Genomic DNA, 57,671 nt, shown 5'->3' with positions numbered 1-57,671 from the left:
GGTGCCGGCCATCATCGGCACGCGTTGCCCGCCCACCTGAGCGAGCGCCTCCAGACCTTTTGCCAGCAACAGGGCCTGACGCCTTTCGTGGTGCTCCTGGGCGCCTGGCAGTTGCTGTTGGGGCGCTACAGCGGCCAGGTCGATTTCACCGTCGGTGTGCCCAACGCCACCCGTAACCAGGCGCAGATCCAGGACCTGGTGGGCTTTTTTGTCAGCAGCCAGGTGTATCGCGCGCGGCTGGCGCCCGAGCAAACCTGCAGCGCGTTCCTCCAGGGCCTGCGCCAGCAGTCCCTGGCCGCCCTGGAACATGCCGACTACCCCATCGAGCTGATCCTCGAAGACCTGCACCTGCAACGCAGCCCCCAGGCTAACCCGCTGTTCCAGACCCTGTTCAACTGGCGCGTCGGCGCCGCGCAGGAGGAGGCCCTGCACCTGGGCCCGCTGGAGCTGAGGTTTATGGACAGCCACCCGCTGCAGGCCAAGTTCGACCTGTCGCTGGACGTGGAATACAGCCAGCAGCAGATCACCGCGCATTTTGAATACGACGCCGCTTGCTTGCGTCCGACGACCGTCGCCACCCTGGCCGGGCACTGGCAGAACCTGTTGCAGGCCATGATCGAGCATCCCCATGCCCTGATCGGCGAACTGCCGATGCTCAGCGACCAAGAGCGCGGGCAGCAATTGGCGCAGTGCAATGCCACGGCCGTCGACTACCCCGACGCAGAACCTGTGCATGTGTTGGTCGCCAAGCAAGCCGAACGCCAGCCACAGTCTGTCGCCGTGGTGTTCGGCGACCAGCAACTGACCCTGGACCAGCTCAATCGCCGCGCCAACCAACTGGCCCACAAACTGCTGGAACTGGGCGTCGGCCCCAACGTCTGCGTGGGCCTTGGCCTTGAGCGCAGCCTGGAGATGGTCATCGCCCTGCTGGCCGTGCTCAAGGCCGGCGGCGCCTATGTGCCGCTGGACCCGGCCTACCCCGCCGAACGCCTGGCCTACATGATCAACGACAGCGGCATCGGCCTGCTGCTGAGCCAAAGCAGCCTGGCATTGCCCGCCCCTGACAGCCTGCCGTCCCTGAGCCTGGATCAGGACAGCGACTGGCTGGAAGGCTATGACAGCGCCAACCCCCAGGTAACGGTCAGCGCCGACAACCTGGCCTACATGATCTACACCTCCGGCTCCACCGGGCAGCCCAAGGGCGTGCAAGTGCGTCATGGCGCCCTGACCAACCATATGCTGTGGATGCAGGGCGAACTGGGCCTGAGCGCTGCGGACCGGGTCTTGCAAAAAACCGCCTTTAGCTTCGACGCCTCGGTGTGGGAGTTCTGGCTGCCATTGCTCAACGGTGCGCAGTTGGTCCTGGCTTCCAGCGAGCTGGCCGAAGACCTGTCAGTGCTGTGGTCGCAAGTAGCCGCCCAGCGCATCAGCGTGCTGCAAATGGCGCCTTCCCTGCTGCAAGCCTTGCTCGCCGATGAACAGGGCGCACAGATGCAATCCCTGCGCCTGCTGCTGCTCGGCGGCGAAGCCCTCGGCACCCCGCTGGTCGCACAATTGCGCGAACGCTGGAACGGCCGCCTGTGCAACCTTTACGGCCCAACCGAAGCCACCATCGACAGCACCTTCTTTGATGTCCAGAGTTTGCCCGAGGGTGCCATTGCCCCTATCGGCCGCCCCATCGCCAACGTGCGCACCTACCTGCTGGACCACGACCTGCAACTGTGCCCCATGGGCACCAGCGCCGAACTGCTGATCGGCGGCGACTCCCTGGCGCAGGGCTACCACCAGCGCCCGGGACTGACCGCCGAACGCTTTATTCCCGATCCGTTCGCAGGCAACGGCGCGCGCTTGTATCGCAGCGGCGACCTGGCCCGCTACCGCGCCGATGGGGTCATCGACTACATCGGGCGCATCGACCATCAGGTCAAAATCCGCGGCCTGCGTATCGAACTGGGGGAAATTGAAGCGCAACTGCTGCAACACGAGGCGGTGCGCGAAGCCGTGGTCATCGCCCACCCAACCCTGGGCGGCGCGCAGTTAGTGGGCTACGTGGTGCCGACAGCGCTGGCAACGGACACTGCCCGCCAGGACGCCTTGCGCGAGACCCTCAAGGCCCACCTCGGCGAACACCTGCCGGACTACATGGTCCCCGGCCACCTGCTGATCCTCGCGCAACTGCCCTTGACCCCCAACGGCAAACTCGACCGCAAGGCCCTGCCCGCCCCCAACGCGAGCCAGGCCCTGCACGCCTACGTAGCCCCGCAGAACGAAGTGCAACAGCGTATCGCCAGCATCTGGCAAGACGTACTCAAGCTGGAAAAAATCGGCCTGAACGACAACTTCTTCGAACTGGGCGGCGACTCGATCATCTCCATCCAGGTCGTCAGCCGCGCGCGCCAGGCCGGTATCCACTTCACCCCCAAGGACCTGTTCCAGCACCAGACCATCCAGGGCCTGGCCAGCGTGGCAAAAAACCACGGCCAGGGCCTCGCAATCGACCAGGGCCCGGTCACAGGCACAGCCCCGCTGCTGCCGATCCAACACCTGTTCTTCGACACCGACATCCCCGAGCGTCACCACTGGAACCAATCAGTCCTGCTCAAACCCGCCACCCCCCTGGACCCGCACCTGCTGGAACAGACCCTCAACGCCCTGATCCACCACCACGACGCCCTGCGCCTGAATTTCACCCAGGCTGAACACGGCTGGCACGCCGAATACCGCCCGAGCACAACCTCGGTGCTATGGCAAACCCGCATCGACGACACCACACAGTTGCACTCGGTGGGCGACGAAGCCCAACGCAGCCTCAACCTGCAAGACGGGCCGTTGCTTAGAGCGGTGCTGGTCAGCCTGGGGGACGGTAGCCAGCGTTTGCTGCTGGCTATTCATCACCTGGTGGTGGACGGCGTGTCGTGGCGGATTTTGTTTGATGATTTGCAGATGGCCTATCGTCAGGTGCAAGCGGGTGAAGGTTTCTCCTTACCGGAGAAAACCAGCGCCTATAAAGCCTGGGGCCAGCGTCTGCTGGACTACGGTCAAAGTGCCGAACTACAAGGACAGATCGCCTATTGGCAACAACTGGCAGACGGCTGCGCCGAACTGCCAGTGATACACGCTGACGCCAGCCTGAAGAAAGCAGACAGTCAGACCGTCAATACCCATCTCAATCAGGATCTGACCCGACGCCTGCTGCAAGATGCCCCGAGCGCCTACCGCACACAGATCAACGATCTGTTGCTCGCTGCACTGGCACGGGTCATCAGCCGCTGGACCGCCCAGCCACAGGTGCTGATCCAACTCGAAGGCCATGGCCGCGAAACCTTGTTCGACGACATCGACCTGACCCGCACCGTGGGCTGGTTTACCACGGTGTACCCGGTGTGCTTGACGCCCCAGTCCGACCACGGCACCACGATCAAACAGATCAAGGAGCAATTGCGCAGCATCCCGAACAAAGGCCTGGACTTCGGCGTCCTGCGCCACCTGGCCCCCCCCGAGACGCGGCAAGTACTACAAGCGCTGCCAGTGCCACGCATCACTTTCAACTACCTGGGCCAGTTCGACACCAGCTTCAACGCCAACGACGACGCCCTCTTTGCTCCAGCTCCTGAAAGCAGCGGTGCTGAACACAGCGCCGAGGCACCGCTGAGTAACTGGTTGACCCTCAACGGCCAGGTATACGACGGCGAACTGAGCCTGGTGTGGACCTTTAGTGCGCAGATGTTCGAACCCGCACGCATGCAAGCCCTGGCCGATGAATACGCCGAGGAGCTGACACAACTGATCGAGCATTGCTGCGACCCACATAACCGTGGCGTAACGCCTTCGGACTTCCCCCTCGCCCACCTCGACCAAGCGCAACTAGACGCACTGCCAATAGCCGTCACGCAGATCGACGACATCTACCCGCTGGCGCCGATGCAGCAAGGCATGCTGTTCCATTCGCTCTACGAGCAAAACGTTGGCGCCTACGTCAACCAGATGCGCCTGAACGTTACCGGCCTCGACCCACAAGGCTTGCGTGATGCCTGGCAACAGGCGATGGACGCCCACGATATCCTGCGTACCTCGTTCATCTGGCAAGGTGAGCTGCAACAACCGGTACAAGTGGTCCATAAGCGATTGACACTGCCCATGGTCTGCCACGACTGGCAGCAACACGCAGACCTGCAACCAGCACTGGATAAACTGGCCTGGGAGCGTTTGCAACAGCGCTTCGACCTGGCTCGTGCGCCGCTACTGGACGTGCAGGTGATTCAGACCGGGGAAGCCCAACACCACCTGATCTACACCGTACACCACATCCTGATGGACGGCTGGAGCAACTCCCAACTCATGGGCGAGATCCTCCAACGCTACGCCGGCCAGACCTTGCCGGCCAGAATGGGGCGCTACCGCGACTACATCGCCTGGCTGCAACGCCAGGACAGCAGCGCCAGCCAAACCTGGTGGGCAGCCCAACTGGCGACACTGCAAGAACCCACCCGCCTTGCCAGCAGCCTGGTCAGCGTACCTACCACCGCCACCGGCCACGGTAATCATTACCAGCACTTCGGTATCGTCGAGACCCGTTACTTCAACGAGTTTGCCCGTCGCCAGAAAGTCACCCTCAACACTCTGCTGCAAGGCGCCTGGCTGCTTCTGTTGCATCACTACACTGGACAGGACAGCCTGTGCTTCGGCGCCACCGTCGCCGGGCGCCCGACAGATATCGCCGGTATCGAGCAGCAAGTCGGACTATTCATCAATACCCTGCCGGTGATTGCCACGGTCAACCCGCAAACCCGGGTCGATCAATGGCTACAGGCCGTGCAAACGCAGAACCTGTCGTTGCGCGAACACGAACATACCTCGCTGGCCGATATTCAACGCTGGGCCGGGCACAACGGCGAAGCGTTATTCGACACGCTGTTGGTGTTCGAAAACTACCCGATCGCCGACGCTCTTGAACAACAGGCCCCCAAAGGCATGGAGTTTGGCAACGTCGACACCTACGAACAGACCAACTACCCGCTGACTCTGGCCCTGAATGCCGGGGAAACCCTGTCACTGCACTACAGCTTCGCCCACGACGCCTTCAGCGAAGCCGTGATCGAACGGATGGCGCAGCACCTGCACAACCTGCTGTTGCGCCTCACCGAACGGCCGGACCGAGCCATCGGCGAGCTAAACTTGCTGGACGACAGCGAGCGCGCGCAGGTTGTGCATCGCTGGAACGATACTGCCAGGCACTACCCGTTGGAGCGGCCGGTACAGGCGCTGATCGAACACCAGGTCGAGCAGACTCCCGACGCAGCGGCCCTGATATTTGCAGATGTTCGTCTCAGCTACGCCCAACTCAACGCCCGGGCCAACCAACTGGCCCATCATCTGATCGCTCTGGGCGTAGGCCCGGACCGGCTGGTGGGGATTGCGCTGGAACGCAGCGTGGAAATGGTCGTTGGTTTGCTCGCCATCCTCAAGGCGGGCGGGGCCTATGTGCCGCTGGATCCTGAGTATCCGACTGATCGCCTGGCCTACATGATCGACGACAGTGGTATCGACCTGCTGCTGACCCAGCAATCGCTGCTCAGCACCCTGCCACTGCCAGCAACACTCCATACGTTGTGCCTGGATACCCTGGCATTGGATGCCTTGCCGGACACCAACCCAGCTATCAGCGTGGCGGCGGAAAACCTCGCCTACGTGATCTACACCTCGGGCTCTACCGGCAAACCCAAAGGTGCCGGCAACCGCCACAGTGCCCTGACCAACCGTCTGTGCTGGATGCAGCAAGCCTATGGGTTAAGCGGCGACGACACCGTGCTGCAAAAAACCCCGTTTAGCTTTGATGTATCGGTGTGGGAGTTTTTCTGGCCCTTGATGACAGGTGCCCGCCTTGTCGTGGCTGGTCCTGGGGATCATCGTGACCCGCAAAAACTGGTGCAATTGATCACCGAGCACCAGGTGACGACCCTGCATTTCGTACCGTCGATGCTGCAAGCCTTCCTGCAAGACGATAGCAGTGAGCGTTGCACCGGCCTGACCCGGATTGTCTGCAGCGGCGAGGCCTTGCAGGTGGATACGCAACAACAGGTGTTCGCCCGCCTGCCGGGTGCCAGCCTATACAACTTGTATGGCCCCACTGAAGCTGCCATCGACGTCACCCACTGGACCTGCCGCGAGGAACAGGCTCACACCGTACCGATCGGCCAGCCCATCGCCAACCTCAGCACGTTCGTTCTCAATAGCGATCTGGCCCCATTACCGGTGGGATTGGTGGGCGAGTTATACCTGGGCGGTAAAGGCTTGGCCCGTGGTTACCACCGCCGTGCGGGCATGACTGCCGAGCGCTTTGTTGCCAGCCCCTTTACCAAAGGCCAGCGCCTGTATCGCACCGGCGACCTGGCGCGGCAGCGAGCCGATGGCGTGATCGAGTACATCGGCCGTGTCGACCATCAGGTGAAGATTCGTGGTCTGCGCATTGAGCTGGGAGAAATCGAGGCACGCCTGCTGGAGCAGGCCGAGGTTCGTGAGGCCGCCGTGCTGGCTGTGGACAGCGGTCGCGGCCTGCAACTGGTCGGCTACGTGGTGCCAAGCGCCAACGCCAACGAAGCACTGCGCGAGACCCTCAAGAACACCCTCAAGGAGCACCTGCCGGACTACATGGTCCCGGCACTCTGGGTGTTCCTCGATGCCCTGCCGCTGAGTCCCAACGGCAAGCTGGACCGCAAGGCCCTGCCAGCACCAGATGCCAGCCAGGTGCAGGTCCGGTACGTTGCCCCGCAGAGCGAGTTGGAACAGCAAATCGCCAATATCTGGCAAGACGTACTGAAGGTACAGAACGTCGGCCTGACCGATAACTTCTTCGAACTGGGCGGCGATTCGATCATCTCCATCCAGGTAGTCAGTCGCGCGCGCCAGGCCGGGATTCAATTCAGCCCCAAGGAACTGTTCGAAGCCCAGACCGTACAACAACTGGCCATCCTGGCCCGCACCGGTACGCCCGCGCAGGAAATCGATCAACAACCGCTCACGGGGCCGACCCCTCTACTGCCGGTACAGCAGGCGTTTTTCCAGCGGGCGATCCCCGAGCGTCACCATTGGAACCAGGCAGTACTACTATCGGCCCAGGCACCGTTGCAGGCCGATGCGCTCGAGCAGGCGCTGAAGGCCCTGATCCTCCATCATGACGGTTTGCGCCTGAGCTTCAGCGAAAACACTGCAGGCTGGCAGGCCAACTATCGCTCGGTGGCGCAACAGCAGCAGGACTGGCAACAGGCTCCTGCGTTGTACCAAGCCTGCGCCCTCTCCACCACGGAGCTGGAAGAGTTATGCAACCAGGCCCAGGCCAGTCTCGACCTGGCCCAGGGCCCCCTGCTGCGAGCGGTGCTGGTGACCCTGGCCGATAACACCCAGCGCCTGCTGCTGGCGGCCCACCACCTGGTGATCGATGGCGTGTCGTGGCGCATCCTGTTTGAAGACTTGCAGACCGCTTACCAGCAAGCCTTAGCGGGGCAGATCATCAGCCTGCCGGCAAAAACCGACTCAGGCAAAACCTGGGCCGAGCATCTGCAACGCCATGCCACCCAGGGTGGCCTGGCGGGAGAGCTCGCTTACTGGCAGTCCCAGTTGAAAGATGCCCAGGGCAAGCTGCCTGGTGCTCGCTGCGACGCCAGCCTGGAAAACCGTCACGGTCATAGCGTCAATACCCGGCTGGACAAGGCCCTTACCCGGCAGTTGCTGCAAGAAGCTCCCGCCGCCTACCGCACCCAGATCAATGACCTGCTGCTGACAGCGCTGGCACGGGTGATCAGTCGCTGGACCCACCACCCACAGTGCTTGATCCAGCTTGAAGGCCATGGCCGTGAAGAGCTGTTCGAACCCGTGGACCTGACGCGCACCGTAGGCTGGTTCACCAGCCTGTTCCCGGTGGCACTGACGCCTGTCGCCAATGACCTGGGTGCGTCGATCAAGCAGATCAAGGAACAACTGCGGGCCATCCCCAACAAAGGAATCGGCTTCGGTGCCTTGCGCTACCTGGGCGATGCCCGGGCCTGCGAAACCTTGGCGGCCCTGCCTGAACCGCGCATTACCTTCAACTACCTGGGCCAGTTCGATGGCAGCTTCAGCGCCGATGCACAGGCCCTGTTCAGCCCGGCCAGCGAAGGTACGGGTGCCGAGCAAAGCCCGGACGCGCCGCTGGGCAACTGGTTGACGCTCAACGGCCAGATCTACGCTGGCGAGTTGAGCCTGAACTGGCTGTTCAGCCGTGAGATGTTCGACGAGGCCACCATCCAGTACCTGGCTGATGAATACGCCGAAGAGCTTGCCGCCCTCATCGCCCATTGCCTTGATCCGGCCCACCGCGGCCTGACGCCCTCGGATGTGCCTCTGGCCGCTATTGGTCAGGCACAGCTGGATCGCTTGCCCATACCTGCCGCACAGATCGCCGACCTCTACCCATTGTCGCCGATGCAGCAGGGTATGTTGTTCCATACCTTCTATGAACAAGGGACCGGCAATTACATCAACCAATTGCGCGTGGATATCGACGGGCTTGACCCGCAGCGTTTCCAGCAGGCCTGGCAAGCTGCGATGGACAATCACGACATCCTGCGCACAGGTTTTGTCTGGCAAGGGCTGGAGCAACCATTGCAGTGGGTACTCAAGCAAGCGCAGGTGCCGTTCAGCGTATACGCCCTGGGCAGCCACGATGCACAGCAACTTGACGCGCTGGCCCTGACTGAACTGCAGCGGCCGTTCGTGCTGGATCAAGCACCGTTGTTGCGCCTGGCCCTGGTACAGACCGGCGCCGAGCGCTATCACCTGATCTACACCGGTCATCACATCCTGATGGACGGCTGGAGCAACTCCCAGCTCATGGGCCAGGTGTTGCAGCATTACAGTGGGCAAGCCGTAACCGCCAATACCGGGCGCTATCGCGACTATATCGCCTGGTTGCAGCAGCAGGACAGCGCCGCCAGCCAGCGCTTCTGGCAAGAGCAATTGCGCGGCCTGGAGTCGCCAACCCTGCTCGGCCAAAGCGTGACGCTAGTACCTGGAGAAGGCCATGGCGAATACCGCAAGGTCATTGACCCCGCCACTACCGAGCGCCTCAACACCTTTGCCCGCCAACAGAAAGTGACCACCAACACCCTGGTGCAAGCGGCGTGGCTACTCCTGTTGCAGCGTTACACCGGCCAAACCACGGTGTGCTTCGGTGCCACCGTGGCCGGGCGTCCGGCACAGCTCAATGGCGTCGAGCAACAGATCGGCCTGTTCATCAACACCCTGCCCGTGGCGGCCAGCCCGCGCCCAGAGCAAAGCGTTGCGCAGTGGCTACAGCAGGTCCAGGCACAGAACCTGTCCTTGCGTGAGCATGAACACACACCACTGTTCGAAACCCAGCGCCAGGCAGGTGTGGGCGGCGAAAGCCTGTTCGACAACATCCTGGTGTTCGAGAACTACCCGATCTCCGAAGCCCTGGAACAAGGCGCACCGCAAGGCCTGCGTTTTGGCCCGGTGCATAGCCAGGAGCAGACCAACTATCCACTGACCCTGAGCGTTGGCCTGGGTGCCAGCCTGACCCTGCAGTACCGCTACGTGCGGGCGAATTTCAGCGATGCGCTGATCGAGCAGATCGCCCGGCACATGGATCAACTGTTGAACGGTTTGATGGACAGCGCCGACCGTGCGCTGGGCTCGCTAAACCTGCTGGACAAGTCCGAACAAGCCTTGATCCTCAACACATGGAACAGCGCTCCACTGTCGGTTGCCGATGAACAGTGCATTCACCACCTGATCAATCGCCAGACCCAGGAAACCCCCGGGCAGTTGGCACTGATCGACGGTGAGCAACGCCTGAGCTACCAGCAATTGGACCAACGAGCCAACCGCCTCGCCCACAAGTTGATTGAGCTTGGGGTCGGCCCGGAAGTGCGGGTCGGCGTAGCCATGCCACGTACCGGCGACCTGCTGATCGCATTGCTGGCAGTACTCAAGGCCGGTGGCACTTATGTGCCGCTGGACCCCGACTACCCGGCCGACCGCGTGGCTTACATGCTCGACGACAGCCGCGCGCACCTGCTGCTGGTTGGCCAACAATTGCCGGACGAATTGCGCGCCCACGCGACCACTCAAGTGCTGACGATCGAGCCCGGTGACGCCTGGCTGGCCGGTTATAGCGAGCAGCCGCCTATCACTACGGTAACCCCCGATAACCTGGCCTACGTGATCTATACCTCGGGTTCCACTGGCCTGCCCAAAGGCGTGGCCATTGCCCATCGCAACGTTTGCGCCCTGGTTCGCTGGTCTGCTCAGGTGTATTCACGCGAAGACTTGCAAGGGGTACTGGCCTCGACCTCGATCTGTTTCGACCTGTCGGTGTGGGAGCTGTTCGTGACCCTGGCCTGCGGTGGCCATATCGTTCTGGCGCGCAATGCCCTGGAACTGCCAACCCTGCCAGCACGCGATCAGGTGCGCCTGATCAATACCGTGCCTTCTGCTATCAACGCCTTGCAACGTGCCGCGCAGATTCCAGACAGCGTACGCATCATCAACCTCGCCGGTGAACCACTGAAACAGACCCTGGTGGATACGCTCTACGAACAGACCAGCGTCGCCCACATCTACGACCTGTACGGCCCCTCGGAGGACACCACCTACTCCACCTGGACCCGCCGCGAAGTCGCAGGCTCGGCCAACATCGGCCGCCCGGTCGGCAATACCGCCAGCTATCTGCTCACCCAGGACCTGCAACCAGCTCCCCTGGGCGTTGCGGCCGAGCTGTATCTGGCCGGCGCCGGCATAACCCGAGGTTATCTGGGCCGGGCGGCGCTGACCGCTGAAAAATTCGTGCCCAACCCGTTCTCGACAAGTGGCGAGCGGCTCTACCGCACCAGTGACCTGACCCGCTATCGCCAGGATGGGGTGATTGAATACATCGGGCGTATCGACCACCAGGTGAAAATCCGCGGATTCCGCATCGAGCTGGGCGAAATCGAAAGCCGCCTGCTACAACACCCCGACGTACGCGAAGCAGTGGTGCTAGCCCAGGAACACCTCGACGGCCAGCAGCTGGTGGCGTACGTGGTTACCCGTCAATCACTCCCAGACGCAGCATCCCAGGACCAACTGCGCCCGCTGATCAAGGCCAGGCTCCAGGAAAACCTGCCGGCCTACATGGTCCCTGCGCACCTGATGTTCCTCGATCAACTGCCGCTGACGCCCAACGGCAAACTGGATCGCAAAGCCTTGCCTATGCCTGAGGCCGTCCAGTCGCAACGCGCCTTTGTCGCCCCCCAGACCCCGTTGCAACAACAGATGGCGGATATCTGGCAACAAGTCCTGGAACTGGAGCGCGTAGGCCTGGATGACAACTTCTTTGAACTGGGCGGGCATTCCCTGCTGGTGGTGCGCGTGGTGTCACGCGCCCAACTGGAGCTGGGCATGCAGCTGACCCCACAACAACTCTTTCAATTCCCCACCCTGGGCGCTTTCGTCAGTGAACTGCAAAGCAGCGGTGGGCAATTCGATACCGAAAAATTGAGCAAGCTCGAAGCGCTGCTTGACGATATGGAGCAACTGTAATGGACAAGAGCGTCGCCACCCGAATCGCCAAGCGTTTCATCACCCTGCCCCTGGACAAGCGCACGCTGTACCTGGAAAAAATGCTGGCAGAAGGCGTCTCGCCCGCCAACCTGCCGATCCCCGAAGTGCGCATTGAGTTCGAGCTCATCCCGCTGTCGTTTGCCCAGGAGCGCCAATGGTTCCTCTGGCAGTTGGATCCCTCCAGCGCCGCCTACCACATCCCCACCGCCCTGCGTCTGCGCGGCGCGTTGGACGTGCCAGCATTGGAACACGCGTTCAACACCCTGGTGGCACGCCATGAAAGCCTGCGCACCACCTTCCAGCAAATCGATGAGCGCGCGGTGCAAGTCATCGCCCCTCACATGCCCCTCGCGGTGGAACTAGTCCGCCTAGACGCACACCTGAGTGAAAGCGAACAACAACAGCAGATCAAAGACTTCGTCGAACACGAAACCCAACAACCCTTCGACCTGCACAACGGCCCACTGCTGCGAGTCAAGTTGCTACACCTGGCCAACGACGACCACGTACTGGTACTGACCCAACACCACATTGTCTCCGATGGCGCCTCCATGCAAATCATGGTCAGCGAACTGGTGCAGGTTTACGGCGCCTTCGTCCGGGGACAGGACATCACCCTGGCGCCGTTGCAGATCCAGTATGCCGACTACGCCATCTGGCAACGGCACTGGATGGAAGCGGGCGAGCGTGAGCGGCAACTGGCGTACTGGAACAAGCAATTGGGCGGCGAGCAGCCGGTGCTGGAATTGCCGACGGACTATCCGCGGCCGGCGGTGCAGAGTTTTCGTGGGGCGCGCCTGAACATCGCCTTGGAGCCCACGCTGGACCTGGCGCTCAAGGAGTTGGGCAAACAGTTCAGCGTGACCCCGTTCATGTTGCTGCTGGCCTCGTTCCAGACCTTGTTGCATCGCTACAGCCGCCAGACGGATATTCGTATCGGTGTGCCCATCGCCAACCGCAACCGCGTCGAAACCGAAGCTTTGATCGGTTTTTTCGTAAACACCCAAGTGCTTAAGGCAACGTTCAACGATCAGACCCGGTTCAGCGACTTGCTGCTACAGGTCAAGCAAACAGCCCTGGATGCCCAGACCTATCAGGACCTGCCTTTCGGCTATCTGGTGGAAGCCCTACAGCCAGAACGCAGCCTGAGCCACAGCCCGCTGTTTCAGGTGATGTACAACCACCACAGTGACAACCAGCATAGCTCTGAGCCAGCGAGCACCAATCCACAGCCACTGATTGTCGAAAGCCTGACCTGGGAGGACCGTAATGCACAATTCGACCTCACACTGACCACGCTCGAGTCCGGGGATGGCCTGTCGGCGACCCTCACCTATGCCACCGACCTGTTCGATACCTCGACTATTGAACGCATGGCCCGTCACTGGCTGCATCTGTTGCAAGGCATTGTTGCCAATCCCCAACAACGCGTTGCGGCGCTGCCGTTACTGGACAGCGCTGATTATCAACAGCAAATCCGTGATTGGAACACGACGGTATCTGAATACCCTGTGGAACGCAGTATTCACCAGTTGATCGCCGAGCAAGTTGAGCGTCAGCCGGACGCCCTGGCCCTGACCTACGGCACCAAGACCCTGAGCTATCGCCAACTGGACGGCCAGGCCAATCAACTGGCCCACAAGCTGATCGAACTGGGCGTTGGTCCCGAAGTGCGGGTCGGCGTGGCCATGCAGCGTTCCGACGCGTTGATCGTCGCCTTGCTCGGGGTGCTCAAGGCCGGCGGCGCCTATGTGCCGCTGGACCCGGATTACCCCGCCGACCGCGTGGCCTACATGCTCGAAGACAGTCGCGCCCAGGTGCTGCTGACCGAGGCCGATCTGCTCGCAGACCTGCCCCAGACCCAGGCGCAGGTGCTGCTGATGGATCAACTGTCCGGATACCCGCTGACAGTACCGGTTACTCGGGCCGCGCCCGATAACCTGGCCTACGTGATCTACACCTCCGGTTCCACTGGCAAGCCCAAGGGCGTGGCCATTGCCCATAGCAACGTTTTGGCGCTGATCCACTGGTCGCAGCAGGTCTACAGCTACGAAGATATCCAGGGGGTACTGGCCTCGACCTCGGTGTGCTTCGACCTTTCGGTATGGGAAATATTCGTCACCCTGGCCAACGGCGGCTCGCTGATCCTCGCCCGCAATGCCCTGGAACTGCCCGACCTGCCGGCCCGCGACCAGGTGCGCCTGATCAATACCGTGCCGTCGGCGATCAATGCCTTGCGGCGCACCGGGCAAATCCCCGACAGCGTGCGCATCATCAACCTTGCGGGCGAGCCACTGAAGCAATCGTTGGTCGATAGCCTCTACCAGCAGGCCACGGTTGAGCACGTCTACGACCTTTATGGGCCATCCGAGGACACCACTTATTCCACTTGGACTCGCCGCGAAGTAGCAGGCCAGGCCAACATTGGCCGGCCGCTGCACAATACCCAGAGTTACTTGCTCGATGCCGACCTGCAGCCAGTACCCACCGGGGTTGCCGCTGAGCTGCATCTGGCCGGTGCCGGGATAACCCGGGGTTACTTGGGCCGGGCAGCGATGACCGCCGAAAAGTATGTACCCAACCCCTTTTCCACCACCGGCGAGCGTTTGTACCGCACCGCTGACCTGACCCGTTATCGCGCCGATGGCGTGATCGAGTACGTCGGGCGCATAGACCATCAAGTGAAGATTCGTGGTTTCCGTATCGAACTCGGTGAAATCGAAACTCGGCTGTTGGCAATGGATAACATCCGAGAAGTCGCGGTGCTGGCGCTCGAAGGTGTCGGCGGATTGCAGTTGGTGGCATATATCGCACCATCCCACTGCGGGGAGGTGCTGGCGCACCCAGCAGTTCAGTCACGCCTGCGCGACTCGATCAAAACCCGCCTCAAGACACATCTGCCGGAATACATGGTGCCGGCGCAACTGATTTTCCTTGCACAGCTACCACTGACCCCCAATGGCAAGCTCGACCGAAAAGCCTTACCCGCTCCCGACGCTGTGCAGACGCAGCCTACATTTATCGCGCCACAAAGTGCCCTGGAACAACATATCGCAGCGATCTGGCAAGACGTGCTCAAACGTGAACATGTGGGGCTCACCGATAATTTCTTCGAGTTGGGCGGCGACTCGATCATTTCGATCCAAGTAGTTAGTCGCGCCCGACAGGCCGGGATCTACTTCACCCCCAAGGAGCTGTTCCAACACCAAACCGTTCAGGGCCTGGCGTCAGTAGCCCGTGTTGGCGAGGCCGGCCAGGTCATGGATCAAGGCCCTGCACAGGGTACGCTTGCACTGCTGCCTATCCAGCAAGTGTTCTTTGAGCAAGACATTCCGCAGCAGCACCACTGGAACCAGGCAGTCATGCTACGGCCCGCCCAAGCGCTGCAATCTGAGCACCTCAAACAAGCACTACAAGCCCTGGTGCTGCACCACGATGCCCTGCGCGTATCCTTCAGCGAACAAGCGGGTAACTGGAGCGCTCACTATCGGTCGGTAGCCAGCCAGCAACAGGCCTGGGAGAAGGCCGCGCTGCTGCAACTGATCAGTGCCGATCACAGCGAGCTGCCCACCATTGCCAACGCCACCCAACGTAGCCTCGATCTGCACGAAGGCCCTCTGTTACGGGCGGTGTTGATTAACCTGCCTTGCGGCGAACAACGCCTGCTGTTGGTGATTCATCACCTGGCCGTTGATGGCGTCTCGTGGCGCATCCTGTTTGAAGACCTGCAAACCGCATACCGCCAACTACAAGCTGGGCAAGCGTTAAAACTGCCGTTCAAGACCAGCTCGGCCAAGGCATGGGCCGAGCAACTGCAAACCTACGCCACCAGCGAAGCCCTGCAGCAGGAGTTGGCGTACTGGCAGCAGCAACTGCAAGACGTCACCTGCGACCTTCCGTGCAAAAACCCGGCGGGCAACCGCCAGAACGCCGATGCCGTAAGTGTGCAGACTCATCTTGACCAGAAGCTGACTCGCCGACTACTGCAAGACGCGCCAGCCGCTTATCGCACCCAGGTCAACGACCTGCTGCTCAGCGCATTGGCCCGCGTCATCACGCGCTGGACCCAACAACCGTCAGTGCTGGTACAACTGGAAGGCCACGGCCGCGAAGACTTGTTCGACAGCATCGACCTGACACGTACCGTCGGCTGGTTTACCAGCCTGTTCCCACTGAAACTGACCCCTGCCACCGATCCGGGGCAATCGATCAAGCATATCAAGGAACAACTGCGGGCAATCCCGAACAAAGGCATTGGCTTCGGCGCCCTGCGTTACCTGGGCGACGAGCAGGCGCGCGCTTCCTTGCGCGAGCTGCCCGAGCCACGCATCACCTTCAACTACCTCGGCCAGTTCGACGGTAGTTTCGATAGCGAGGACCACGCGCTGTTCGCCCCATCCGGGGAAAGCACCGGTGATGAGCAAAGCCCGCAAGCACCGCTGGCAAACTGGCTGAGTATCAATGGCCGGGTCTACGGCGGCGAGTTGAGTCTGAACTGGACCTTCAGCCGGGAGATGTTCGATGAGACAACCATGCAACGACTTGCAGACGAGTATGCGCAAGAGCTGGCAACGCTGATCGAGCATTGCTGCCAACCACAAAATAGCGCAATCACCCCCTCGGACGTGCCATTGGCGCAGTTGTCACAAGCGCAGCTGGATGCACTGCCAGTGCCGGCTCACCTGATCGAAAACCTGTACCCCTTGTCGCCGATGCAGCAAGGTATGTTATTCCATGCCCTTTATGATCAGGACTCTGGTAGCTACATCAATCAGATGCGCCTGGATATCGACGGGCTGTTGCCCGAGCGTTTTCAGCAGGCATGGCAGGCGGCGGTCGAAGCCAACGATATCCTGCGCACCAACTTCCTTTGGCAGGGCGAAATCGATACCCCACTGCAACTGGTGCATAAACAGGCAACGCTGCCTTTCACCCTGCACGACTTGCGCAATGAGGGGCAACAAACTGCGGCTCTCGACGAACTGGCCCACCGCGAACGCCTGGGCTTTGACCTGAGTCAGGGCCCGCTACTACGCCTGCAATTGGTGCGCACCGGCGACACTCGCTATCACCTGATTTATACCCATCACCACATCCTGATGGACGGCTGGAGCAACTCACAGCTGCTGGGCGAAGTCCTACAGCGCTACAACGGGCAGCTCCAGGCCAAAACACATGGCAGCTACCGCGACTACATTGGTTGGTTGCAACGCCAGGACAAAGCCGTCAGCCAGGACTTCTGGCGCGAACAGCTAGCGGGGTTGCAGGAACCAACACGTCTGGCCCAGGCAGTCGCTCATCGCCCTGATACCGAAGGTTACGCCGAGCACTTCCAGCAATTGGACCCGACCCGTACCCTCGTCTTGAGCGAATTCGCGCGCCAGCAGAAAGTTACCGTCAACACCTTGCTACAAGCGGCCTGGCTGCTGTTGCTGCAACGCTACACGGGTCACGATACCGTGTGCTTCGGTGCCACCGTATCGGGACGCCCTGCGGAACTCAAGGGTATCGAGCAACAGATCGGATTGTTCATCAATACCTTGCCGGTCATCGCCAGCCCCCGCCAGGAGCAATCCGTGGCACAGTGGCTGCAACAGATCCAGAACCAGAACCTGGCACTGCGCGAGCAGGAGCACACACCACTTTACGAGGTACAGCGTTGGTCCAATCTGGCCGGTGAAGCTCTCTTCGACAACCTGCTGGTCTTTGAAAACTACCCGATTTCCGAGGCGCTGGAGCAAGGCGCCTCCGACGCCCTAAGCTTCGGCGAACTGAGTAACCATGAGCAAACCAACTACCCGTTGACGCTCGCTGTGGGTCTGAACGACAAGCTGTCGTTGCGCTACAGCTACGACCTCAAACACTTCAATCCAAGCTTCATTGAGACAATCAGTGCTCATCTGACGCAGTTGCTCGACAGTCTTTGCCACTCAGCACAACAGGCACTGGGTGATCTCAACCTGTTACTCGAACCTGAACAGCGCCTGCTATGCACTTGGAATGACACAGCGGGTGCATATCAAGACCAAGGTACTGTCGGCCAACGAATTCAAGATCAAGCCGACCGAGCACCGAACGCCCTGGCACTGATCGATGCCGAGCGCACGTTGAGCCGTAGCCAATTGAACGAACGGGCCAACCGCCTGGCCCACAAGTTGATCGCCATGGGCGTTGGCCCAGAAGTCCGGGTTGGCGTAGCCATGCAGCGTTCGGACGCGTTGATTGTAGCCCTGCTCGGCGTGCTCAAGGCCGGCGGCGCCTATGTACCGCTGGATCCGGACTACCCAGCCGACCGTGTCGCCTACATGCTTGAAGACAGTGGTGCCCAGGTTCTACTGACCGAAAGTGAGCTGCTCGCCGATCTGCCACGCACCCAGGCACAGGTATTGCTGATGGATCGATTGGTGGAGGAACTGGCTGGCTACCCACTGACCGCACCGATCATCTCGGTCTCGCCCGATAACCTTGCCTATGTAATCTATACCTCCGGTTCCACCGGCAAACCCAAAGGCGTCGCTATCGCCCATCGAAACGTGCTGGCGCTTATCCATTGGTCGCAGCAGGTCTACAGCCGCGAAGATATCCAGGGCGTATTAGCCTCCACCTCGGTGTGCTTCGACCTGTCGGTATGGGAAATCTTCGTCACCCTGGCCAACGGCGGCTCGCTGATCCTCGCCCGCAATGCCCTGGAACTGCCGGAGCTGCCGGCACGCGACCAGGTACGCCTGATCAACACCGTGCCGTCGGCAATCAATGCCTTGCAGCGTGCAGGGCAAATCCCCGATAGCGTGCGGATCATCAACCTGGCCGGTGAACCCCTGAAGCAATCACTGGTGGATAGCCTTTACCAACAGGCCACAATTGAGCATGTCTACGACCTCTACGGCCCCTCCGAAGACACCACCTATTCCACTTGGACCCGCCGCGAGGCCGGTGGCCAGGCCAATATTGGCCGGCCGCTGCACAACACCCAAAGCTATCTGCTTGATGCTCAACTACAACCCGTCGCACCGGGCATCACTGCTGAGCTTTACCTGGCCGGTGCAGGGATTACCCGGGGGTACTTGCTCCGCCCGGGCATGAGCGCCGAGAGGTTCGTTCCCAATCCATACGCAGCCCACGGCGAACGTATGTATCGCACTGGCGACCTGGCTCGTCATCGCGCCGATGGCACGCTTGAATACGTCGGACGCATCGACCATCAGGTAAAAGTCCGCGGGTTCCGAATTGAACTGGGTGAAATCGAATCACGCCTGCTGGCACAGGACAGTGTGCAAGAAGTCGCGGTACTGGCAATGGAAGGGTCTAGCGGTCAGCAGTTGGTGGCTTACCTCGTTCCTGACCAATTCCTGGCAAATAGCGATGCTCAAGCGTCGTCGTGCGAAACGATCAAGACAGCACTGCGGGAACACCTGCCGGAATACATGGTGCCAGCCCATCTGATATTCCTGGCCGAACTGCCGCTGACTCCCAACGGCAAACTTGACCGCAAGGCCTTGCCCGCTCCCGAACTTGGCGTACCGACGGACCGGTTCGTTGCACCGCAAAGCGTCCTTGAACAGCAGATTGCCGCTATCTGGCAAGACGTACTCAAGCTGGAGCACGTTGGGCGAACCGATAACTTCTTTGAGCTGGGCGGCGACTCGATCGTCTCGATCCAGGTGGTCAGCCGGGCGCGCCAGGCCGGGATTCACTTCACCCCTAAAGAGCTGTTCCAGCACCAGACCGTGCAAGCTTTGGCCTCTATCACCCAATTGACCAGCGACCGTACGGGAATCGATCAAGGTCCGGTTTCCGGAGAGGTGGCGCTGCTACCGATTCATCAGTGGTTCTTCCAGCAGGCAATCCCTGAACGTCACCACTGGAATCAATCAGTAGTGCTCAAACCCCATGAGGCCTTGAATGCCCCGGCATTGGAACATGCACTGCAAGGGCTAGTCGCACACCATGACGCGTTGCGATTGAACTTCAAACCGCAAGGCACCGGCTGGGCTGGACACGTTGTCGCCCATACCCCGCGCGCCATGCTTTGGCAGCAGGATGTCGCCGACGTGGCAGCACTGGTCCCTCTTTACGACCAGGCCCAACGCAGCCTGGACCTGCAAGAAGGCCCGCTGCTCAGGGCAGTTTTGAGCAACCTGCCAAACGGTGAGCAACGCTTGTTGATCGTCATCCATCACTTGGTGGTTGACGGTGTGTCCTGGCGCATCCTGTTCGAGGACCTGCAAGCTCTTTATCGCCAACAGATTTCCGGACAAACACCTCAACTACCACACAAAACCAGCTCGGTGAAAGCTTGGGGCGAGCGCTTGCGGGGGTATGCACAGAGTGGTGCCCTGCTGGAGGAAGTCGATTACTGGCAACAACAATTGAACGGCGTTGCCACTGACCTGCCCTGCGAACATCCAGACGCCAGCCTGCACAATCGCCATAGCCGTAACTTGCAGGTCGGACTGAGCCAGGCCCAGACGCGCCAATTGCTTCAACAAGCCCCAGCGGCTTACCGCACGCAAATCAACGACCTGCTGCTCACAGCCCTGGCCCGGGTAGTCGGCCGCTGGACCCGGCGTGACGATACCCTGATCCAGCTTGAAGGCCATGGCCGCGAAGAATTGTTCGACGATATAGACCTGACCCGTACGGTCGGCTGGTTTACCAGTATCTTCCCAGTCAAGCTTTCGGCGGCCGGTACACTTGAACAGTCGATCAAGCACATCAAGGAGCAACTGCGAGCCATCCCGAAAAAAGGCCTGGGGTATGGTGTCTTGCGTGAAATGGGCGACAAAACGGTACAACAAACCCTAAGCGGCTTGCCCCAACCACGCATCACCTTCAACTATCTAGGGCAATTCGACGCCAGCTTCGATGCTGCACAAGGCGCACTGTTCGCTCCTTGCGGCGAAAGCGCTGGCGCCGAACAACACCCCGACGCCCCCCTGGCCAACTGGTTGAGTATCAACAGCCAGGTGTATGGCGGTGAGTTAAGCGTGAGTTGGCTATACAGCAGTCAAATGTTCGACGAGCAGACCATCGAACGCTTGGCCAATGACTACATCCTCGAACTCACTGCGCTGATCGAACATTGCTGTCAGCCGTATAACCAGGGCACCACCCCTTCCGACTTCCCACTAGCAGGTCTGAACCAGCGGCAATTGGATGCACTTACGGTGAAGGCTGCGGAAATCGAAGATATTTATCCGCTGTCACCGATGCAGCAGGGGATGTTGTTTCACTCCTTGTATGAGCACGACTCAGGCAACTACATCAACCAGATGCGCCTTGACGTCGAAGGGCTGGACCCCGAGCGCTTCCAGCAGGCCTGGCAAGCGGCGATGGATGCGCGGGATATCTTGCGTACCCAGTTCCTCTGGCAAGGCGATTTGCCGGGCCCAGTGCAACTGGTACGCAAACACCTGCACTTGCCATTCACCCTACATGACTGGCGCGCGCAACCTCATCTGGAAGAATCACTCGATACATTGGCCGTTACCGAGCAGGAAGGTTTCGAACTCAATGAGTCCGCCCTGCTGCGCCTTCAACTGGTACGTACAGGTGAATCGCGGCATCACCTGATCTATACCCATCACCATATCCTGATGGACGGTTGGAGCAACTCGCAGTTGCTGGGTGAGGTGCTACAACGCTACAACGGCCAACACGACGCCAAGCCTGCCGGACTCTATCGGGACTACATTGCTTGGCTACAACTCCAGGACCAAGCCCAGAGCGAAAGCTTCTGGCGTAGTCAATTGGTTGATCTGACCGAACCTACCCGATTGGCACAAGCTATCCCGGCGCCCGCCAAATCTGGCAAAGGCTACGGCCATTGCCCTCGGCAACTTGAAGTGGCACAGACCCAGCGCCTGAGCGAGTTTGCCCGCCAGCAAAAGGTCACGGTCAATACCCTCCTGCAATCCGCCTGGCTGTTGCTGCTACAACGCTATACCGGACAAGACTGTGTGTGTTTTGGCGCAACCGTAGCGGGCCGCCCGGCAGAACTCAAAGGCATCGAACAGCAGATTGGCCTGTTCATCAACACCCTGCCAGTCATTGCCAGCCCATATGCAGAGCAAACCGTCGGACAATGGCTGCAAACGGTGCAGGCGCAGAACCTGGCCTTGCGCGAACACGAACACACTCCTCTTTTCGAGGTGCAACGCTGGTCGCAACTGTTCGGAGAAGGACTGTTCGACAGCCTGCTGGTGTTTGAAAACTACCCAGTCTCCGAGGCCCTGGAGCAAGGTGGTTCTTCACAGTTGCGCTTTGATGGCATCCGTCTTCAGGAGCAAACCAATTATCCGCTGACGCTGATGGTGGGTTTGAGCGACACCCTGTCCCTGCATTACCACTATGCCAACAGCAACTTCTCTGAACAGGCTATCGATCAACTCAACCGGCACCTGACCGGCCTGCTGTTGAATATGCTCGACCATCCTGATTGCGCCTTGGGCGAACTCTCGATGCTTGATGCCGCTGAACAACAGGTCATGGTGCAATGGAACCCACCCGCAACCGACTACCTACTCCAGCATAGTGTCAATCAACTGATTGAAACCCAGGCTGAACGCACACCGCAAGCTGTTGCCCTGATAGTGGGTCATCAATCGCTGACCTACCGCCAACTCAACGAGCAATCCAATCAACTGGCCCAAAAGCTGAGAGATTCAGGGGTTGGCCCGGATCGCCTTGTAGGAATAGCCCTTGAGCGTGGCATACCGATGATTGTCAGCCTGCTGGCAACACTTAAGGCCGGTGGTGCCTATGTGCCGCTGGACCCGGACTACCCCGCCGACCGTCTGGCGTACATGATGCAAGACAGCGGCCTGGAAGTGCTGATCACCCAGTCCGATGTGCTCGAATCACTATCAGTCCCGATCGGCGTGCAACCGCTGGTATATGAGCACGCAAACGGGTGGCTCGACCGCTACCCACGCAGCAACCCAGCGACGCAAACGAACCCGGACAACCTGGCCTATGTGATCTACACCTCCGGTTCGACCGGAAAACCCAAAGGCGTGGCTATCGCCCATCGCAACGTGCTGGCGCTGATCCATTGGTCGCAGCAGGTCTACAGCCGCGAAGATATCCAGGGCGTATTAGCCTCCACCTCGGTGTGCTTCGACCTGTCGGTATGGGAAATCTTCGTCACCCTGGCCAACGGCGGCTCGCTGATCCTCGCGCGCAATGCCCTGGAACTGCCGGAGCTGCCGGCACGCGACCAGGTACGCCTGATCAACACCGTGCCGTCGGCAATCAATGCCTTGCAGCATGCAGGGCAAATCCCCGATAGCGTGCGGATCATCAACCTGGCCGGTGAACCCCTGAAGCAATCACTGGTGGATAGCCTTTACCAACAGGCCACAATTGAGCATGTCTACGACCTCTACGGCCCCTCCGAAGACACCACCTATTCCACTTGGACCCGCCGCGAGGCCGGTGGTCAGGCCAATATTGGCCGACCGCTGAACAATACCCAGGGCTATATGCTCGACGCCGACCTGAATCCGGTGCCTGTCGGGGTTGCCGCCGAGCTACACCTAGCCGGCGCCGGAATCACACGGGGCTATCTCGGCAAGGCCGCGTTGACTGCAGAGAAATACATCCCCAATCCGTTCTCCTCCACCGGCGAGCGCCTGTACCGCACCGGTGACCTGACCCGTTATCGTGCCGATGGCGCGATCGAATATGTGGGGCGTATCGATCATCAAGTCAAAATTCGTGGATTTCGTATCGAACTGGGTGAGATCGAAGCGCGCCTACTGGTACAAGCCAGCGTACGCGAAGCGGCTGTACTGGCCGTAGAGGGTGCCAGCGGCCTGCAACTGGTGGCGTACATCGCTCCGACCCGCCCCGATGGAACCCTCGACAGCCTCGAAACACAGGCCCAACTGCGCGAATCAATCAAGATCCAACTCAAATCCCATCTACCGGAGCATATGGTACCGGCACAACTGATATTCCTTACGGAGCTGCCGTTGACCCCTAACGGAAAACTGGACCGCAAGGCCCTGCCGGCTCCCGATTCGGCTCTGTCACAGGCGACCTTCGTTGCGCCGCAAAACGCCCTGGAACAACAGATCGCTACAATCTGGCAAGACGTCCTCAAGCGTAACCAGGTGGGCATTAACGACAACTTCTTCGAACTGGGTGGCGATTCAATTATCTCTATCCAAGTGGTCAGTCGAGCTCGCCAAGCAGGTATCCATTTCACCCCCAAAGAATTGTTCAAACACCAGACCGTACAAGGCCTGGCGTCCGTCGCACAACTCGACCAGCCAGATATGGGAATTGACCAGGCACTGGTTAGCGGCGAAATGCCGTTGCTGCCAATCCACCACCAACTACTGGGCGTGCCAAATGGTGCAACGCTGATGGTGCTCGAACCACATACCCCATTAGTGGCTGAAATCCTTGAGGAGGCTTTACGGGCCCTGATCCACCATCACGATGGCTTGCGCCTGCGCTTCACCGACCAGGTGGGACATTTCGCGACACATGACGGACCTTTGCTACAACACCGGGCAATCCGGGACCTCAGTGGACTGAAGGCGCTTTACCAAGTACTGCAACAACAATCCACGCTGATGGATGGCCCGTTACTGCAAGGGATGCTTGCAACGTTGCCTTCAGGCGAACAGCGCCTGGTACTGGCCGCCCTGCCATTAGCTGTCGACGAATACTCCTGGTCAATTCTGCTTGAGGACCTGCAAGCTGCCTACGCGAACTTGGCAGCCAACCAGGCGGTCATGCTGCCGGCGAAAACTACCAGTGTGAAAGCCTGGGCCGAACACCTGCACACCGTTGCCGCAAATCCTCATCAGGCGTATTGGAGCCAAGTGCCTGTTACCCATGACCTACCACGGGAACGATCCGAGACTGCGGATCATCAAGTCCTGACGCTACGCAAAACCTTGGACAAAAACCTGACGGAGCAACTATTGCAACAAGCACCACTGGCTTACCGGTGCGACGTTGATACCTTGCTGCTCACAACTCTGGCCCGCGTTCTCCATCGCTGGACTGGGCAGGACAGCTGTCTGATCGAGTTGCAACTGCACACTCGTCCTGAGGCGTTCAATGGCCTGAACATGACGCGCACTGTTGTTGGTGCAACACCGGGTGTCCCGGTGCGACTGTCGACGACAAATATCCTGGATCAATCGATCAAGCAGACCAAGGAGCAACTGCGAGCGATTCCTGATGCGGGTCTTGGTTTCGGCATTACCCGTTATCTGGGAAATGGAACGCTCGCACACGTTGCAAGACCGTTGATTCGTTTCAACGCGCTGCCAGCTGTCAACAGCTACCCGTTGTTCAGCGCACACAGATTGTCGCCGATGGCGGCCAATCTGCCAGAGAAAGGTCTGAACATTGTCAGTCAACTGGAGGAAGGCCAACTGGCGCTGAGCTGGAGCTTTGATACCCAATGGTTCAACAGCACCAGCGTTGAGCGATTGGCTCAGGAATACTTCAACGAGCTACAAGCGATGATTGTGCATTGCACTCGCCCAGACAGCGCAGGCCTTAGCCCGTCTGACTTCCCACTGTGTAGCCTGACACAGGCCCAGTTGGACAGTCTGCCCATCGCAGCCCACCTGGTCGAAGATATTTACCCCCTGTCGCCAATGCAGCAGGGAATGCTCTTCCACACGCTGGAGGACACTGAAGCTGCGGTCTACATCAATCAAATGGATGTTGAAGTAGACGGCCTGCACGTCGAGCGATTCATCTGCGCATGGGACAGTGTTATCAAACGCCACCCAACCCTGCGAACAGGGTTCTGGAACTCAAACCAACTCGCCGAACCCTTGCAGGTGGTCTATACCCACGCACTTCTGGCAACACAGGTACTCGACTGGCAAGACACGCCTGTCACATCCGAACGCATAAAAGCACTGGTTGCAGAGGACTACGCCCAAGGCTTTGATCTACTTCAGGCGCCGTTGATGCGCGTAACGCTGGTCAAGCTTGCGGGCAACAAGGTTCATCTGATCTGGAACAGCCACCACATCCTGATGGATGGCTGGTCCAGTTCACGTCTGCTGGGTGAAGTACTGCAAACCTATCTGGGTCAAGCACCGAGCACCCCGCCTGAAAGTTATCGGGACTACATCGTCTGGCTTAAAAACCAGTCGAAGACTGACGTCGAACAGTTCTGGAAAGACAAGCTACAAGGGTTCAGCGGTGCAACAACCTTGGCCACCGGCATTGCTCCACGCCCGGGGCAGCAGCTTCCAGGGCACGAAGCGCTGTACCTCAACTGGACCAAGGAACCGACCCAGCGCTTGCGTGAGCAGGCCCAACGCTGGCGTGTGACCCCCAACACGTTGATCCAGGCCGCGTGGCTGTTGCTGCTGCAACGCTATACCGGTCACGCGACCGTGTGCTTCGGTGCCACAGTGGCCGGTCGCCCCGCCACCCTGCCGGGGTCGGACTCCATACTGGGGTTGTTTATCAATACATTGCCGATCATCCAGACACCAGAACCAGAAATGCTCCTGGGTCAATGGCTACAGGCGCTACAGACCTACAACATTGAGGTGCGCGACTATGAGCATGCCTCTTTGGCAGATGTGCAGCGCTGGTCTGGCCAGGGTGGGCAATCATTGTTTGACAGCATCATCGTCTTTGAAAACTTTCCCCTGGATGAGCGACTCCATGATACTGAACAGCAGCAACTGACCTTCGGTGATGTGAAAGCGCGAGGAGTAACCAACTTTGCCATGGACCTGGAGGTCCGTCTGGGCAATACCCTAACCATCGAGTTCATGTACCTGCGCAACCGCTTCACCCCAGAAGCGACCGAGCAAATCCGCACAAGCTTCGAAACCTTGCTGTGCGCCATGCTCGACACCCCCGATGCAACCCTCGGCAGCCTGGCCATGCTCAGCAACAACGAGCAGCAACGCCTCAACCAACGCAACATACTGGCCCCTTTGCAGGAAACGGCGCCGTTGCTGGCCGAGGTCATCCGAAGCCACGCAGCAGCCACACCAGACGCCGTCGCAGTGGTATGTGCCGAAGCTCAGTTGACCTATGGGCAACTGGAGTTCCGCGCCAACCGCCTGGCCCATTACCTGATCGCCCAAGGAATAGGCCCGGAAAGTTTTGTCGGGATTGCCTTGGAGCGCTCAGTTGACGTCATCGTCGCGTTCTACGCGGTCATGAAAACCGGAGGTGCCTATGTGCCGCTGGACATCGACTATCCCCAGGAGCGCGTGCAGTGGATCGTCGAAGATTCGGCCATGAGTTTGTTGATTACCCACGAAAGCCTGCATTCGCGCTTCAATCAACCGTGGGCGCCGGCACTGATCGCGCTCGACGGCCTGAGCCTGGACAGTCAGCTCGACCATTGCCCTGCCAGCGCTGTACTGGATGACAACCTTGCCTATCTGATCTACACCTCCGGTTCCACTGGCAAACCCAAGGGCGTAGCAGTCAGCCACGGGCAGATCCGCATGCATTGCCAGGCCATCGCCCGGCGCTACGACATGGACGCAAGCACCCGCGAGTTACTGTTTATGTCGTTCGCCTTCGACGGTGCTCAGGAGCGCTGGCTCTCGACGTTGGCCAGCGGTGCTCGCCTGGTGGTACGCGACAATCGCCTGTGGACCGCGGAAGAAACCTGGCACGCGCTGCACCAGCATGCCATCAGCATCGCCTGCTTCCCGCCGGCCTATCTGCAGCAACTCGCCGAGTTCGCCCAGACTCAGGACCAGGCGCCGCCACCGGTACGCATCTACTGCTTTGGCGGAGATGCGGTGGCCGACGCCAACTTCGAACTGGTCAAGCGCGCCCTCAAACCGCAGTACTTGACCAACGGTTATGGGCCAACTGAAACCGTGGTGACCCCACTGCTGTGGAAAGTCCCGGTAGACGCCGTGTGTGGCGCGGTTTATGCGCCGATCGGCGAGCGTGTCGGCGAACGTACTCTCTACGTACTGGATGATGCCCTCAATGTTGTGCCAGAGGGTGTGGCCGGTGAGTTGTATATCGGCGGCGAAGGTGTGGCGCGCGGTTATCACCAGCGCCCCGGATTGAGCGCCGAGCGTTTTGTCGCCGACCCGTTTTCCAGTACCGGCGCACGCCTGTACCGCACAGGCGACCTGGTGCGCCAGCGTGCGGACGGGGTGATTGATTATCTCGGGCGCTTGGACAATCAGGTAAAAATCCGTGGCTTCCGCATTGAACTGGGAGAGATCGAAGCACGTCTACGCGAACTTTCAGATGTTCAGGACGCTGTAGTGGTTGCCCGGGAAACTGCCGGTGGCAAACAACTGATCGGCTACGTGGTCGCCTGCGACGTGGCCGGCCTCGGTGAGCGCCTGCGTGGCGAACTGCAACAGGATCTGCCGGACTATATGGTGCCTGTGCAAATCCTCGTGCTGGAGTGCTTGCCACTCAACCCGAACGGCAAACTAGATCGCCAGGCCCTGCCCGACCCGGACTTCAAGGGACGCCAGTTCATCGCCCCGCGCAACGCGCTGGAAAAAGCCTTGGCAGCGATCTGGCAAGAGGTGTTGGAGGTAGAGCAAGTCGGGGTCACCGACAACTTCTTCGAGCTGGGCGGCGACTCGCTACGAGTGCTTAAAGTGTTGTCCAAAGTGCGTAGTCAACCGGAACTGGGGCTGGGCCTCAAGCTGCGCGACATGATGGGCAAACCGACCATTGCCGAACTGTCGGGCTACACCCCGAGCGAGCAGAACCTCGACCCGCTGTTGCTGCTCAACAATCGTGTGGCCAATGCTGCGCCGCTGTTCTGCCTGCACGCCGGTTTCGGCACGGTGTTCGACTACGAGCCCCTGGCCCGGCGTCTGGACGGCCAGCGCAGTGTTTATGGCCTGCAGTGCCGAATGCTGCTGGACCGCGATTGGGAGGATGAATCCTTGCAGGCCATGGCCATTGACTACGCCCAGTACATCCGGCAGAAACAGGCCGATGGCCCATACCACCTGTTGGGCTGGTCCCTCGGTGGCCCATTGGCGTTACTGGTGGCGCAGGAGCTGGAAAGCCAGGGCCAAGTCGTGGAGTTCGTGGGGTTGGTCGATGCCTTCACCCCGACTGCAGAACAGGCGCAGCCTGAGGACGACTGGAGCGATGACTTGCGCGGTTTCCTCGCAGTCATCTTCGATGTGGCTGTCGGGCGTTTGCCGGCGATTGAAATTCCGGCGGGCAGCGACATTGCGCGCCTGGAACAGTTGATCGCATCGGTGCAAAGCAATGTCGCTGGCGACTCGGCATACAGCAGCATCAGCACCGAAGAATTGGCCCATACGTTTATCGTGGCGATGAAACTCAAGGCGTTGTCCGAACAATTGCAGGTCCTGCCAGATACCGGCTGCCGTCCTCATTGTTGGTGGGCCAGCACGCCGCAAGCGGACTTCATCAGCCCAGTGCCTGGTGCACTGAGCGACGAACTGATTGCCGCTGGTCACTACGACATCCTGAAACACCCGGACTGGCTCCATGACCTGCTGCAGCAACTGCCGCAAAACGAAGCCGTGACCAACTGAACCCAACGCCGCCCCTGCACAGGGGCGGCACTGTATTGAATCAATAAGGAACACGTAATGCCCCTGGACCCCGATCTCGAAGGTTTTCTGGAGTTGGCTGAAATGGGTCGCCTGAGTGGCAAGAGTCAGCCCATGCATGCCTTGAGTGTGAGTCAGGCACGGCAGGAGTTCGAGTTGAGCTCGCAGATCCTCGACCCTTCGCCGCCCGCCAGCCTGACGATTACAACCTTGCACATTCCGACACGCGACGGCGCAAAGATAGAAGCCCGGCTATATCGCTCGGCACATCATGCCCAACCTTCACAACCGAGCATTCTGTATTTCCACGGCGGCGGCTACGTGGTCGGCAGCCTTGACTCCCATGACTCGATTTGCCGCCGCCTAGCATCAAGCGGACGCCATGCCGTCCTGGCCCCGGCTTATCGGCTGGCTCCGGAGCATCCGTTCCCCGCGGCCGTCAACGATGCCCTGGATTGCGCCAACTGGCTGGCTCGCGAGGCGCACTCCCTGAATCTGGACCCGGACAATGTCAGTGTCGCCGGCGACAGTGCCGGCGCCACCCTGGCCACGGTACTGGCCATCAGCGCCGTGCAGACACCCGAACACCTTGCGCTAAAGCCCAAGACCCAGTTGCTGTTTTACCCGGTGGCCGACACTCAGCGTACGCGCCCTTCCCACCAGCTGTATGCCGAAGGCTACCTGCTGGAAAGCGATACCTTGCAGTGGTTCTATCGACATTACACTCCCGACGCTGAGCAACGCGGTGACTGGCGCACATCACCGTTGTTGGCAAAAGACCTCGGTCCTCTTGCACCGGCCTACGTCAGCCTGGCCGAGTACGATCCGTTGTATGACGAAGGACTTGAATATGCCCAGCTGCTTCGCGATACCGGAACTGACGTTACTTTGTTGACTCAGGGTGGGTTGACCCATGACTTCCTGCGGATGTCGGGGATCAGTGCGGACATTGGCGGGATTTATGTGGCAGTCGAGGGTTGGTTGGAAGTGCATACCGCCTGAATATGCGGTCTTTTCCGTCAGACAAAGAAAGGGACATCTCACGATGTCCCTTTTTCTCTTCAAACTGCGCTTACCAGAAGGTACCGCGCAGGGTCAGCATGTGATTACGGGGATCGCCGTACCAGTTACCTGTGGTCGAAGTTCCGACGGTCGAATAATAGGTTTTATCGAACACGTTATTGAGGTTGTAGGCCACCGTCCAGTTTTCATCCAGACGATATTCAGCCATGGCATTCCACACAGCGTAACCCGATTGTTTGTAGTCGAAAGGAATCGACAGGTTGTTACCGTTTCCGTCCTGAACGGGTTTACCGTCGCTGCCTATCACTCCCGCAGTGCCACTGACGAAAGTCGCACTCTGCAAATTAACCCCACCCCCCAGTTTCACATCGTTGAACACTCCCGGCAGACGGTAGGTGCTCCAGAGCTTGACCATGTGCTTGGGGGTAATGGTGCTGAATGTGGAGTTTTTGGTACGGTTCTGGTTGTTGTTATAGGTATAACCAGCAATCAACATCCAGTCGGGCATCACTTCACCCGATATCTCCATGTCGAAACCTTTGCTGATGACTTTACCTTGCGGCAAATAGCAGCAGTTGCCACCAAACTGCACCTGGCTCAGTGGATAACGGGGATCTTCTACAGCCTCATTTTCCCGTTCGGTGTAGTAAATCGCGAAGGAGGTATTTACTGCTCCGCCAAACAGTTCGCCCTTGAGCCCGGTTTCATAGGTGCGACCCTCCATCGCCTCGATGGCCGAGCCCGGTTTCGGCCCCTGCATTTTTTGCTGCTGAGGGCGATACTGCTCAGAGTAACTGACGTAGGTCGACCACTCATCTGTCAGGTCGTAGACCAGACCACCATAAGGTGTGACCTTGGTCGATTCCCGCGTCGACACGTCTGATTCAACCTCCCAATTCCCCACCTCGGCCCAATCCGCCGTATAGAGTTGGTCGAACTTGAAGCGTTGGGCACGCGCTCCCACAATCAAATGCAGCGGCTCGGCCAGTTGCAGCCGTAGGGTCGAATACAGACCATATTGGACTTGGGAGTTGGGGTTGTAGTCCCGGAAGTAGTCTTTACGCGTCGGCGGTTGAGGCCAGGGAGTAGTATCTGGATCAAACACGTCCACTTCACCAAGCGCGCCTAAACTTCGCTGGGTGCCGCGCCAGCGACTGTTGATCTTCTGATGGTCCATGCCGAGCAAAAACTCATGGCGTAAACCAAACGCATCGAACTTGCCCGACAAGTTAATATCTGCCGACCCCTGTTCGCTGCGATAGGCAGTAGTATTCCCCTGCCAGTAAGTACCTTTGCCAGTGACCGGGTTTACGCCGTTAAGAGCAAAAGCACTTTTTGAGAGTCCAGACTCAAGGGTCTTGGTGTAAGTCGCGTTTATCTTCCAGTCATCGTTGAGTTCGTGGTCAATCTTGGCAAACAATTCCTGCGAGCGTCCATCCTGGTAGGCCCAACCCTGCGTGAGGCTGGTACGCCGGGATAGACCCAGGTCTTTGCCGTTGCTGTAGCGAGGCAAGCCTACACCGGAGCCATTCACATGAATACGCTCGGAGCGGCCACCGAAGGTCAGCCGTGTGCTGGGCAGGATGTCAGCTTCCAAGACTCCGTAAACCGTGGGTTTTTCGTCGCTCACATGATCCTGGAAAGAACCGTTTTTGCTGTAGGCCGTGACCAAACGCCCGCGTAACTTGCCGTCAAACCCCAGCGGCCCCGTGACATCAAGCTGGGTACGGTAACGATCCCAAGAGCCCGCCGAGGTGTCGATCTTCAACTGGTAGGCATCCAACGGACGCTTACGCACAAGGTTAATCATGCCACCTGGGTCGCCCGTACCGCCGAACAAACCGGAAGCACCACGCAGAACCTCAACGTGGTCAAACTCCACCAGGTCGTAGTTTTTGTTGGAGTAAAAACTCCCTGAGGAGTTACCCAAAGCCATAGGCGCGGCGCCGTCGATCTGGATGTTCTGGATCATGAAGCCGCGAGAGAAAAAGTCTGATGTACGCACGCTGGTTTTTTGCAAGGTGATCCCGGGTGCTAGCTTCAACGCGTCGTTCAGGTCCACTGCTCTCGTGTCCTGAATCGCCTGTGACGTCACCACCGACACCGACTGTGGCGTCTGCCGCAGACTGGTCGGGGTTTTCGAGCCGATACTGGTCAAGCCGGTGGTGTAGGAGCCGGAGTTCTCCGTCATCTCTCCCATGCCCTGGCCCTGGATGGTAGTGGCGCCCAGCTCAAGAGTTGAACTCGTACTATTTTCGGGGCCGAGGATGACGGTATTGTTTTCAATCCGGAAAGTCAGGCCCGCGCCTTTGAGCAATGTTTCAAGAGCTGCCTCGGGCTCCAGGGTGCCTTTGACGGCGGTGGACTTCTTGCCCGCAACCATATCCGGCCCGAAAAGCACTTGCAGGCCGGTCTGCTTACCCAGCTCGGTCAGGGCCTTGTCCAGCGACTGGGCTGGCACATTCACCTGTATGGGCTGGGCGAAAGCCACGCCGCAGACACTGAGAGCCAACCCAAGGAGCGCTACCGACACGCAACTGCGGCAGGAAGAGAGGGGAGCATTGAAGAGTTTTTGCCTGAACCTTTTACTCTCGCGTTTCATTGTTTGGTTAAGCCCCAGATATGTCATTAATGTCGAAGGCCTCCCACTCTTGAGGCGGAATGACCTGAATTTAGTTAAACCGTCCGGACTCCACTCCCTGTTGCAGAGGGACGGTTTTGGCTTGAATCGGTGTCGAGCCATTAATGAACGTTTGGGATAAAAATAATTTAGAAGGATTCTCAATCACTTTGTAACAGTCGCAAAACCTTTGCCTTAGGTCCACACCGCTTCTTGTCAGCCACGCAGTGGAGCGCTCACCTCTAAATCATTGGCGAGCTTAGCGCACGTAAAAAAAATCACCTCAGGTGAGGTGATTTTCTACGACGATAGGGACAGCCTAGAACGTACCCCGCACAGTCAGCATGTAGTTGCGCGGTTCACCGTAGTAATTGCCATACTCGGAAGTCTTCAGAGTCTCGAAGTACTTGCGGTCAAACAGGTTGTTGCCGTTGAGGGCAACGGTCCAGTTTTCATCGACTTTGTATTCGACCATGGCGTCCCATACGGCGTAGCCGCCCTGGGCCATATCAAAAGGCTTTTCATCGTACGCATCATACCCGTCACCTGTTTGGTTCTTTCTAACCCTATAAGATGTTCCGCTGGCGTAGCTGGCACTCTGAATGTTGACACCACCACCTACTTTCCAGTCAGAAAGACGATCAGGCAGTGTGTAAACGGTCCACAACTTCGCCAAATGCTTGGGTGTAACCGTAGTGAGGAAAGTGTCCTTGGTACCATTGTCTGTGAGATTCAAGGTGTAGCCGCCCATCACCATCCACCCAGGCAACACCTCACCACTGGCTTCAAGCTCAAGACCCTTGCTGACGATTTCGCCCTGGGCCAGATAACAGCAACTACCGCCATACAGAACTGACTCAGCCACGAACCGAGGATCTTGAATCGCCTCTTTCTCCCGCTTGGTATAGAACAGCGCAGCCGAAACGTTCAACGTTGAGCCGTAGAGTTCCCCCTTAATGCCGGTTTCGTAGGTCTTGCCAACCATGGGTTCCAGGACTTTTCCAGAAGTACTTGGACCTTGCAGTTGCTGGGCCTGGGGCTTGAAGATTTCCGAATAGCTGGCGTACGCCGACCATTCATCATCGAGGGCGTAAACCAAACCACCGAAGGGAACCAACTTAGTCGGTTCACGATGATTGCTCTGGGACTCAATGCCCCATGCACCTGTATCAGCCTTTACGGCCATGTAGGTCTGTTCGAACTTATAGCGCTGCACCCTGGCCCCGATGATCAACTTGAGTGGATCTGTCAGTTGTAAACGCAAGGTCGAGTACAGACCATACTGCTTACGGGTATTGGGGCTGTAATCACGCTCAAGCTTGTTGCCAATGCTGTCAGAAGGCAGAGGTGTGAGGTCTGGATTGTAGACATCAATAGGATAGAAGCCCTGCATAGCTTTCGTTGAGCGCCAGCGGCTGGTCACCTTCTGCGCATCAGCACCAATCAGCAGTTCATGCTCACGATTGAACGCCGTAAATTTTCCGGAAACGTTGGCATCGAACAGCGTCTGCTCACTCCAGCTTTTAATGTAACTCCCTCCCCAGGTAGCGCCTTCAAGCGTTACCGGATCAGGAGAGCCCCACAGGAATGCACCTTTGGTCTCGGATTTATCGAAGGTATTGGTCAAGGAAACGTTCAACTTCCAGTCGTCAGCCAATTCCTGGTCGTACTTGGCAAAGATTTCCTGGGAGCTGTTATCGCCATAGGCCCAGTTCGGCGAGTACCAAGTGCGGCGACTGAGCTTCAAGTCCTGCCCGGTGCTGAAGCGCGGCAAACCGTCGCCGGTGCCATTTTCATGAATTTTCTCGTAGCGCCCCCCGACGGTAACCCGCGCCGTGTCTGTTACATCAGCCTCCAACACGCCGTAAATGAAAGGTTTCTCGGTGCTACGGTTATCCATGAAGTACTGGCGATCGGTGTTGGCGACCACCACACGCCCACGCAATTTACCGTCAAAGGCCATTGGCCCCGTCACGTCGACTTCAGTACGGTAGTTGTCCCAGGAACCTGCCGATGTATTGAACTTGAGCTGGAAGTAGTCCAGCGGACGTTTACGCACGGCGTTGATGATGCCACCCGGATCACCAGTCCCACCGAACAGGCCGGATGCTCCCTTCAACACTTCGATATGGTCGAACTCAGCCATGTCATAGGTTTTGTTGGCGTAGAAGGTACCGATACCAGAGCCGATATCCATCGGCGAGGCGCCATCAATCTGGATGTTATCGATACGGAAACCACGAGAAATGAACTGCGGCAGGCGGTAGTTGGCGTTTTTGACGGTGATGCCCGGCGTGCGCCGCATGGCATCGGACAGATCAACAATACGCCGGTCTTGCAGGACCTGCTGGGTGATGACAGACACCGACTGCGGTGTGTCCCTCAGACTGGTAGGCGTTTTTGAACCGGCGCTGACAAGTCCGGTGGTGTACGACCCCGAATTCTCCGTCATCTCCCCCATCCCCTGCCCCTGAATCGTGGTAGCCCCCAACTCCACCGCCCCTCCCTGCACCGGGGCCTTTTCAATCAAGATCACATCATCACTGAGCCGGGCGACCAAGCCGCTGTTCAGCAACAACCGGTCAAGCCCCTGCTGCACCGGGTAGTTCCCCTTCAACCCTTGCGACTGCTGACCCGCCACCCACTCGCTGACGACCATCAACCGCAACCCGGATTGCTCGGCAAAGCGCGTCAGTACCTGGTCAAGTTGACCGGCTTCGATATCGTAGGCCCGGTTGTCGGTCTTCTGCTGCTGCGCCGCCTGTGCCGGCAGGCTTATTCCCACGGCACTGGCCGTGGCTAGTGCCAGGCTCAAGGCGGTGTGCCTGATCAGATGCTGCATAACGCTCCCCCTGCTGAAATCAGCCAAATAAAAATCAATCTCAACAGGAAAGACGTCAGCCTTCTGAACACCGACAGTGGCGATATGTATTTATTTTTCGCCAGAAACTGCGCTCATGACGAACCATCACAGGCGGCCAAGGCTGGCATGCGCTCATTAAAAAACCCGCAATCACGCGGGTTCATTTTTATCTGTGACTTACCAGAAAGTACCGCGCAAGGTCACCATGTGGTTGCGTTCATCGCCATACCAGTTGCCCGAGGACGGTGTCCCCAGTTTGCTGTAGTAATGCTTGTCGAACAGGTTATTGATGTTGTAAAGCACGCTCCAGTTCTCATCCAACTGATACTCGGCCATGGCGTCCCAGACGGCGTATCCGGACTGGCTGTATTTAAAATCGTAATACCGCTTTTGAGGGGTAAACCAGGTTGTCCCGCTGACATCCGTAGCACTCTGTAGATTCACGCCGCCGCCCACCTTCAGGTCATTGAATACGCCTGGCAGACGGTAGGTAGACCAGAGTTTGACCTGATGCTTGGGTGTCACACTGCTGAACACTTTGGCTTGAGTGCGATTGCGGTTGTGGTTATAGGTGTAACCGGCCAGTACGTTCCAGTCCGGCAATACTTCGCCGGTGAACTCCATATCAACACCCTTGCTGGTTACCTCGCCTTGAGGTAGGTAGCAGCAGTTACCGCCGTGCAGCACACTGGACGCTTCGTAGCGAGGATCAAGTACTGCCTCGTTTTTACGGCTGGTGTAGTAAAGCGCAAACGACGTATTGACAGCCCCGCCCCACAGTTCTCCCTTGACCCCCGTTTCATAGGTCTTGCCCGTCATGGACTCGATAGGGCTGCCTGGATACGGCCCCATCAGTTTGGTTTGCTGTGGTTTGAAAATCTCGGAATAACTGGCGTATGTCGACCATTCATCCGTGAGGTCATAGACGATGCCGCCGTATGGCACCACCTTCGTGGGTTCGCGAACAGAAACATCTGAATCAGTACCCCAGACCCCCTTGTCGCGGGAACGATAGAGTTGATCGAATTTATAACGTTGCGCACGAGCACCGACAATCAGGTGCAACGGCGCGGCCAATTGCAAACGCAGGGTGGAATACAGGCCGTACTGCACTTGGGTGTTAGGGCTAAAACGGTGGAAAAAATCTTTGTCGGTGTCGGGCTGTGGCCATGGTGCTGGGTTAAAGACATCGATTGGCACACCCGACCCAGTGGCCTGGGCAGTCCCCGCCCATGAACTGGTGATCTTCTGGTGATCCATCCCCACAAGGAGTTCGTGCTGCAACCCCATTGCCTCGAATTTGCCGGCGAGATTCACATCAAACAGCTTTTGATCGCTACGATATTTGTTATTAGAGCCCCCGGTATTGGGCCCTGTCATGGTCGCAGGATCAACCGCGCCAAATGAGAACGCGCTTTTGGAAAACCCTGAATCCAGGGTCTGGGTATAGGAAACGTTCCCCTTCCAGTTCTCGTTGAACTCATGATCGATCTTGCCAAAGATTTCCTGGGATCGACCATCCAGGTACGCCCAGTTCTGTGTCAGGCTGGCGCTTCGCGAAAGTCCTAGATCCCGGCCATCAAGGTAACGCGGCAAGCCCGTACCTGAACCCGTCTCGTGGATGCGCTCAGAACGCCCACCCAGGGTCAGTCGTGTGTCATCCGTGATATCCGCTTCCAACACCCCGTAGAAAATCGGCTTTTCCAGGGCGCGATCATCAGCCATGTATTGGCGATCCGTATAGGCCGCCACCATGCGCCCACGCAGCTTGCCGTCAAACCCCAAAGGTCCGGTGACATCCATCTGCGTGCGGTAGTTGTCCCAACTCCCCGCCGAGACATCGATCTTTAACTGGTAGGCATCCAACGGGCGCTTGCGTACCAGGTTGATCATGCCGCCTGGATCGCCTGTACCGCCGAACAACCCGGACGCACCCCGCAAGACTTCAACGTGGTCATACTCCACCAGGTCGTAGCTCTTGTTGGAATAGAAACTTCCCGACGTGGTACCCAGGGCCATGGGAGCGGCACCGTCGATTTGAATGTTCTCGATGTTGAAGCCTCGAGAGGAGAAGTCTGACAACCGGAAGTTATTGTTGGTGACCGTAATGCCTGGCGTGGTTTTCATCGCTTCGGCCAGGTCGGTCATGCGCTTTTCTTCAATAACCTTCGCAGTCACCACCGACACCGACTGCGGCGTCTGTCGCAGGCTGGTCGGAGTCTTCGAGCCGATACTGGTCAGGCCGGTAGTGTACGACCCCGAATTCTCCGTCATCTCCCCCATCCCCTGCCCCTGAATCGTGGTAGCCCCCAACTCCACCGCCCCTCCCTGCACCGGGGCCTTTTCAATCAAGATCACATCATCACTGAGCCGGGCGACCAGGCCGCTGTTCAGCAACAACCGGTCAAGCCCCTCCTGCACCGGGTAGTTCCCCTTCAACCCTTGCGACTGCTGACCCGCCACCCACTCGCTGACGACCATCAACCGCAACCCGGATTGCTCGGCAAAGCGCGTCAGTACCTGGTCAAGTTGACCGGCTTCGATATCGTAGGCCCGGTTGTCGGTCTTCTGCTGCTGCGCCGCCTGTGCCGGCAGGCTTATTCCCACGGCACTGGCCGTGGCTAGTGCCAGGCTCAAGGCGGTGTGCCTGATCAGATGCTGCATAACGCTCCCCTTGCTGAAATTAGCCAAATAAAAATCAATCTCAACAGGAAAGACGTCAGCCTTCTGAAACCCGACAGCGGCGGCCAGCGTATTTTTTGCACACAGGGTTACTGTCGGCGCGAGTCGTCGCGCTCGATCACGGTCAGCCACGGCAGCAGGCGCACCCGCAGTGGCAGGGTGCGTTGCAGCAGTTTGAGTTGGGCGTCGGTATCGTCGGTGGCGATGATGCCGGTCACGGGCAGGTCGCGCAGGCTGTTGTCGCGGACCCAGATCACGCCGCGATGGTAGCGGCCCAGTTGCTCCAGCACCTCGCCCAGGGGTTGGCGGTTGAACACCAGTTTGTCGCGGCGCCAGGCCGTGGCGGTGCCGACATCGACCGGCTGGGTGCGCGCGTGGCCGTCCGGGCCGTATTGCACGGCCTGTCCGGCCTCGACATCGGTGGTCTGCGGGTCGCCGTCCAATGTCACGCGCACCGTGTGTTCGGTGACGACCATCCGCACCTGCTCGCCCTCGCGTCGCACGTCGAAGCCAGTGCCCAGCGCGCGCAGGCTGCCGCGCCCGGCGCGTACTTCGAAGGGGCGTTGGGTATCGGGGGCGACCTGGACGAACAGTTCGCCGGTATACAGATGCAGCACCCGGCGACCACCTTGCATGTCGATATCCACCCGGGTGCGCGGCGCCAGTTCCAGGTGTGAGCCGTCGTCCAGTGTGACGCGGCGGTGCTCACCCAGGCCGGTCACCTGGTCCGCCATCCAGCCGTGTTGCTCCGCCTGCCAGGACAAGCCGCCCGCCAGGCTCAATGCGACGACCAGCCCCAGTTGCAACAAGCGGCGTGACGATCCAGGTGGGCGCTCCAGTGCGCTGCCCAGGCTCTCCCACAGTCGTTCCGCCGCATGGGCGGCACGCTGGTGTTCGGGCGAGGTTTCGCACCACTGCAGGTAGGCGTCCCAGGTCGGTGCCTCGGGGCTGCCCGAATGCAGGTCGACCAGCCACTGCAACGCCTGCTCGGTCAGCAATGGTGAAGGTTTTTCCAGTGTCACTCGGTCATCCCAAGACGCCGGGCGCAATGCAGCACCGCGCTCATGATGTATTTGCTGACCATACTGGGAGACACCCCGAGTTGCTTGGCAATCGCCGCATGGCCCAAGCCGTCGAGGCGGTTGAGCAGCAAGGCCTGGCGGCTGTTCTCGGACAATTCTCCCAACGCCTGCTGCAACAGCTGCAATTGCTGGCGCATTTCCACCAGTGCCGCAGGGCCCGGGCATGGGTCGAGCAACTCGTGTTGCACATCCTCCAGCGAGTCCATCGGCCCGCGCCGTGTGCGGCTGCGGCCCAGGTCGATGATCAGGTTGCGCAATACGCGAATCAGGAAAAAGCGCGGATTGGTGATGGTATGGGTGCGCTGCTGCCGGTCCAGGCCGACGTAGCGCACAAACGCGTCCTGCATGAGGTCGGCCGCCATTTCCCGGTCGCCCAGCCGACGGTAGGCAATCTGCTGCAGTTCGCGATGATAGAGGCGAAACAACCGATCCAGATTATCCAACGCACACTCCATGGGCATCCGTGTGCAGGGCACACATAGGGGGCGCTAGACTACAATTTATGAGAATCGTTCGCAACAGCATAAAACGTGCGGGCGCTGACTGACCGCCAGCGCCCGCAACCGTCTCAGCTCTGCACTGCCGCCTGTTGGCGCGCCTTCTCCAGCAACGCGGCCTTCTCCTCTGGGCTCAATGCATCCAGGCGCAAACGTGCCTGGGCCAGTTTCTCCAGTTGGCCAGGGCTGTCTTCCTGGGCGCGCAGGGCCTGGGCCAGCTCGCCGGGGCTTGGGTGGTCGAACACGATGCCGGGATGGACTTCGCAGTGCAGCAGTTTGCGAATCCCCGCCACCAGCTTGATCACCAGCAGCGAATGGCCACCGGCGGCAAAAAAGTCGCGGTCGCGGCCCAGGCGGTCACGACCCAGCAACTGGGCCATGCGGCTGGCCAGCAAGGCTTCGAGGGCGTCCTGGGGTTCGGCGAAGTTGTCGTCTTCATCGATGGGCTCCAGGCGCTGCAAGGCCTGGCGATCGACTTTGCCATTGCCCAGGCGGGGCATGTGCTGCACCACTTGGTACTGACGCGGCACCATCACCGCCGGCAAGTGCTCGGCCATGTGCTGCTTGAGGGTTTGCAGCCAGTGCGCTGGCGCGTCCTGCCTCGGCAGTACAAAGGCTACCGGCTCATCCTGCGCCAGCAGCACCACGGCTTCACTCACTCCTGGGGCACGCAGCAGGTGTTGTTCGATCTCTGCCAGTTCGATACGGAACCCGCGCACCTTCACCTGGTGGTCGCGCCGGCCATACAGGGCGATGCCGCCTTGGGGCAGGTAACGGGCCAGGTCGCCGCTACGGTACAGGCGCTCGCCAGGGACGAACGGACTGCTGATAAACGCGGCATCGGTCTGCACCGGGTCATTCAGGTAGCCTCGGCACAATTGCTGGCCGCCGATATACAGCTCACCCAGTTCACCGCTGGCCACCAGTTGCTGGTCCTCGTTGAGGATGTACAACTGGTTGTTTGGCAGCACCCGAGTCAGGGCAATCGCCATCTGCTGCAAGTCGTCCGGGCTGATCCCATGCACGGCGACGCCGACGGTGGTTTCGGTGGGGCCGTAGTGATTGAACAGGCGGCAATCGGCGCGCAGGTTGAAGATGCGCGCAACCAACCCCTGGCCGATGGCCTCGCCGCCGAGGATCAGGGTCGCCGGTACTGTCGGCTGCGGTGCTTCGAGCAAGGCCGCAAGATGGGACGGGACGATTTTCAGACAGTCGATGCCCTGGGTCTGGATAAACGCTGCAAACGCCTGCGGATCCTGCATCGTGGCTTCATCAGCGATATGCAAGGTGGCGCCGTTGTACAACGCGCCAAACAGGCTGGTATTGCCCAGGTCTGCGGCGACGGTTGAGCCCTGAGCGAAGTGCCGGCAGGCGGCCAGGTCCAGCTCACCGCTGACACCCGCGACATAGTTGAGCAATTGCCGATGCTCAACCACCACGCCCTTGGGTACACCGGTGGTGCCGGAGGTAAACAGCACATAGGCCGCGTCCTGGCCTTGCAGGTTCGCGCTCGGCCCTTCCGGCAACGGCTGCTGCACCGGTTGATCGAGATCCAGCACCGCACAGCCCAATCCATCCGGCGCCGCGCCCTGGGTGACCAGCAGTTGCGCGCCGGCCTGCGCCACCAGTTGGGCCTGGCGGGCCGCGGGCCAGCTGGGGTCCAGCGGCAGGTAGGCGGCCCCTGTGCGCCAGGTGGCAAGAATGGTCAGCACCTGGGCCACGCCGCGCGGCAACGCCAGGGCGACGATACCGCCCGCAGTAACGCCGTGCTGGCGCAGACGGCCGGCCAGTTGGCGCACACCGGCGTCCAGCCCGGCATAGCTCAACGATTGCCCACCCGCCACCAACGCCAGCGCATCCGGGGTGATTTCGGCCCAATTGAGAATATGCTCGGGCAACAGCACCCGCTCTTCCAGCACTTGGGTCGCAGGATTGAATGCCAGCAAGCGTTGGCGCTCCGCTTCCCCCAACAGGCTCAAGGTAGCGATGGCCGCGTCCGGCTGCTCCAGCACACTGGCCAGCAGCACTTGATACTGCGCCAGCAGCGTGTGCATCGATGCCTGGCTGTACACGGCGGCGGCATAGTCCAGCGACAGCCCGGTAACCGCGCCGCCCTCCTCCACATCGACATTCAGCGCCAGTTCAAACAGCGGCCGCAGATCAGCACTGTAGGCGCCACTCCAAGTGCATGCCCCCACTGCGCGCGCTGCCGGCTGGCGGCGCACGCCAAAGCCATGGGTCAGCGGCAGGCCAGCGTCGAGCGGCGCATATTCCTGCCAGGTGCCATGGCTGTCCAGCACCCCCGCCAACTGCGCCAGGACGCTGCTGAACGAGGCCGTCGGCGCCAGGTCGAGGTGCAGCGCCAGGGTTCTTTGCAACAGGCCCACGGTCGGCGCGAAGAACTCATAGTCCGCGCGCGCGTCATGCCGCAGGCCTGCGACAAACCCTTCGCGCCCGCTGATCCGCGCCAGCAGCACCCACCAGGCGGCTTGCAAGAGCGTGGTCACCTGGGTGCCGTGCTGGGTCGCCAACTGGCCCAGGCGCGCCAACACGCGCGGGTCAAGGTCGGTACTCAGGGACTGCCCAACGGCCTTGCCCTGCACGGTATTGGCGTAGCGGCCCGGCAAGTCCGGCGCCAGCGCGCCAGCGCCCGCCAGGTAGGTTTGCCAATAGGCCTTGGCGGTATCCGCGTCTTCGTCAAGCACCACTTCTGCGTGCCATTCCAGGTACTGGGCAAACTGCCCCAGTTCCTCGTCCACGCTGCAACTGCCCTGCTCATAGGCTGTGCACAGGTCTTGATAGAGAATTTCCAGGCTGGCCTGGTCGCCGATAAAACCCGCCAGGCCCAGGGTCAGTTGCCAGTGCTGCGTGTCGATACGCTGCAACAGGCCCTCAAAAAACACTCCGGACGCCAAGCTCACCGGGCGCTGACACCACAGCGCCAGGACCTGCGCGGTGTTACTGGACTCATCCACCGCCAGTGCCCCATTCGCCGCCCCGGCATCAAAGAACTGCCGCAGGCCACGGTAACCGGGCGCGGTCGCCAAACGCGCCGCGAGCGCTGTGTGACGCTGGCGCAATCCACTAAACGCCGCTTGCAGCCGTGGCACATCGAGCGCGCCGCTGATCTGGATAGACAGCAGGTGCGCAATGTCGCCCCAGCTCGCGCCGCCCTGGGCGTCCAGCACCCGCTGCTGCTGTTCGGCGAGCAGCGCCAGGCCTGCATCGTTAAGCGTACTCATGCGTCAGTCCCTTCAGTTTGCATACGTGTGGAGGGCACTACCGTTTCCAGGTCGCGCCGTTCGATCATTTCGCCCATGGCCACGACGATTTTGCGTGGGCCTTCAAAGGGGTCGCGGGCGTGGGCGGCGAGCATGTTGTCCAGCAGGATCACATCGCCCTTGCGCCAGTCAAAGCGCACCGCACAGGCCTCGTAGAGTTCGCCCAGTTGCTGCATCACCGCGTCTTCAATCGGGCTGCCGTCGCCGTAGTACACGTGGCGCGGCATCCGCTCGGGGCCGAACAGGCCCAGCAAGTCGTCGCGCACATCGGGGTCCAGGCAGTAGATATGGTGCAGTTGCACCTGGTTGAAGAAGGTTTTCTCGCCGGTGCCCGGGTGGGTGATGATCGCCGGGCACGGGGTGCGGATCTGCAGTTCGTCGTTGTCCAGCCAGGTCCACTGGATGCCAGCCAGCGCGCAACGCTGCTCGACCTGGGCGCGGTCTTCGGTCTTGAAAAAATGCTGCCAGGACACGTCGAGCTTGTCGGCGAAGGTGCGCACATACAGCAGGCCCTTGCTTTCGAAGGTATCGCGCAACGCTTGCGGCAAACGCAGGTACATCTGCCGGCAATCGACCACCGGCGTGGCCCCGCCCACGGGCGACGGTTGCTCACAGAAAAACAGCTGCTTGCGCGGCCAACGATCCTGGTGCGAGCTCTCGTTATGGAACAGGATCATTTTCTTTTCCGGGTAAGGCGTGGAGCGATAGGTGTTTTTGCCGCCCTCTTTCTTCGGCAAGTCGCCGTACTGGCCATACAGGCCCGGCTGGACGGCTTCGGCAAAGGCCTCGAAGTCGTGGATGTCACGCATGGCGAAGCCACGGAACAGGATCCCCGCATGCCGCGCGAGCTTCTCTTCGACCAGGGCGCGATTGGCCTGGACCCAGGTCACCAGGTCGAGCCCCGGGTCGTTGGGTTCCATCAGCAACGGGAACACCTGGTCGGCGTTCAACAGCGATTCACGCATCGCCGGCAGCGGGGCCCTGGCCACCGGGCTCGACGGTTTCTTGAGGAACTTGCCCAGCTTGTCGGCCTTCGGGCTGGCAGGTGCGGCAGGAGCAACAGCGGTATTCGACGGCATGATGATGTCCCCTAATCGGATGTCTGGATCCATGACAATCTGTTGAAGAATTCCCATCCAGGCGCTCACAAGTTCGGTGATGCGCTCTTGTTTGAATAAGTCATTGGCGTACTGCCAGGTGCCCTGCCACTGGCCGTGGTCTTCGTCGATAAACAGCGCCATATCGAACTTGGAATAACCGCCCAGGCTGGGCACCATTTCCACCGCAATGTCCGCCAGGCCCGCGCTGTGCACCGGCAGGTTGTTCATCACGAACAGCACTTGCACCAAGGGGTTGAAACCCTTGTGACGCGGCACGTTGCTGGCTTCGGCGATCATGTCCAGGGGCAGGTCCTGGTGTTCGAAGGCACTCAGGGAGGTTTCCCGGGCCGCGGCGAGGAAATCGCTGAAGCGCGCCCGGGCGTCGAAGCGCGAGCGCAGGGGCAGGATGTTGACGAAGAAACCAATCAGGCCTTCCAGCTCGGCATGCTGACGCCCCGCCACATCGGCGCCCACCAGCACGTCGTCGCTGGCGCCCAGGCGATGCAGCAACACCTGGAATGCGGCCAACAACGTGGTGTAAGGCGTGACACCCTGGCGTGCGGACAGGCTTTTCAGTGCCTCGCCCAACGCCGGCGGCACGCTGAATGACTCGCTGGAGCCCTCGAAGGACGGCATCGGCGGCCGCGCAAAGTCTGTCGGTAGCAGCAGGTGCCCAGGGTGACCGGCCAGGGCGTCCTTCCAGTAGCCGGCCTGTTGTTGCAACACCCCGGCCTGTTCCAACTCCAACTGCCATTGGGCGTAGTCACTGTATTGCACCGGCAGCGGCGGCAGATCGATGCCATGCCCCTGCTTGAGCGCGGCGTAGTGCTGCACCAGTTCCCCCACCAGCACCGCCATCGACCAGCCATCGGAGATGATGTGGTGCATCGAATACAGCAGCACATGTTCATGGGCGCCCAGGCGCAGGATCTGCCCACGGAACAACGGCGCCTGCGCCAGGTTGATCGGGCGCCGGGTATTGTCCAGTGTGGCCTGGGCGACCTGGGCTTCCTGTTCGATACGGTCCAGGTGCGACAGGTCGACCACGGCGAAGTCCACATTCACTTCAGGCGCGATCACCGCCAGTGGATCGCCGTCATCGTCGGCGACATAGGCGGTACGCAGCACCTCATGGCGTTGCACCACACACTTGAGGCTTTCGATCAACAACGCCAGCGAGACTTCGCCACGCAAGCGCAACGCCAAGGGCATGCCATACGCGCCGTTGCCGGCCGAGAACTGCTCGGCCACCCACAAGCGACGCTGGGCCAGGGACAACGGCGCAGTGCTGCGCGGGCCATGGGCGTGCAAGGCGATTTGCGCCGGCTGCACAACCGAGCGGCTTGCCAGCAATGCGGCAAAATCTTCCAGCACCGGAGCGTTGAACAGGTCACGCAAGCCTGGGTTGCTGGCCAGGGTTTGCTTGAGTCGCGCGATCACCTGGGTGGCCAGCAGCGAGTGCCCGCCGAGCTCGAAGAAGTTGTCGCTCACCCCCACTTGCGCCAGGCCCAGCACCTGCTGCCAGACCTCGGCGATCTGCTGCTCCAGGGCGTTGCGCGGCGCGATGTAGTGTTGCTGCAAGGCGCTGGCATCCGGTGCGGGCAACACCTTGCGGTCGAGTTTGCCGTTGGGAGTCAGCGGCAGGCTGTCGAGGAAGACCCAATGGCTGGGCACCATGTACTCCGGCAGGTCGCCCTTGAGCTGACGCTTGCACGCCTCACGCAGCGCCTGCTCATCGCTCACCGCTTGCACGGCAACCACGTACGCCACCAACTGCGGATGGCCAGCGACGTCCCGCACCACCACGGCGGCTTCGCGCACTGGCGGTTGCTCCAACAGCCGCGCCTCGATTTCCCCCAGTTCGATCCGCAACCCACGGATTTTCACCTGATGGTCCACGCGGCCGATGTACTCGATCACCCCGTCCGCGCGGTAGCGCGCCAGGTCGCCGGTGCGATACAGGCGCGCGCCGGGCGCACCAAATGGGTCAGGCAAGAAGCGTTCGGCGGTGAGTGCCGGGCGCTGGAAATAACCTCGCGCCAGGCCGTCGCCGCCAATCAACAATTCGCCGGCGACCCCGACCGGCACTGGCGCCAGGTTATCGTCGAGGATATACAGGCTGGTATTGGCAATCGGCCCGCCGAGCCACGGCTTTGGCTGGGTTGGCGTGAGTGGGTACTGCGCCGACCAGATGGTGGTTTCGGTCGGCCCATAAAGGTTCCACACCTGGGGCGAGAGCGCCAAAAGGCGGGTCGCCAGTTCCAGGGGCAGCGCCTCACCGCCGCACAATAGTTTGCAGCCCTTGAGGGCGTCGGCCTGGGGGTGATCGAGCAGCATGCGCCACGTGGAAGGCGTGGCCTGCAACACGCTGATGCGCTGCTGCTTGACCAGGGCCAGCAAGGCTTGCGGGTCGAGGTTGATGTCCTGCCCGGTCAGCACCAGGGTCGCGCCGACCAGCAGCGGCCCGTAGATTTCCAGGCCGAAAATATCGAATGAAAAGGTGGTCAGCGACAGCAACCGGTCATTGGCATCCAGGCCCGGCTGGCGGGCCATGCTGCACACAAAGTTGGTCAGCGCACCATGGCGCACCATCACGCCTTTGGGCTTGCCGGTGGAGCCGGAGGTGTAGATCACGTAGGCCAGGTGTTCGGCGGTGCTGCGCGGCAGTGGGTTTTCGCAGCTGTAGCCATCGAGCCACGCACCCGGCTGGTCCAGGACCAGCGCACTGACCCCGGCCGGGATCGGCAAGCGCGCGAGCAACGGTGCCTGGGTCAGCAGCAGGGCCAGGCCGCTGTCTTGCATCATGTAGGCCAGGCGATCCTCGGGATACGCCGGATCCAGCGGGATGTAGGCACCACCAGCCTTGAGAATCGCCAGCAGCCCGACCACCAGGTCGACGCTGCGCTGCACCGCGATGCCCACCAGCACATCCGGGCCCACGCCGGCTTCGATCAAACGATGGGCCAGGCGGTTGGCCTGCTGGTTGAGCTGGGCAAAGGTCAACGACTGTGTATCAAACACCAACGCCACAGCATCCGGAGTACGGGCGGCCTGGGCCTCGATCAACTGGTGGATGGCGCTATGGCGAGGGTAGTCGGCGGTGCTGCTGTTCCAGCTTTGCAGCGCCAGGCGTTGTTCGGCGGCGGTAAGCATCGGTAGTTGGCCAATGCGCTGGCGGGGGTCATCGAGCATACCCTGCAACAAGGCCTGCCAGTGCCGCGCCAGGCGCTCGACAGTCGAGGCGTCAAAGATGTCGGTGGCATAGGTGAGCGCCGCCGACAAGCCATCGGGCCCGTCGAAGGTATTGAGGGTCAGGTCAAACGGCGCACTGCGGTTTTCCGAGTCGACCGGGGTGCACAGCAACCCGCCCAGGGGCTGGCCATCGGCAAACCGGCCAGCTTCCATCTGGTGGTTGAACATGACCTGGAACAAAGGCGTGTGTAGGCTGTTGCGCTCGGGTTGCAGCGCCTCCACCAACTGCTCGAACGGCAGGTCCTGCCAGGTCTGGGCCTCGTGGGCGGCGGCCTTGACGGTCTGCACAAAGTCCGCAAACGGCTGCTGGCTGTCGAGCGTGGCCTGCATCACCTGGGTGTTGACGAAAAAGCCGATGACCCGCTCCGTCTCGGCGCGGTTGCGGTTGGCGGTGGGCACGCCGACGCGGATATCCGACTGGCCGCTGTAACGGTGCAACAGCACCTGGAACGACGCCAACAGCAACATGAACGGGCTCACCCCTTGCTGCTGCGCCAGGCCCTTGAGGCCATCGCTCAGGGCGCGGTCCAACGCCAGCGGCAGCGTCGCACCCTGCTGGTCCGGCGGCCCCAGGCGCGGGCGATCCACCGGCAGCTCAAGCAGGACGTGCTCTGTACCCAGTTTGCCACGCCAGTAATCCAGCTGCCGGCGCCCTTCCCCGGCCTCCAGCCATTGCCGCTGCCAGGCGGCATAGTCGGCGTACTGGATGACCGGCGCCGGCAACGCGCATGGCGTGCCCGTGACCTGGGCGATGTACAGCGCCAGTAGCTCATCGATCATGATCTGCATCGACCAGCCATCGGTGATGATGTGGTGCAACGTCAGCACCAGCACATGCTCATCGTCCGCCAGGCGCAACATTGCGGCACGCAATAACAGATCGTGTTCCAGATCGAACGGCTGGCTGCTCTGCACCTGGACAAACGCCTTGATGACAGACTCGGGGTCGCCCGCCGCAGCGTCCTGTACCGCAAGTTCCAGCGCGTCAATCGGCCGAATGATGCACCGCACCCGCTCATCCTCCTGCACAAACCCGGCGCGCAGCCCTTCATGACGCGCCAGCACCTGCGACAAGCTGCATTGCAGCGCCTCGACATCCAGCTCGCCCTTCAAACGCAGGGCCGCGCAGATGTTGTAGGCACTGCCCAGGGGGTCGAACTGCCAGAGGAACCATTGCCGCTGCTGGGCATACGACAGGGCCTGGGGCCCGGTCTCGCTGGCCGGCACAATCGGGAAACGCGCGACATTGACCCCCTGTTGTTCCAGCTTGCTGAACAGTTGCGCGCGCTTGGGGGCGCTCAAGTCCTTGATGCGCGCCACCAGTTCCGCAGTTTTGTTAAGCATTGCTTTCCTCCAGGTTTTCCTGCTCCAGCTCATCGAGGGCATCGAAGATCAGGTCAAAGTCATCGGCCAGGCCATCGCCCTGGGCCGCGTCGGCCAGGGTTTTGGCCAACGCCCCAAGGCTGTCCTGGGCATAAAAGTCCTTCACCGCCACGTCCACCCCAAGCACCGCGCGCACGCGAGACAGCATCACCACCACCTGCAGGGAGTGCCCGCCCAGGTCGAAGAAGTTGTCGCCAAGCCCGATACGCTCGACCTTGAGCACTTGCTGCCAGATTTCGGCCAGTTGCTGCTCGAGCGGCGAGGCCGGTGCCACATAGGCCCGTTGCATCTGGCTGACGTCCGGCGCCGGCAGGGCCTTGCGGTCCAGCTTGCCGTTGGGGGTCAGGGGCATCTGCGTGACAAACACCAGGTGCGCCGGGACCATGTAGTCGGCCAGGTGCTGCTTGAGGCCGGCCTTGATCGACTCGCGCAACGCCGCGTGCCGTTCGGGGCTATCGCTAGGTTCGGCGAGTACCACATAGCCCACCAGTTGTGGCCCGCTGGGTCCGTCCAGGGCCAGCACCGCCGCTTCCCGCACAGCGTCCTGGGACTGGATGCGCGCCTCGATTTCCCCCAGTTCGATGCGAAAGCCACGGATTTTCACCTGGTGGTCCAGGCGCCCGAGGTATTCGATCACCCCTTCGGCGCGGTAGCGCGCCAGGTCGCCGGTGCGGTACAGGCGCTGGCCGGGCGCACCGAATGGGTCGGGCAAGAAGCGCTCGGCAGTCAGGCCTGGACGCAGGAAGTAGCCACGCGCCAGGCCATCGCCGCCGATCAACAACTCGCCGGGCACGCCGACCGGGGCCAACGCACCGTCCTGGCTGAGGATGTACAACGCGGTGTTATCGATTGGCCGCCCCAACCATGGCTGGCCGTCGAGGCGGTGGGCAGCCGACCAGATGGTGGTCTCGGTCGGGCCATAGAGGTTCCACACCGCGCCGCCGAGGGCGAGCATGCGTGCCGCCAGTTCGTCGGCCAGGGCTTCGCCACCGCAGAGCAAGGTACAACCCTGCAACGCCGCCACCTGCGGGCTGTCGAGCAACATGCGCCAGGTCGAGGGGGTGGCTTGCAGGGTGTTGACGCGCTGGCTCGCGACGGTGCTGAGGATCGCGTCCGGGTCGAGGGTGGTGTCTTTGTCCACCAGCACCGCACAGGCGCCGACAGTCAGCGGCAGGTAGATCTCCAGGCCGAAGATATCGAACGAGAACGTGGTCAGCGAGAGGATCCGTTCACCCGCCGCAAGCCCCGGCTCGCGGGCCATGCTCGCAATGAAATTGCCGAGGGCGCCATGGGGCACCATCACGCCTTTGGGCTTGCCGGTGGAACCGGAGGTGTAGATCGCATAGGCCAGGTTGTCCGGCCCGGCCGACGCCGGTGGGTTGTGGCTCGGGTAACCGGCGAACCAGCCCGCCTCACCCTCCAGCACCAGCGCCTGCACGCCGCCCGGAATCGGTAGCGAACCAAGCAGCGGCGCCTGGGTAATCAATAACCTCAGGCCGCTGTCTTGCATCATGTACGCCAGGCGATCGGCCGGGTAAGCCGGGTCCAGCGGCACGTAGGCGCCACCGGCCTTGAGGATCGCCAGCAGGCTGATGATCATCGGCAAGCCGCGCTCCACCGCAATCCCCACCAGACGATCCGGCCCGACACCTTCGGCCAGCAACCGATGCGCCAGTTGGTTGGCCTGCTGATTAAGCTCGGCATAGGTCAGCGACTGTTGGCCAAACACCAGCGCGACGGCCTCGGGGGCCCGCTTGGCCTGGGCTTCGAACAATTGATGAATGCACTGCTCGCGCGGGTAATCGACCGCCGGTGGATTCCATTGCGCAACCACCTGTCGTTGACGGGCCGCACCTTGCATCGACAAGTCACCCAGCGCCAGTTCGGGCTGATCGAGCATGCCCAACAGCAGGCGGCTGAAATGCTCGCTGAGTTCATCGATGGTGCCCACGCTGAAATGGGCGTGGATGAAGCGCACATGCACGGTCAGGGTTTCCCCCAGGCTGACCAGCAGGCTCAACGGATAGTTGGTCTGCTCGACACTGCGCACCTCACCGAACACCAGCCCCTGGGGTGCGCCACGCTTGAGGGTTGCGGCCACCGGGTAGTTTTCAAATACCAGCAGGCTGTCGAACAGCGCGTCACCACTGTGCCCGGCCCAGCGTTGGATATCGAACAACGGCGTGTGCTCATGCTCGCGCAGGGCCAGGTTTTGCTCCTGTACGGCGTGCAGCCATTGGCTGACCGTTTGCTCGGCACGCGGGCTGGCAATCACCGGCAAAGTGTTGATGAACAGGCCAACCTGCTGCTCGATACCCGCCAGGTCAGCCGGGCGACCGGCGACCGTGGCGCCAAAGGCTACGCTGTCCTGCCCGGTGTAACGCTGCAACAGCAACAGCCATGCGGCCTGCACCAGGGTGTTGGGGGTGACTTTCTGCTGGCGGGCAAACTCGCCCAGGCGGCGGGTTTGCGCCACATCCAGTGTCAGGTAATGATCGCCAAGACCACCGGCCAGCGCCTGCGCCGGGTCGCTGACCGCCTGGGCCAGCAGAGTCGGCTCTTCCAGTGCCGCCAGGTTGGCGCGCCAGAACTGTTGGCCAGCCTGCTGATCCTGGCGTTGCAGCCAGGCGATGTAATCGCGATAGCGCCCCACCGACGGCGTCGGCACCTGGCCGTCATAGCGTTGCAGCACCTCGCCCAACAGCTGGGAGTTGCTCCAGCCATCCATCAGGATGTGGTGGTGGGTGTACAACAATTCGCAACGACGCGCGTCCAGGCGCACCAGCACCAGGCGCAACAACCCGGGCTGGTTCAGGTCAAAACCCTGGGCCAGCTCGGCGGCGGCCAGCGCTTGCAGCGCCTGTGGCTGGTCGCTGCGTTCACGCCAGTCGAGCACGCTGAACGGTACTTCAAGCTGCTTGTGCACCACCTGCACCGGTTGCGGCAAACCACCCTGCCAGGCAAAGGCGGTGCGCAGGATAGGATGAGCATCGACCACCGCCTGCCACGCCGCCCGGAAGCGTTCGGGCTCGAGGCCGTCGATGCTGACCTGCATCTGGTTGACATACTCGCCGCCGCCTTGCTCCAGCAGACTATGGAACAACATGCCCTGCTGCATGGCCGACAGCGGATAAATATCCTCGATGGCTTCGCAGGCGCCGGCCAGGGTATCCACTTGCACCTGGGTCAACGCCGCCAGCGGGAAGTCCGACGGGGTCACGCCGTGATGGCCGGCGCTCGTGCAGTGTTCAATCAGCGCCTTGAGCTCCAAGGCCAGGGCGTCGGCCAGTGCCTGGATGGTGGCGGCGTCGAACATCTGCTGGCTGAAGGTCCAGCCCAGGCACAACTCGCCGTCGAACACCTGCCCGTTAAGGGTCAGCCAGTTGCCCAGCGGCGCGTCCGGGTGCTGCTCAAGCCCGGCACGTTCGCCACTGGGTACAAACAGTGCGCTGTGCTCGCCTTCAAGGCTACTGTCGAACTGGCCCAGGTAGTTGAAGGTGATACGCGGCACCGGCAGTGCCGCCAGGGTGTGCCGCACCGATGCGTCGCCCAGGTAACGCAAGGCGCCAAAACCCACGCCCCGATTGGGGATGGCGCGCAGTTGCTCCTTGACCTGCTTGATCGAATCGTCCAGCGCCTCGGCGGGTACCAGGCGTACCGGGAACAGGCTGGTGAACCAACCCACGGTGCGGGTCAGGTCCAGGTGGTCGAACAGCTCTTCACGGCCATGGCCTTCGAGCTGGATCAACACTTCACGGCGCCCGGTCCAGCGCGTGATGACCCGCGCCAATGCCGTCAGCAGCAGGTCATTGACCTGGGTGCGATAGGCCGCTGGTGCGTCCTGCAACAGGCGCCGGGTCAGGTCGGCGTCCAGGCGCGTATCCAGCGTAATGCCGTCGCGGCTGCGCAGGCTGGCGTCCACCCTGGCGCCCGGCAGGTGGTTGTCGGTGCCGTGCAGTGCTTGCCAGAACGCAACCTCGGTGGGTAGCGCGGGACCGCGGGCAAGACCTTGCAGTTGCTCGGCCCAGGTTTTGAACGCGGTGGTCTTGGCCGGCAAGCTCACGGTGGGCTGGCGGTAAGCGTCCTGCAGGTCTTGCAGGAGGACGCGCCAGGACACGCCGTCGACCACCAGGTGATGGATGATCACCAGCAGGCGCTGGCTGCCATCAGCCTTGTCGAACAACACCGCGCGCAGCAGCGGACCTTGTTGCAGGTCCAGGCTGGCCTGGGCCTGGTCGGCCAGCGCCTGAAGCTCGGCGTCGTGATTGACCCGGTGCTGCCAGAGCAGCTCCTGGGTTGACGCCGCGCCGTGGCTGGCGAGCCACTGCGCGCCGTCGTGCTGGAAGTTCAGGCGCAGCGCATCGTGATGGGCGACCAGCACCTGCAAGGCCTGGGCAAGTCGCGCCCCGTCCAGGGGCTGGCGGGGCGTCAACAGTACGGACTGGTTCCAGTGTTGGCGCTGGGGAATATCCTCGTCAAAAAACACCTGCTGCACCGCCAGCAACGGCATGCCACCGACCACCGGGCCCTGGTCGATGCTCGGCAGGCCATCGCCACTGCGGGTGACACTGGCCAGGCCTTGAATGGTCTGCTGCTCGAACAACGCCTTGGCAGTGAAGTGCAGCCCCGCCTGACGGGCTCGGCTGACCACCTGCATCGACAGGATCGAATCACCGCCCAGCTCGAAGAAGTTATCGCCAAGCCCCACCCGCGGCAGGTTCAACACTGCTTGCCAGATAGCCGCCAGTTGCTGCTGCACGGCGGTGACCGGCGCCACATAGTCCTGCTGCAACAGGCTGGCGTCCGGCTTGGGCAGGGCCTTGCGGTCGAGCTTGCCGTTGGGGGTCAGCGGCAAGTGGTCGAGCAGCATCCAGTAGGTCGGCACCATGTAGTCCGGCATGTTCGCCTTGAGACTGGCCTTGAGGCGCTCGCGCAACCCAGGCTCGGCCTGCGCCGGCACGATATAGGCCACCAGTTGCTGCGCGCTCGCGCCCTGATGGGCCAGGACTACCGCGTCACGTACACCGGGCTGTTGCAACAGGCGCGATTCGATTTCGCCGAGTTCGATACGGAAACCACGGATCTTCACCTGGTGGTCGATCCGCCCACAGTAATGCACCACCGCCGCCGCGTCGCGTCGCGCCAGGTCGCCACTGCGGTACACGCGGCTGCCGGCCACGGCAGCGAATGGGTCGGGAATGAAACGCTCGGCAGTCAGTGCCGCACGCTGGTGATAACCCTGGGCCAAGCCCTCGCAAGCGGCGATGCACAACTCACCGACCACGTCATCGGGCAGTGGGTTGGCGTCGCGATCGAGCACATACAGCGCCCGACCCGGCAAGGCACGGCCAATCGGCACACCATTGGCCGCGTCGGCATCCATCAGTTGGCACAGGTGGGTGCTGGACACCACCGTGGCTTCGGTCGGGCCATAGGTGTTGAGCAAGCGCACGCCGCCTAGGCCTGCGGCGTGCCAGAGCTTGAGCCCTTCCACCGACATCGCCTCGCCCCCCACATGCACCTGGCGCAGTTGCCCGCGACTGCGCTGCGGGTCGGCGGCCCAGTCCTGGGCCAGCAGGAACCAGTACGCCGCCGGCAAGTCGGCCAGGGTCACGCCGTGCTCGATGATCTGCTCGTACAGGGTCACGGTGTCCCAGGTGTCGTCACCGCGCAGCACCAGGCAGGCACCTTCGCACAGCGGCGGGAAGCATTGTTCGACAAACCCGTCGAAGCTGAATGTGGCGAATTGCAGCACCCGCTCCTGAGGGGTGAGTTGCGAGTACTCGGCGGCTATCGTGCAGAACTCGCGCAGCGCGCCATGGGCGATGGACACCCCCTTGGGCTGCCCGGTGGAGCCGGAGGTGTAGATCACGTAGGCCAGGTGCTCGGCCAGCGCCAGGTTGGCGAGGTTGGTGCACGGATAGTCGCGCTCCGATCCGTCGAGCAGCAGGCACGGCACGCGTGCATCGGCCAGGGCGTCGTCGAGCACGCCGGGCTGGCGCAGCAGCAGATCCATGGCGCTGTCATCAATCATGTAGGCCAGGCGCTGGGCCGGGTAATCAGGGTCCAACGGCACATAGGCGGCGCCGGCCTTGAGGATCGCCAGCAGGCTGGCAATCATCGCCCCACCGCGACGCACCGCCAGCCCGACGCGCTGGCCGGGCACTACACCCTGCTCGCGCAAGCGATGGGCCAGGCGGTTGGCGCGCTGATTGAGCTCGGCATAGGTCCAGCGCTCGTCACCGCTGATCAAGGCCAGGGCATCCGGGGTCGCCGCAGCGCGGCGCTCGATACGCTGGTGCGCCAGCAACGGGTCGACGGCCGGCTGCACCGCCGCCCGCTCCAGGGCCGGAGCGCGCAGGCTCAGGTTGCCCAGTGCCTGGCCGTGCGCCTCGACAAACTGCTCAAGCAGTTGCAACAGGCTCGCGCCGATAGTGTGTATTTGCTGCGGGCTGAAGGCGGCCCGGGCGTAGCTGAAGTCCAGGCTCAGGGTTTCACCCAACTCGATGCCCAGGGTCAGCGGATAGCTGGTCTGCTCGTGGTTGTGCAGCCCGCTGAAGCTCAAGCCGGCCGGTGCGCCGGCTTGCAGCGCCTGGGACACCGGGTAGTTTTCGAACACCAGCAAGGTGTCGAACAGTGCACTGCCCGGCTGCCCGGCCCAGCGCTGGATGTCGTACAGCGGTGTGTGCTCGTGCTCGCGCAGGACCACACTGTGCGCCTGCACCTGTTGCAACCAACTGGCGACGCTCTGGGTGGCCTCCGGGCTGCAAATAATCGGCAACGTATTGATAAACAGCCCGACCTGCTGCTCGATCCCCGGCAAATGGGCCGGACGCCCGGCCACCGTGGCGCCAAAGGCCACGCTCGGCTGGCCGCAATACCGTTGCAGCAAAATCGCCCATGCCGCTTGCAGCAGGGTGTTGAAAGTGACCTTGTGGTGCCGCGCGAACTCCCCCAGCCGCGCGGTGGTGCTGGCGTCCAGCAGCAACTGGTGACTGGCCTGACCGCTGCCCCCGCGCGGCGCCGGCAGAGCGTTGGCCAACAGGGTCGGCGCGGCCAGTGCTTGCAGTTGCGCGCTCCAGAATTGCTCGCTGGCCTGGGGGTCCTGGGCCAGCAGCCAGCCCACATAGTCGGCATAGCGCCCGGTGACCGGCGCCGGCACCTGCCCGGCGTAACGTTGCAGGACTTCGCCCAGCAACTGCGCGTTGCTCCAGCCGTCCATCAGGATGTGATGGCTGGTGTAGATCAGTTCATAGCGCTGAGCCGCCAGTGGCACCAACACCAGGCTCAACAACGGCGCCTGGTGCAGATCGAAACCTTGTTCGCGCTGTTCAAGGGCCAGTTGGTCAAGGTCGTCGGGGGCGACGTCGAGCACCGTCAGCGGCAGTTGCACCGCACGCTGGATCGCTTGCAACGCCTGCGCCTGGCCTTCCCAGACAAACCGCGCACGCAGTACTTCGTGGCGCTCCAGCACCGCTTGCCAGCATTGGCCAAACCGCTCCACGTCCAGGCCATCGATGGTCAGGCGCAGTTGGTTGATATAGGCGCCAGCCCCGGCATCGTAGGCACTGTGGAACAGCATGCCCTGCTGCATGGGCGACAGCGGATAGAGGTCCTCGATCTGCGTCAGGGGCAAGCCCAGGCCTTCCAGTTGTGCCTGGTCGAGGCTGACCAGCGGGAAGTCCGAAGGCGTGGCCCCGCCCTGCTGCGGGTCAAGGCAGTGTGCGATCAGCTCGTGCAAGGTCCGGGCGCAATGATCCACCAGGGCCTGGATGGTCTCGCGACGGTAGACTTCGCCACTGAAACTCCAGTCCAGTTCCAGCTCGCCGGCGTACACCCGCCCTTCCACACTCAGCCAGTTGGCCAGGGGCGCCTCCGGGCTCTGGGCCTGGCCGCCGCCTTCGCTGGCCGGTACGAACAGCGCATCATCGCCAAACTGCTGGTCGAACTGCCCCAGGTAGTTGAAGGTGATCCGTGGCTGGGCCAGCGCCGCCAGCTCTTGAGCCGCAGCACCGTAGCGCAGCACGCCGTAGCCAATGCCTTTGCGGGGCACCTGGCGCAATTGCTCCTTGATCGCCTTGAGGGTCGCGCCCGCCTCGTTGCCAGGGGTCAGGCGCAGCGGGTAGAGGCTGGTGAACCAGCCGAGGGTGCGGGTCAGGTCGATATCATCGAACAGCTCTTCGCGACCATGGCCTTCGAGCTGGATCAGCGCCGAGGGGTGGCCGGTCCATTGGCAGATCGTGCGGGCCAGGGCGGCCAGCAGCAGGTCGTTGACCTGGGTGCGGTAGGCCGCCGGCGCCTGTTGCAGCAGTTGCCGGGTGTGTTCACGGTCCAGGCGCAGGCGGATGTGTTCAGCCACCGCCTGGGTCTGCCGGCCGTGGGGATTATCCCGTGGCAAGTCGCTGGCAGCGCCCTGCAACTGCCCGCGCCAGTACGCTAGCTCGGCCAGCAGCGCCGGGCTGCGGCTGTAGTCGTCCAGGCGCGCGGCCCACTGCTGGTAGGCACTGGTCTTGTGCGGCGTGGTCAGCGGTGCGCCGGCCAGGCCCTGGGCGTAGTCGCGCTGCAAGTCTTCCAGCAGCACACGCCAGGACACCCCATCCACCACCAGGTGATGCAGCACCAACAACAGGCGCTGGCTGCCATTGGCCATGTCCACCAGCAAGGCCCGCATCAACGGGCCGTGTTGCAGGTCCAGGCTGGCCTGGGCCAGATCACACTGCTCGCGCAATGCCTCGACGCTGGCGGCCTGGCGCTGCCATAGC

General features: G+C 61.2%; 11 protein-coding genes (2 of these 11 cut by a window edge). 3 read left to right on the top strand and 8 right to left on the bottom strand.

The genetic code is table 11. The annotated features are described in order from the left end of the window. The 3 genes in view from HBO12_RS26460 to HBO12_RS26450 are tightly spaced (at most 57 nt apart) and all read left to right on the top strand, a layout consistent with a single transcriptional unit that may run on beyond the window. Positions 1-11,574, top strand: partial view of a non-ribosomal peptide synthase/polyketide synthase gene (locus HBO12_RS26460; RefSeq protein WP_170043716.1) — the 3' portion only. It extends 744 nt beyond the left edge of the window; only the last 11,574 of its 12,318 coding nucleotides appear in the window; its start codon lies beyond the left edge, outside the window; its stop codon occupies positions 11,572-11,574. Then, positions 11,574-29,108 carry a non-ribosomal peptide synthase/polyketide synthase gene (locus tag HBO12_RS26455; protein WP_170043715.1) on the top strand — a complete coding sequence of 5,845 codons (17,535 nt, stop codon included), beginning with the start codon at positions 11,574-11,576 and terminating at the stop codon, positions 29,106-29,108. Before HBO12_RS26460 ends, HBO12_RS26455 begins: the two co-directional genes overlap by 1 nt. Positions 29,109-29,165: 57 nt before the next feature. After that, on the top strand, positions 29,166-30,128 hold the full coding sequence (locus HBO12_RS26450) for an alpha/beta hydrolase (protein ID WP_170043714.1): 963 nt from the start codon (positions 29,166-29,168) through the stop codon (positions 30,126-30,128). A 70-nt stretch (positions 30,129-30,198) separates the two neighbouring features. Here HBO12_RS26450 and HBO12_RS26445 read toward each other — a convergent pair whose 3' ends face one another. From HBO12_RS26445 to HBO12_RS26410, 8 genes are all read right to left on the bottom strand, one after another. After that, complete coding sequence (locus HBO12_RS26445; RefSeq protein WP_170043713.1) at positions 30,199-32,751, bottom strand: TonB-dependent siderophore receptor; 2,553 nt, start codon at positions 32,749-32,751, stop codon at positions 30,199-30,201. Between the two features lie 337 nt (positions 32,752-33,088). Continuing rightward, positions 33,089-35,611 (bottom strand): TonB-dependent siderophore receptor, encoded by a 2,523-nt coding sequence (locus HBO12_RS26440; protein WP_170043712.1) that lies wholly within the window; start codon positions 35,609-35,611, stop codon positions 33,089-33,091. A 198-nt stretch (positions 35,612-35,809) separates the two neighbouring features. Continuing rightward, on the bottom strand, positions 35,810-38,296 hold the full coding sequence (locus HBO12_RS26435; protein WP_170043751.1) for a TonB-dependent siderophore receptor: 2,487 nt from the start codon (positions 38,294-38,296) through the stop codon (positions 35,810-35,812). A gap of 107 nt (positions 38,297-38,403) precedes the next feature. Beyond that, positions 38,404-39,336 (bottom strand): FecR domain-containing protein, encoded by a 933-nt coding sequence (locus tag HBO12_RS26430; protein WP_170043711.1) that lies wholly within the window; start codon positions 39,334-39,336, stop codon positions 38,404-38,406. Continuing rightward, positions 39,333-39,839: an RNA polymerase sigma factor gene (locus HBO12_RS26425; RefSeq protein WP_262377088.1), complete on the bottom strand. Its 507-nt coding sequence runs from the start codon at positions 39,837-39,839 to the stop codon at positions 39,333-39,335. The genes HBO12_RS26430 and HBO12_RS26425 overlap by 4 nt, the downstream gene beginning before the upstream one ends. Before the next feature lie 125 nt (positions 39,840-39,964). After that, positions 39,965-43,135: a non-ribosomal peptide synthetase gene (locus HBO12_RS26420; RefSeq protein ID WP_170043710.1), complete on the bottom strand. Its 3,171-nt coding sequence runs from the start codon at positions 43,133-43,135 to the stop codon at positions 39,965-39,967. Then, a complete protein-coding gene (locus HBO12_RS26415) occupies positions 43,132-48,870 on the bottom strand; it encodes a non-ribosomal peptide synthetase (RefSeq protein ID WP_262377087.1) in 5,739 nt (1,912 codons plus the stop codon). Before HBO12_RS26415 ends, HBO12_RS26420 begins: the two co-directional genes overlap by 4 nt. Further along, positions 48,863-57,671, bottom strand: partial view of a non-ribosomal peptide synthase/polyketide synthase gene (locus tag HBO12_RS26410; RefSeq protein WP_170043708.1) — the 3' portion only. 3,488 nt of this gene lie beyond the right edge of the window; 8,809 of the gene's 12,297 nt are visible here — the last part of the coding sequence; its start codon lies beyond the right edge, outside the window; the stop codon is at positions 48,863-48,865. The genes HBO12_RS26415 and HBO12_RS26410 overlap by 8 nt, the downstream gene beginning before the upstream one ends.

The organism is Pseudomonas sp. WS 5059, from assembly GCF_012985525.1.
GTDB lineage: Bacteria > Pseudomonadota > Gammaproteobacteria > Pseudomonadales > Pseudomonadaceae > Aquipseudomonas.
Note: the sequence above shows the minus strand (reverse complement) of the source record. Positions and strands in the feature narration are given on the sequence as shown.

Excerpts from the sequence above, each read along its gene's own strand:
- HBO12_RS26435 (WP_170043751.1), bottom strand. The coding sequence starts at position 38,296 with ATGCAGCATCTGATCAGGCACACCGCCTTGAGCCTGGCACTAGCCACG.
- HBO12_RS26450 (WP_170043714.1), top strand. The coding sequence starts at position 29,166 with ATGCCCCTGGACCCCGATCTCGAAGGTTTTCTGGAGTTGGCTGAAATG.
- HBO12_RS26455 (WP_170043715.1), top strand. The coding sequence starts at position 11,574 with ATGGACAAGAGCGTCGCCACCCGAATCGCCAAGCGTTTCATCACCCTG.
- HBO12_RS26420 (WP_170043710.1), bottom strand. The coding sequence starts at position 43,135 with ATGAGTACGCTTAACGATGCAGGCCTGGCGCTGCTCGCCGAACAGCAG.
- HBO12_RS26415 (WP_262377087.1), bottom strand. The coding sequence starts at position 48,870 with ATGCTTAACAAAACTGCGGAACTGGTGGCGCGCATCAAGGACTTGAGC.
- HBO12_RS26445 (WP_170043713.1), bottom strand. The coding sequence starts at position 32,751 with ATGAAACGCGAGAGTAAAAGGTTCAGGCAAAAACTCTTCAATGCTCCC.
- HBO12_RS26440 (WP_170043712.1), bottom strand. The coding sequence starts at position 35,611 with ATGCAGCATCTGATCAGGCACACCGCCTTGAGCCTGGCACTAGCCACG.